Origin of the sequence: uncultured Lacinutrix sp. (genome assembly GCF_947500325.1) — a bacterium.
GTDB lineage: Bacteria > Bacteroidota > Bacteroidia > Flavobacteriales > Flavobacteriaceae > Lacinutrix.
Map to the genome: position 1 here is coordinate 1 of NZ_CANMRQ010000017.1, position 57,671 is coordinate 57,671.

The 57,671-nt window shown below is 30.1% G+C and carries 51 protein-coding genes and 1 tRNA gene (1 of these 52 running past the window's edge); 23 read left to right on the forward strand and 29 right to left on the reverse strand.

Annotation, left to right across the window (positions count from 1 at the left end; translation table 11 throughout):
* The 8 genes from Q0997_RS15920 to Q0997_RS15955 all read left to right on the forward strand — a co-directional run.
* Positions 1–1,146, forward strand: a 1,146-nt coding sequence (locus Q0997_RS15920) for a gliding motility-associated C-terminal domain-containing protein (protein ID WP_299890573.1), incomplete at its 5' end; no start/stop codon positions are given.
* A gap of 57 nt (positions 1,147–1,203) precedes the next feature.
* Positions 1,204–2,136, forward strand: coding sequence for a type IX secretion system membrane protein PorP/SprF (locus Q0997_RS15925; protein ID WP_299890575.1), 933 nt, complete (start codon positions 1,204–1,206; stop codon positions 2,134–2,136).
* 19 nt (positions 2,137–2,155) lie between these two features.
* Positions 2,156–4,078: an OmpA family protein gene (locus Q0997_RS15930; protein ID WP_299890577.1), complete on the forward strand. Its 1,923-nt coding sequence runs from the start codon at positions 2,156–2,158 to the stop codon at positions 4,076–4,078.
* Between the two features lie 132 nt (positions 4,079–4,210).
* Positions 4,211–4,747 carry an isopentenyl-diphosphate Delta-isomerase gene (idi, locus tag Q0997_RS15935; protein WP_299890578.1) on the forward strand — a complete coding sequence of 179 codons (537 nt, stop codon included), beginning with the start codon at positions 4,211–4,213 and terminating at the stop codon, positions 4,745–4,747.
* Positions 4,731–5,138, forward strand: coding sequence for a 6-carboxytetrahydropterin synthase (locus Q0997_RS15940; RefSeq protein ID WP_299890580.1), 408 nt, complete (start codon positions 4,731–4,733; stop codon positions 5,136–5,138). The genes idi and Q0997_RS15940 overlap by 17 nt, the downstream gene beginning before the upstream one ends.
* 4 nt (positions 5,139–5,142) lie before the next feature.
* Complete coding sequence (locus tag Q0997_RS15945) at positions 5,143–6,117, forward strand: type I phosphomannose isomerase catalytic subunit (RefSeq protein WP_299890582.1); 975 nt, start codon at positions 5,143–5,145, stop codon at positions 6,115–6,117.
* A 26-nt stretch (positions 6,118–6,143) separates the two neighbouring features.
* Positions 6,144–6,410, forward strand: a complete 267-nt coding sequence (locus Q0997_RS15950) for a hypothetical protein (RefSeq protein WP_299890584.1) — start codon at positions 6,144–6,146, stop codon at positions 6,408–6,410.
* Positions 6,411–6,467: 57 nt separating this feature from the next.
* Positions 6,468–6,541: transfer RNA gene (locus Q0997_RS15955), tRNA-Thr, on the forward strand.
* A 136-nt stretch (positions 6,542–6,677) separates the two neighbouring features.
* Here Q0997_RS15955 and Q0997_RS15960 read toward each other — a convergent pair.
* The 4 genes from Q0997_RS15960 to Q0997_RS15975 form a co-directional block, all read right to left on the reverse strand.
* A complete protein-coding gene (locus Q0997_RS15960; protein ID WP_299890586.1) occupies positions 6,678–7,379 on the reverse strand; it encodes a DUF4369 domain-containing protein in 702 nt (233 codons plus the stop codon).
* A 52-nt stretch (positions 7,380–7,431) separates the two neighbouring features.
* Positions 7,432–8,742 carry a DUF819 family protein gene (locus tag Q0997_RS15965; RefSeq protein WP_299890588.1) on the reverse strand — a complete coding sequence of 437 codons (1,311 nt, stop codon included), beginning with the start codon at positions 8,740–8,742 and terminating at the stop codon, positions 7,432–7,434.
* Positions 8,743–9,351: 609 nt separating this feature from the next.
* A complete protein-coding gene (locus Q0997_RS15970) occupies positions 9,352–10,275 on the reverse strand; it encodes an alpha/beta hydrolase (RefSeq protein ID WP_299890589.1) in 924 nt (307 codons plus the stop codon).
* A gap of 379 nt (positions 10,276–10,654) precedes the next feature.
* Positions 10,655–11,251 carry an alpha-ketoglutarate-dependent dioxygenase AlkB gene (locus Q0997_RS15975; protein ID WP_299890591.1) on the reverse strand — a complete coding sequence of 199 codons (597 nt, stop codon included), beginning with the start codon at positions 11,249–11,251 and terminating at the stop codon, positions 10,655–10,657.
* 44 nt (positions 11,252–11,295) lie between these two features.
* Here Q0997_RS15975 and Q0997_RS15980 point away from each other — a divergent pair, with 44 nt between their 5' ends.
* The gene (locus Q0997_RS15980; protein ID WP_299890593.1) at positions 11,296–11,961 is read left to right on the forward strand and encodes a M15 family metallopeptidase; all 666 of its coding nucleotides are present in this window, start codon (positions 11,296–11,298) and stop codon (positions 11,959–11,961) included.
* Positions 11,962–12,064: 103 nt separating this feature from the next.
* On the opposite strand, the gene Q0997_RS15985 is transcribed toward Q0997_RS15980, so the two are convergent.
* The 4 genes from Q0997_RS15985 to Q0997_RS16000 form a co-directional block, all read right to left on the reverse strand.
* A complete protein-coding gene (locus Q0997_RS15985) occupies positions 12,065–12,943 on the reverse strand; it encodes a nuclear transport factor 2 family protein (RefSeq protein WP_299890594.1) in 879 nt (292 codons plus the stop codon).
* Between the two features lie 95 nt (positions 12,944–13,038).
* Entirely contained in the window at positions 13,039–13,917 is an 879-nt protein-coding gene (locus Q0997_RS15990; RefSeq protein ID WP_299890596.1) for a helix-turn-helix domain-containing protein, read from the reverse strand.
* A gap of 72 nt (positions 13,918–13,989) precedes the next feature.
* The gene (locus tag Q0997_RS15995) at positions 13,990–15,225 is read right to left on the reverse strand and encodes a M48 family metallopeptidase (protein ID WP_299890598.1); all 1,236 of its coding nucleotides are present in this window, start codon (positions 15,223–15,225) and stop codon (positions 13,990–13,992) included.
* A 30-nt stretch (positions 15,226–15,255) separates the two neighbouring features.
* Positions 15,256–16,056: an RNA methyltransferase gene (locus tag Q0997_RS16000; protein ID WP_299890600.1), complete on the reverse strand. Its 801-nt coding sequence runs from the start codon at positions 16,054–16,056 to the stop codon at positions 15,256–15,258.
* A 170-nt stretch (positions 16,057–16,226) separates the two neighbouring features.
* Between Q0997_RS16000 and Q0997_RS16005 the strand changes: the two genes are divergently transcribed.
* The 4 genes from Q0997_RS16005 to Q0997_RS16020 all read left to right on the forward strand — a co-directional run bounded on the left by Q0997_RS16005 (position 16,227) and on the right by Q0997_RS16020 (position 25,337).
* Positions 16,227–20,414 carry a T9SS type A sorting domain-containing protein gene (locus Q0997_RS16005; protein WP_299890602.1) on the forward strand — a complete coding sequence of 1,396 codons (4,188 nt, stop codon included), beginning with the start codon at positions 16,227–16,229 and terminating at the stop codon, positions 20,412–20,414.
* Between the two features lie 244 nt (positions 20,415–20,658).
* Positions 20,659–23,625 carry a T9SS type A sorting domain-containing protein gene (locus Q0997_RS16010; RefSeq protein WP_299890604.1) on the forward strand — a complete coding sequence of 989 codons (2,967 nt, stop codon included), beginning with the start codon at positions 20,659–20,661 and terminating at the stop codon, positions 23,623–23,625.
* A gap of 418 nt (positions 23,626–24,043) precedes the next feature.
* On the forward strand, positions 24,044–24,382 hold the full coding sequence (locus tag Q0997_RS16015) for a hypothetical protein (protein WP_299890606.1): 339 nt from the start codon (positions 24,044–24,046) through the stop codon (positions 24,380–24,382).
* Between the two features lie 157 nt (positions 24,383–24,539).
* Complete coding sequence (locus Q0997_RS16020; RefSeq protein WP_299890607.1) at positions 24,540–25,337, forward strand: DUF6503 family protein; 798 nt, start codon at positions 24,540–24,542, stop codon at positions 25,335–25,337.
* A gap of 51 nt (positions 25,338–25,388) precedes the next feature.
* Here the strand turns inward: Q0997_RS16020 and Q0997_RS16025 are convergent, their stop codons facing one another.
* The 4 genes from Q0997_RS16025 to Q0997_RS16040 all read right to left on the reverse strand — a co-directional run bounded on the left by Q0997_RS16025 (position 25,389) and on the right by Q0997_RS16040 (position 31,294).
* Positions 25,389–25,760, reverse strand: coding sequence for a hypothetical protein (locus tag Q0997_RS16025; protein ID WP_299890608.1), 372 nt, complete (start codon positions 25,758–25,760; stop codon positions 25,389–25,391).
* Positions 25,761–25,832: 72 nt separating this feature from the next.
* Positions 25,833–27,137, reverse strand: coding sequence for an amidohydrolase family protein (locus Q0997_RS16030; RefSeq protein ID WP_299890610.1), 1,305 nt, complete (start codon positions 27,135–27,137; stop codon positions 25,833–25,835).
* Between the two features lie 38 nt (positions 27,138–27,175).
* The gene (locus tag Q0997_RS16035; RefSeq protein ID WP_299890612.1) at positions 27,176–30,154 is read right to left on the reverse strand and encodes an amidohydrolase family protein; all 2,979 of its coding nucleotides are present in this window, start codon (positions 30,152–30,154) and stop codon (positions 27,176–27,178) included.
* Between the two features lie 72 nt (positions 30,155–30,226).
* A complete protein-coding gene (locus Q0997_RS16040) occupies positions 30,227–31,294 on the reverse strand; it encodes a DUF3810 domain-containing protein (RefSeq protein WP_299890614.1) in 1,068 nt (355 codons plus the stop codon).
* Positions 31,295–31,368: 74 nt separating this feature from the next.
* Between Q0997_RS16040 and Q0997_RS16045 the strand changes: the two genes are divergently transcribed.
* Positions 31,369–32,829 (forward strand): aminoacyl-histidine dipeptidase, encoded by a 1,461-nt coding sequence (locus Q0997_RS16045; protein WP_299890615.1) that lies wholly within the window; start codon positions 31,369–31,371, stop codon positions 32,827–32,829.
* A 61-nt stretch (positions 32,830–32,890) separates the two neighbouring features.
* On the opposite strand, the gene Q0997_RS16050 is transcribed toward Q0997_RS16045, so the two are convergent.
* From Q0997_RS16050 to Q0997_RS16065, 4 genes are all read right to left on the reverse strand, one after another.
* Positions 32,891–34,069, reverse strand: a complete 1,179-nt coding sequence (locus tag Q0997_RS16050; RefSeq protein ID WP_299890617.1) for a peptidylprolyl isomerase — start codon at positions 34,067–34,069, stop codon at positions 32,891–32,893.
* Between the two features lie 143 nt (positions 34,070–34,212).
* Entirely contained in the window at positions 34,213–35,433 is a 1,221-nt protein-coding gene (locus Q0997_RS16055) for a peptidylprolyl isomerase (RefSeq protein WP_299890619.1), read from the reverse strand.
* 11 nt (positions 35,434–35,444) lie between these two features.
* Positions 35,445–35,981 carry a gliding motility-associated peptidyl-prolyl isomerase GldI gene (gldI, locus tag Q0997_RS16060; protein ID WP_299890621.1) on the reverse strand — a complete coding sequence of 179 codons (537 nt, stop codon included), beginning with the start codon at positions 35,979–35,981 and terminating at the stop codon, positions 35,445–35,447.
* A complete protein-coding gene (locus Q0997_RS16065; protein WP_299890623.1) occupies positions 35,974–36,993 on the reverse strand; it encodes a bifunctional oligoribonuclease/PAP phosphatase NrnA in 1,020 nt (339 codons plus the stop codon). The genes gldI and Q0997_RS16065 overlap by 8 nt, the downstream gene beginning before the upstream one ends.
* 87 nt (positions 36,994–37,080) lie before the next feature.
* Here Q0997_RS16065 and Q0997_RS16070 point away from each other — a divergent pair, with 87 nt between their 5' ends.
* Together Q0997_RS16070 and Q0997_RS16075 are read left to right on the forward strand one after the other, a co-directional pair.
* The gene (locus Q0997_RS16070) at positions 37,081–37,500 is read left to right on the forward strand and encodes a nucleoside-diphosphate kinase (protein WP_299890625.1); all 420 of its coding nucleotides are present in this window, start codon (positions 37,081–37,083) and stop codon (positions 37,498–37,500) included.
* A gap of 103 nt (positions 37,501–37,603) precedes the next feature.
* A complete protein-coding gene (locus Q0997_RS16075) occupies positions 37,604–40,165 on the forward strand; it encodes a M4 family metallopeptidase (RefSeq protein ID WP_299890627.1) in 2,562 nt (853 codons plus the stop codon).
* Between the two features lie 123 nt (positions 40,166–40,288).
* Here Q0997_RS16075 and Q0997_RS16080 read toward each other — a convergent pair whose 3' ends face one another.
* The 5 genes from Q0997_RS16080 to Q0997_RS16100 form a co-directional block, all read right to left on the reverse strand.
* Entirely contained in the window at positions 40,289–40,480 is a 192-nt protein-coding gene (locus Q0997_RS16080) for a cold-shock protein (RefSeq protein ID WP_299890629.1), read from the reverse strand.
* Positions 40,481–40,639: 159 nt separating this feature from the next.
* Positions 40,640–40,831, reverse strand: a complete 192-nt coding sequence (locus tag Q0997_RS16085; protein WP_111658912.1) for a cold-shock protein — start codon at positions 40,829–40,831, stop codon at positions 40,640–40,642.
* Positions 40,832–40,934: 103 nt separating this feature from the next.
* Positions 40,935–41,231: a DUF721 domain-containing protein gene (locus tag Q0997_RS16090; RefSeq protein ID WP_299890635.1), complete on the reverse strand. Its 297-nt coding sequence runs from the start codon at positions 41,229–41,231 to the stop codon at positions 40,935–40,937.
* A gap of 30 nt (positions 41,232–41,261) precedes the next feature.
* Entirely contained in the window at positions 41,262–41,681 is a 420-nt protein-coding gene (locus Q0997_RS16095) for a hypothetical protein (protein ID WP_299890637.1), read from the reverse strand.
* A 1-nt stretch (position 41,682) separates the two neighbouring features.
* Complete coding sequence (locus Q0997_RS16100) at positions 41,683–42,762, reverse strand: DNA replication/repair protein RecF (protein WP_299890639.1); 1,080 nt, start codon at positions 42,760–42,762, stop codon at positions 41,683–41,685.
* Between the two features lie 124 nt (positions 42,763–42,886).
* Here Q0997_RS16100 and Q0997_RS16105 point away from each other — a divergent pair, with 124 nt between their 5' ends.
* The 7 genes from Q0997_RS16105 (at position 42,887) to Q0997_RS16135 (ending at position 49,306) form a co-directional block, all read left to right on the forward strand.
* Positions 42,887–43,666, forward strand: a complete 780-nt coding sequence (locus tag Q0997_RS16105; RefSeq protein ID WP_299890642.1) for a tetratricopeptide repeat protein — start codon at positions 42,887–42,889, stop codon at positions 43,664–43,666.
* Positions 43,667–43,695: 29 nt separating this feature from the next.
* Positions 43,696–44,178, forward strand: coding sequence for a 6,7-dimethyl-8-ribityllumazine synthase (gene ribH / locus Q0997_RS16110; RefSeq protein ID WP_299890644.1), 483 nt, complete (start codon positions 43,696–43,698; stop codon positions 44,176–44,178).
* 340 nt (positions 44,179–44,518) lie between these two features.
* Positions 44,519–44,794 carry a riboflavin synthase subunit beta gene (locus Q0997_RS16115; protein WP_299890646.1) on the forward strand — a complete coding sequence of 92 codons (276 nt, stop codon included), beginning with the start codon at positions 44,519–44,521 and terminating at the stop codon, positions 44,792–44,794.
* Positions 44,795–44,801: 7 nt separating this feature from the next.
* Positions 44,802–46,655, forward strand: coding sequence for a DNA mismatch repair endonuclease MutL (mutL, locus tag Q0997_RS16120; protein ID WP_299890648.1), 1,854 nt, complete (start codon positions 44,802–44,804; stop codon positions 46,653–46,655).
* 3 nt (positions 46,656–46,658) lie between these two features.
* Positions 46,659–47,417 carry a rhomboid family intramembrane serine protease gene (locus Q0997_RS16125; RefSeq protein WP_299890649.1) on the forward strand — a complete coding sequence of 253 codons (759 nt, stop codon included), beginning with the start codon at positions 46,659–46,661 and terminating at the stop codon, positions 47,415–47,417.
* Positions 47,418–48,278 carry a rhomboid family intramembrane serine protease gene (locus Q0997_RS16130; protein WP_299890651.1) on the forward strand — a complete coding sequence of 287 codons (861 nt, stop codon included), beginning with the start codon at positions 47,418–47,420 and terminating at the stop codon, positions 48,276–48,278. It begins immediately after the preceding gene.
* 2 nt (positions 48,279–48,280) lie between these two features.
* Positions 48,281–49,306, forward strand: a complete 1,026-nt coding sequence (locus Q0997_RS16135; RefSeq protein ID WP_299890653.1) for an endonuclease/exonuclease/phosphatase family protein — start codon at positions 48,281–48,283, stop codon at positions 49,304–49,306.
* Here Q0997_RS16135 and Q0997_RS16140 read toward each other — a convergent pair whose 3' ends face one another.
* The 8 genes from Q0997_RS16140 to Q0997_RS16175 form a co-directional block, all read right to left on the reverse strand.
* The gene (locus tag Q0997_RS16140) at positions 49,307–49,615 is read right to left on the reverse strand and encodes a DUF6122 family protein (protein ID WP_299890655.1); all 309 of its coding nucleotides are present in this window, start codon (positions 49,613–49,615) and stop codon (positions 49,307–49,309) included.
* On the reverse strand, positions 49,615–50,232 hold the full coding sequence (locus Q0997_RS16145; protein WP_299890657.1) for a WbqC family protein: 618 nt from the start codon (positions 50,230–50,232) through the stop codon (positions 49,615–49,617). Before Q0997_RS16145 ends, Q0997_RS16140 begins: the two co-directional genes overlap by 1 nt.
* Before the next feature lie 93 nt (positions 50,233–50,325).
* Positions 50,326–52,062, reverse strand: coding sequence for a signal peptidase I (lepB, locus tag Q0997_RS16150; protein WP_299890659.1), 1,737 nt, complete (start codon positions 52,060–52,062; stop codon positions 50,326–50,328).
* Between the two features lie 67 nt (positions 52,063–52,129).
* Entirely contained in the window at positions 52,130–52,831 is a 702-nt protein-coding gene (gene dapB, locus Q0997_RS16155; protein WP_299890661.1) for a 4-hydroxy-tetrahydrodipicolinate reductase, read from the reverse strand.
* Between the two features lie 12 nt (positions 52,832–52,843).
* Positions 52,844–53,440 carry a DUF5683 domain-containing protein gene (locus Q0997_RS16160; RefSeq protein ID WP_299890663.1) on the reverse strand — a complete coding sequence of 199 codons (597 nt, stop codon included), beginning with the start codon at positions 53,438–53,440 and terminating at the stop codon, positions 52,844–52,846.
* A complete protein-coding gene (locus Q0997_RS16165) occupies positions 53,430–54,338 on the reverse strand; it encodes a ParB/RepB/Spo0J family partition protein (RefSeq protein WP_299890665.1) in 909 nt (302 codons plus the stop codon). Before Q0997_RS16165 ends, Q0997_RS16160 begins: the two co-directional genes overlap by 11 nt.
* 3 nt (positions 54,339–54,341) lie before the next feature.
* The gene (locus Q0997_RS16170) at positions 54,342–55,106 is read right to left on the reverse strand and encodes an AAA family ATPase (protein ID WP_299890667.1); all 765 of its coding nucleotides are present in this window, start codon (positions 55,104–55,106) and stop codon (positions 54,342–54,344) included.
* A 155-nt stretch (positions 55,107–55,261) separates the two neighbouring features.
* A protein-coding gene (locus Q0997_RS16175) for a pitrilysin family protein (protein WP_299890669.1) crosses the window boundary here: on the reverse strand, positions 55,262–57,671 show its 3' portion. Its footprint extends 452 nt past the window's final position; the window shows 2,410 of its 2,862 coding nt (coding positions 453–2,862); its start codon lies beyond the right edge, outside the window — the gene reads right to left on this strand; it ends in the stop codon at positions 55,262–55,264.

Here is a 57,671-nt window from a genome sequence, read left to right on the forward strand (position 1 = left end):
GATCCAAGTACGACACTTGATCCAACAACATTCCCAGGAGGACCAACATCAGATCCAAATGATCCATGTGATCCAATCGGTATCAATACAACAGATACAGATGGAGATGGCTTAACAGATTGTGAAGAAACAACAGGAATCGATGATCCAAGTACAACAGCAGTACCAACAGGAACATCAGATCCAAATGATTCATGTGATCCAGTAGGTCTTAATACTGATGATACTGATGGAGATGGAGTTTTAGATTGTACAGAAATTTCTGAAGGGACTAATCCTAATGATCCATGTGATTTTAATGATGGAAGCGTAACAGAAACTCAATCGGATCCATTTTTATCTTCAGATTGTGATGGAGATGGTGTAACTAATGGTGATGAGATTTCAGATGGTACAGATCCATTTAATAATTGTGAATTTATAATTGATAATGTGACTTTACCACAATCAACAGAATTCTTTAATGGAGATTGTGATATGGATAATGTTCCAAATGGGGTTGAATTTCCATTAGGAGATACAGATGGAGATGGTATGCCTAACTGGTTAGATCCAGATGATGATAATGATGGTATTGATACAATTAATGAAGATTATGATGATGTTGATATTGAGGATGGAGATGTAGACCCAACGGGTAATGATGACCCAACTGATAATGATTCAGATGGAGACGGTATACCAGATTATTTAGATGTAGACGATGATGGAGACGGAATCTTGACTATTAATGAAGGCCCAGATCCTAATGGAGATGGTATTGGGTTTGGAGATGATGCTATTGATAGTGATGGTGATGGATTACCAGATTATCTTGAAACTCAGAATGTATCACCTTCTGAAGATGATATAGAAGTATACAATGCCGTAACTCCAAATGGGGATAATGATAATGATGTGTTTGTAATTAGAAACATAGAACTATATCCTGATAATACTGTTGAGATATATAACAGATGGGGAGTTTTAGTTTATGAAACTAAAGGTTATGGTCAAAATGATAACTACTTTAAAGGAGAATCTAATGGTAGAGTTACTATAAAAGTAGGAGAGCAATTACCAGTAGGAACTTACTTCTATATACTTAACTATAATAATGGTACAGAAGATAAATCTAGAGCAGGTTATTTATACATTCAACGTTAATTAAATAAATAAGGAGGCAGAATTGTTCTGCCTCCAAAATAAATTTTACCTTTTATAATGAAAAATAGAATATTAATTTTAGTTATCCTTGTCAGTTCTATCTTTGCTTTAGAAAGTACTGCCCAGCAGGACGCTCAATACACGCAGTATATGTATAATACTATGAGTGTTAATCCTGCTTACGCAGGTTCAAGAGATGTTATTAGTATAGGTGGATTATATAGGACTCAATGGGTTGGTCTAGATGGCGCTCCTGACACTCAAACGTTCAATATACATTCTCCAGTTGGTGAGAATAGAAATATAGGTTTAGGTTTGTCTATTATCAATGATAATATAGGACCTACACATGAAACCTATTTTGATCTTGATTTTTCTTATACAGTTAATACTTCAGAAGAAGGGCGATTGTCATTTGGAGTTAAGGCTGGAGGACATTTATTAGATGTGGCCTATTCAGAATTAAGTCAATATAACGGTGGCGATCAATTATTACAATCAGACATAAAGAATAAATTCTCTCCTAATGTTGGAGCTGGAGTATATTACCGCAAGGGAGATAGATGGTATGTTGGTTTATCTGCTCCTAATTTATTAGAAACGAAACATTTTGATGAAGCAGCATTGTCTGTAGCTAAAGAGCGTATTAACCTATACCTTATAGGTGGTTATGTATTTGATGTTAATTCAGATTTAAAACTAAAACCAGCAATATTGTTTAAGGGAGTACAAGGAGCTCCACTTCAAGCAGATTTAACAGTAAATGCATTGTTGAAAGAAAAGCTAACACTTGGTTTAGCTTATAGATGGAGCGCAGCTGTTAGTGCTTTAGTTGGATATCAATTAACAGATAAATTAATGCTAGGTTTAGCATACGATAGAGAAACAACAGATTTAGGGAAAACTCAATTTGAACAAGGATCTTTTGAAGTGTTTTTACGTTTCGAATTATTCGAAAATCAAAAAATATTATCACCAAGATTCTTCTAATATTTAGAACCAATTAATCATGAAAAAAACTATATATATATTACTAACTCTTTTTGCAGTATGCTTTAATACAAGTTTTGCGCAAGAAGATGGTAAAGTTAATGTCGCTATTGATAAAGATTATAATAATTTAAAATACAAAGAATCTATTAGGGATCTTTCTAAAATTGTTAAAAAAGGAAATACTAGTCCTGAAGTATTAGCTAAGTTGGCCAATGCTTATTATTTTAATGTAGAAATGGAAGAAGCTGCTAAATGGTATGGAGAACTTTTAGCTCAAGATGCTACAATAGATTTTGAAAACTATTATAGATATGCAATGGCTTTAAAAGCAACTGGAAAATATGAAGCTGCTAATAAGTACTTAAAAAAGTTTTCTGTTCTAAAACCAGAAGATTCGAGATCTAAAAAGTTTATAGAATCTCCTGATTATTTAACAACTATAGATAAGTTATCTGGTGATTTTCAAATAGAAAATTTAGATTTAAATTCTAAGTTTTCAGATTTTGGAACATCATTTTATCAAAGCGGAATTATATTCGCTTCTTCTAGAGGAGAAGGAAAGTTATATAAATGGAATGAACAACCGTTTTTAGATTTGTTTTATGTACAAGATTATTCAGATTCGCCTATAAGACTTCCAGATGTAATTAATACTAAATATCATGAATCATCAACATCTATTACTAATGATGGAATGACTATGTATTTTACACGTAATAATTATTTTAAAGGTAAAACTAGAAAGAGTAGCGATAGAGTTAATGGATTAAAAATCTTTAAAGTTACAATGGATAATGATGGAGAATGGGGAGAAGTTGAGCCAATGCCATTTAATAATGATGAGTATAATGTAGCGCATCCAGCTTTAAGTTTAGATAATAAAAAATTGTATTTTGCATCAGACATGCCAGGAACATATGGTAAGTCTGATATATATGTTGTAGATATTTTAGATGAAGGTGGTTATGGAGAACCTAGAAACCTTGGAGATGTTGTAAATACTGAAGGACGTGAAAACTTTCCATATGTAAGTAATAATGGAACATTATATTTCTCTTCAGATGGCCATCCTGGTTTAGGAGGTTTAGATGTTTTCTATGCAGATATAGATGCAGAAAATCAAAAAGTTCAAAACCTGGGTAAACCAATAAATAGCTCCCGTGACGATTTTGAATTTATTATTGATGAATTTAAAAACTCAGGTTATTTAACATCTAATCGATACAATGGTAAAGGAGATGACGATATCTATAAGTTTGAACGTGAGCCATGTAATCAATTAGTAGCAGGTACTGTTGTAGATAAAAACACAAATATTGTTATACCTAATGCAAATGTAATTATATATAACTCTAGTAAAGAGAAGGTATATCGTTTTACAGCAGATCAAAATGGAGCATTTAGTTATAATACAGATTGTAAAAAAGGAACATTTAAAGCTGTAGCTAGTAAAGAAGGCTATGAAGAAGAAGAAATAACATATAAAATAGATCCAAAAGTAAAATTAGATTTAGCATTAAAACTAAATTTAACACCTAAGGCAGATACACAACCAGCAGCTGTTGGTACAGATTTATTTAAGTTATTGGACTTAAATCCTATTTATTTTGATTTTGATAAATCATTTATTAGAGCAGATGCTCAAATTGAATTACAAAAAGTAATTAATTATTTAAAAGAGTATCCTTCTGTAAATATAGATGTACAATCTCACACAGATTCAAGAGGTAATGATGCTTATAATGAAGCCTTATCACAAAGAAGAAATACTTCTACTAAAAATTGGATTATTGAAAAAGGAAATATTTCCTCAAGTCGTATTTCTGGACGAGGTTATGGAGAATCGCAATTAGTTAATGGTTGCTCTAATGGTGTTAAATGTAGTAAACGAAAACATCAAGAAAACAGACGAAGTATGTTTATAGTTACTAAGAACTAAAAATTACTTGAATAAAAACTAAAAAGTAGGCTATATAGCCTACTTTTTAGTTTTTAAGACTTTATAAAATAAACTTAAAAATAAGATGTTGTAGTGTCTATTTTGTAAATTTGTTTTTCCTCAATAAAAATAATGGTAGAAGAACAAGTAATTTTAGTAAACGAAAAAGATGAACAAATAGGTTTAATGCCTAAAATGGAAGCTCATGAAAAGGCTATTTTGCATCGTGCTTTTTCTGTATTCATTTTTAATGATAAAAATGAATTAATGTTACAACAACGCGCTTTAAGCAAATATCATTCTCCTGGTTTATGGACTAATACATGTTGTAGTCACCAAAGAGATGGAGAGAGTAATTTAGAAGCTGGTTCGCGACGGTTAGGTGAGGAAATGGGATTTGCTACCGCTTTAGAAGAGAAAACGTCTTTTATCTATAAAGCACCATTTGATAATGGTCTTACTGAGCATGAGCTTGATCATATTATGGTTGGTTATTATAATGAGGATCCAGTAATTAATAAAGAAGAGGTTGAAAATTGGAAATGGATGCCTTTAGAAGCTATTAAAATTGATATTAAAAAGCAACCCAATTTATATACAGCTTGGTTTAAGATCATTTTTGATAAATTTTATCAATATATAAACATTACTAATGAAAGTAACAGTTAGTAGACGTGCACATTTTAATGCAGCACACAGGCTTTACCGTAAAGATTGGAGTGATGAAAAAAACAATGAAATATTTGGTAAATGTAATAACCCCAATTATCATGGTCATAATTACGAATTAATAGCTAGTGTAACAGGTAAGATTGATCAAGAGACTGGCTATGTAATAGATATAAAAATACTTAAGGACATTATTAAAACAGAAGTTGAAGATGTCTTTGATCATAAAAATCTTAATTTAGACGTTCCAGAATTTAAAGATTTAAATCCCACCGCTGAAAATATCGTTGTTGTTATTTATAATAAAATAAAAGTTAGGTTGGGCGAACATTTAGAATTAGAGGTTACTTTGTATGAAACACCTCGTAACTTTGTAAGCTATTCTGGTTAATATTATGTCTAATCTACTATATCCATTAAAATTTCAACCTATATTAAAAGAAAAAATTTGGGGAGGAAATAAATTAAAATCTGTTTTAAATAAATCTATAGATCAAAATAACGTAGGAGAGAGTTGGGAAATAAGTGATGTTGATGGAGATGCATCTATTGTTATTAATGGTAAATTAAAAGGGCAATCATTAAAACAACTATTAAAGGCATTTAAAGGCGATTTAATAGGCGATAAAAATTTTAAAGTATTCCAAGACAAGTTTCCATTATTAATCAAATTTATAGACGCAAAAAAAGATTTATCAATACAATTGCATCCTAATGATGAATTAGCGGCAAAACGCCATAATTCTTTTGGTAAAACGGAAATGTGGTATGTTATGCAGGCCGATGATGATGCTAAATTAATTGTTGGATTTAATCAAAAGTTAGATTCAAAAGAGTATTTAAAGCACTTAGAAGCTAAAACGTTAACAGAGATTCTAAATTTTGATAGTGTAACTGAAGGTGATACTTATTTTATTGAAGTTGGTCGTGTTCATGCTATTGGAGCTGGAGTAATGTTGGCAGAAATTCAACAAACAAGTGATGTTACTTATAGAGTTTATGATTGGGATAGAGTAGATAGTCAAGGTAATAAAAGAGAGTTACATAATGATTTGGCTATAGATGCTATTGATTTTAATATGAAAGACAACTTTAGAATAGACTATTTAAAAAAAGTAAATAATAGTAATGAAATGGTAAGTTGTCCCTATTTTACAACTAATTATATACCAGTTGAAGCAGAAAGTATTTTAAAAGAAAATACATTTGATTCCTTTATTATATATATATGTGTTGATGGAACGGTTACAATTAATACAAAAGATTTTTCTGAAACTATAAATAAAGGAGAAACACTATTAATTCCATCAGCAATCAAATCATTTGAAATTACAGCAAAAAAAGCTAAACTATTAGAAGTTTATGTTTAATTTTGCAGCTAAATAAATTTTATATTATGGCAAATAAAAGAGACCTAAAAAAAGACATTAATTATGTTTTAGGTGATATTATTGAAGCAGTTTACGTTTGGGAATATACAAACTCAAGTAAAGACACAAAGAAAAGTGAAGCAATTATTGATGATGCAATTCAAGTTTTTGATGATTTAATAGCAAAAGTTAATGATAGAAAGGTAGAAAACAAGAAATCACATTTTAAGGCAATCAATTCAGAATTAGAGACTAAGGGTCGCGAATTAATTGAAAGAATAAATAAATTATAATTATTTAAGAAAAAAGTTTGTAAATATAGTTTTCAAAATTATATTTGCACTCGTTTTGCCGATGTAGCTCAGCTGGCTAGAGCAGCTGATTTGTAATCAGCAGGTCGTGGGTTCGAGTCCCTCCATCGGCTCTAAAAAGCTTCTCAATTTGAGAAGCTTTTTTCTTTTTAGAGTGTTTCTTGTTTTATTGTTAATAGAACAAATAAAAAACACCTGAACGGACTAAACCCTTCAGGTGCTTTTTATTTTAATAATATTTATTAATACTTATTGTTTATTAGCTTTTATTTTATCTATAAATGCTTGTAATTCTTTTCCGTATATAGATGTTTTAATAGATGGAGTCAAAGAATTATTAACTGTATCTAATAGTTTAATGTTAGCATCATATAATTCAGTTAAAGCTAAATATGGAGCTACTTCATTATCTTTATTAGTAACAGCATAGTTAACTGTGTATAAATACTTTCGTTTTTCTAAACTTCTATGCTTTTTTTCAGATAAACTAATTAATGAGGAGTCATTTGCTTTATAGGCTTCTAGGTTCTCTTTAATAAGCTCTAAGTTTTTATTATTAAACTTAGTAATCATATTGCGATAGGTATTTAAAACGTCTTGCTGCTTACACCCTTTTATACTTGCATCATAGACAAAGTTTTTTAAAGTTGTATTAATTTCTGTTATGCCTTTACTTGCAAAAAATGAAATACGACTATCTTCATTATCATTTTTATCTAAATCTAAAAAGTAGACTTCAGGTTCTTTAATATCACTTTGTAGTTCAAAACTTGAACTACCATTAATTACTAAAGAATCAACAGTTATTAATATAGTGTCTTGAGCTTTCTTTAAATAAACGGTTCCTTTTTTTAAACCTTTAATGTTTCCTTTTACAATAAGCTTATCTGTAGTTTCATTTCCACAAGAAAAGAAAAGAGATAAACATAATAGTGCTAATATTTTTTGCATTTGTAGTGTTAGATTTTGAGAGCGCAAATATCTTATAAAAATTGTTTATATACTAACTAGCCGAAGCTAATTCCATTAAAATAGTACAGCCTATTGCTGCAATGGTTCCTACTGCATAACCAAAAACAGCTAATAAAACACCAACTGTAGCTAAAGATGGGTGAAATGCAGAGGCAACAATAGGAGCAGATGCAGCGCCTCCAACATTAGCTTGACTTCCTACAGCTAAAAAGAAATAAGGAGCTTTAATTATTTTTGCAACAAAGATTAGTAAAACAGCGTGAATTGTCATCCAAACGACACCAACAGCAATTAAACCTACATTGTCGAAAATAAGTGTTAAATCCATTTTCATACCAATAGAAGCAACTAAAATGTATATAAATACACTTCCAAACTTACTAGCGCCAGCGCCTTCGTAATTTTTAGCTTTTGTAAAGGATAATAATATTGCAATAATTGTAGCAATACTAATCATCCAGAAAAACTTAGAACCTAAGAAAGTGAATATGTTTTTTGTAGTTGGAGATTTTATATTAGAAACAACATCATCAAAAAATGGCGCTAAGAAATCTGCAGATAGATGAGCAATACTCACAGTTCCAAATGCTATAGCAGCTATAATCATCATGTCTGTTAATGATGGATTACGTTTTACTTTTTCAGAAAAAGTAGATACTTTGTTTTTTAAATCTTCAATAGATGAAGTATCTGCTTTAAGCCATTTATTTATTTTGTTTCTTTTACCAATACCTATTAATAAAAGTGCCATCCATACATTTGCAACTACTATATCTACAAATACCATTGCCCCATATCTTGTTTGATTATAACCGTATATTTCTAGCATTGCCGTTTGGTTTGCTCCACCACCAATCCAACTACCTGCTAATGTAGATAGGCCACGCCATACGGCATCTGGTCCAGCACCACCAACAGTTTCAGGAGAAAAAATAGATATTAATAATATTGCAATTGGACCACCAATAACGATACCAATAGTTCCAGTAAAAAACATAACTAAAGCTTTCCACCCTAAATTAAATACAGCTTTTAAATCTATGCTTAATGTCATTAAAACTAATGCAGCAGGTAATAAATATCTACTCGAAACATAATATAGATTTGATTTACCAGTAACTATTTCTCCACTTTCTTTAATAGATTCCCATTCAGGAGCAATAAGCCCTAATGTTGTGAATAGAGCAGGAATCATATAAGCCATAAACAATCCTGGAACAATCTTATAAAATTTAGGCCAGAACCCTTTTTCTAATGATTCTGTATAAAATATGAATCCTAATGCAAGCATTAGGAAACCGAAAACTATTGTGTCGTTAGTAAATAAAGGTGTAGTATCCATTAGTTAGTGTTTTTATCACTGCAAAATACAGAATTAAAACAGGATAAAAAAGAAGCGGAAATAAACTTTGGCATACTAATTGAAATATATCTAACGTGGATAACTACAACGACTATTTTAGAGTGTGGTTACTTTAAATAAGAGTAGTTATTTATCATATTTTTGGTTGGTTAGTTAGAAAAAGCATTCCTTTTGGACTGCTTTTTCTCATTTATAATGTTTCCTAGTTTTATATAATTAAAATTAGTTTGGCACGTAATTTGAATTATAATTAACGTGAATAACTACTAGGACTATTTTAGAGTGTGGTTACTTTAAATTAAGAGTTGTTATTTATCATATTTTTGGTTGGTTAGTATGAAAAAGCATTCCTTTTTGGAATGCTTTTTCTATTACAATGCTAAATATTTCTTAATATATGTATTTAAAAGACTCAAAAATAATTTTGGCATGCTAATTGTAAAGTGTTATAATGTAATTAATTACGATAACTATTTTAGAGTGTGGTTACTTTAAATTACGAGTATTAATTACATATTTTTGGTTGGTTAGTATGAAAAAGCATTCCTTTTTTGGAATGCTTTTTCTATTATAATATGTTTTACTTGTTTATTTTACAAAACTAGTTATTGATTCTAATAATTCTGGAGACAACTTCCTTGAGCTTTCATTATAAGATTTAGAATTTTCAAGATCACCACCTTCAATTGGTACTAAAACATGATTCATGTTTTTAATTATTTTTATAGTTGCTTTTGGAGCTGCTTCTTTTAAAAGTTTGGCTTCGTTTTCACTTACTTGTAAATCTTTAGTTCCATTTATAATTAAAATAGGCATATCTAATTTTTTTAACTCCTCTTTAGGATTGTAAGACATCCAATTACCTATAAATGGCTGTACCTCTTTATTAAATATAGAGGCTAATGCTGGAGGAAAATCGTTTGTTGTTTTGCCTTTAGCTAAAATTTTAAAAATACGTTTAGTATCCTCTAAAAACATTGGTGCTGTTTTTTCAACTTGTTCTGTAATAACTTGATCTATAGATTGGCCTGCACCAGCTAATGAGATGAAGCCATCTGCTTTATTTTTAGAAGCTAAAATACCCACTAAACTACCTTGACTGTGGCCAGCTACATATATCTTATGATACTTATCCTGAGTTTTAAAATAGTTTATCACTGCAACAGCATCTTCAACAAAGTTATCGAACATGATGTCTTTATCTACTTTATTTTTTCTTATTTGTTTTACAATACGTTTGTCATATCTAAAAGTGGCAATGTTTTTTTGCGTTAAACCAATAGCTAATTTTTTAAGAGTATTACTCATTAAAAAATTTTGATTACCATCTCTATCCGTGGGACCAGATCCTGCAATAATGATTACTAAATTTGGTTTTTTATCTATATTAGGTGTAAGGAGTGTACCATCTATTAGTTTATTTATAGCAATATCTTGCTTATTATAATTTTGTTCTTGCGCAAAAAGTATGCTACCTACAAAAAGAAAAAGAGCAATGAAATTTAGTTTCATATTTATGAAGTTTTACAAGATTAAAGCAAAATGAATGCCATTAATTATCTACTTAACGCAAATTTACACTTATATATTGAATGAAAAATGACTTTTTATTGTTAACAGAAGCTGTATTTCATCGATAAAATGTGATATTTCATCTTTAAATGTTAAAATTAAGTGCATTTTGTCGAAATTTAAGGTATTTAAACGTCCAAAAACAAAAAACTACCATACATTTGGAGAGTACTAAAATTACATACTTTTAGTTCAATGGATTAATTAATTAATATTTGCACCGCTTTAGTTGATATAGTAACCCTAAATCTAACCTAAAACATACAAATTGCAAATAACGAAAAGCCAAGGTTGAGGGACCTTGGCTTTTTTGTTTCTATTACTTAATTATCCTAAATGTTAAGTTGATTCTAGGTTTGATTTTTCGTTTTGTTTTTGCTATTTGATGTAGCCAATTATTTTGTGTTTCACCTTTCATTATAAGCAAACTACCATGTTCTAAAACCAATTTATGTTTTAAATTCTTGTTATTTTTATGTTTTAAACTAAAAGTTCTTTCCTCTCCAAAGCTAACTGAAGCTATTATTGGATTTCTACCCAATTCTTTCTCATTATCTGAGTGCCAGCCATTACTGTCTAAACCATGTCTATATAAATTAGCTAAGCATGTAGTAAATTCTTCATGTGCGATAGTTTCAATTCTATGCTTAATTTTTAATAATGTTTTAGAAAAAGACTCAGGATACATGGTAATATTAGAGTAACTATATGGTTTCTGGTTATTTGCAAACAAGGCTGTGAGTCTAGGTTGAGGATATGTTTTGCCGTAAACAGTAATATTGTCTTGATTCCAATTAGTTTCTTTTAAAATAGTATTAAAATATTTAAAGGCTTCTGTTTCATTAAAGACTTTTGGATAGTACGAAATATCACCTTCTTTTATATTAAGTTTTATTTCTTCAGGAGGAAAAAGCATAGGTAACTAATTATTTCTCTAAATTAGCATATAAAATTTGTTTTATGAGACCAGTTTTAAGCTTTTTACTAATATTATGTTCTTTTATTTCTTTTGCGCAATTACCAGATGGGTTTGTGTACGTAAAAGATGTAATACCTACAATTCAAACAGAATTGAGATACTGTACAGATGATAACTTTGTAGGTGAGGTTATAGATGGTTATATAGAAAATAAAGCTATTTTAACGAAAGAAGCTGCGGTTGCATTAAAGAAAGTTCAAGCAGCATTAGCTAAGCAGAATTTATCTGTAAAAATATATGATTCTTATAGACCACAACGTGCTGTAGACCATTTTGTGCGTTGGGCAAAAATTGTGAATGATACATTGATGAAAAAACAATACTATCCTAGAGTTGAGAAGAAAAACTTATTTAAATCGGGTTATATTGCTTCTAAATCTAGACACAGTAGTGGCAGTACTTTAGATATTACTATTGTAAATTTAGACACAGGGGAAGAATTAGATATGGGATCTCCATATGATTTTTTTGGAAGTGAATCATGGGTAGAAAATAAAAAATTGAATACAATACAGCAAAAAAATAGGGCGCTATTACAAAAAGTAATGCTTAGTAATGGTTTTAGAAACTATCCTAAAGAATGGTGGCATTTTACTTTAAGAGGAGAACCTTATCGCAATCAGTACTTTGATTTTTTGGTAGAGTAGTTGCTTTATAATTTTCTTAATAAAAATAGCGGCTTAAATAAGACGTTAAACCGCTATAGCTATTAATTAAATGATGGAGTTAGTTGGTTTTTATACTTATATTCTAGTTTTGGAAACTAAATTTTCCATTTGTATTTTTTCTATCAGCTTCAGGCATAATTGTTTCCACAACATCCCAGTGTTCTGCAATTTTTCCATTTTCAACTCTAAATAGATCATAATATGATGTTGGTTGGTTTGCAAAAGTACCTTCACTAATTATTAATACAAAATTACCTTCTCCTAACACTTTATGTACTTTTGTATATACCATAGAAATACCTTGTTTAGCCATTCCTTCTAGTGCTTTTCCTAAACCAGATAATCCATCCGCAATATCAGGATTGTGTTGTGTGTAATTATCACCATCAAAATAGCCAGTAAGTTTTTCCATTTTTCCATTTACCAAAATGTCATTTACAAAATTTGCTACTAATGTTTTATTTATTTCTGTTTTATCTAAGTCTGTAGATTTATTAGGTCCGTCAATTTGAGTATGCCCACTAGGGTTTACAGGTTTAATCTCAATTAAATTATCCCAATGTTCAACAATTTTTCCATTTTCAAAACGGAAGACATCAAATCCAATTTTTGGACCAAAAAAATCATAAATAGTATGAGAGAATGTGTAATTTCCATCTTGAAAAGACCTTACTACATTAGCTTTAAATCCACCTTCTGGCGCATTTTGTATTACTGCTCCAAATCCAGCTAAACCATCTGCTACAGCAAGATTATGTTGAATATATTTATCGGGGTTAATATAACTTACTGGTGTTTGATCTCCAGTTTCTAAACTTGTTAATAATAAAGTTGCTTTGTCTTTGTTTGATAGTGCCATAGTTTTTTCTACTTTTTTAATAGTTTGTATTGTTTCTTTTTTTTCAGTTTTACATGAGCATAATATTATACTCATTGTAACAACTAATACTGTATGCTTCATCGTTGTTATTATTTGATGGCACAAAATTATATTGAAATGAAAATGTAGAAAAGGTTAAAAAGACGATAATAATGGTTAATGTCGAACCATTTTTTTTATAGATATTCTTTTTTGAATGAATTAGGGGTTAATCCTGTTTGTTTTTTGAAATATTTCACAAAATTAGTAGGCTCGTTAAATCCCATTTTAAAAGCTAATTCATTACTTTTAATAGAAGAGTTTATTAGTAATCTTTTTGCTTCAAGAATAACAAATGTATCAATAAAACTTTTAGCAGTAGTATCTACAATAGTTTTGCAAATTACATTTAAATGCTTGTAGGTAATATTTAATTTTGAAGCGTAAAAATCTGCGTTTCTACTGCTTGTGTAATATTTTTCTACTAAACTTTTAAATGCGATAAAGGTTTCTAATTTTTCGGTATTTTTTAAGTGAAAGGTTTGGTATTGTTTTAACTGTTCCAATTTAGAAAAGAGAATAGTGTAGAGAGAATCGCAAATTTTTTGTTTGTTATAACTATTATGTTCATTAAAATACTCTTCTGAAAATAAGTTAATGTATTTTTCGACATTAGAATTTTCTGGTACTTGAATTCTAGGTGAAAATAAGTGAGAATTGAAAAGCCTTATAATTTCACTTTTTGGTAATTTATTAAGTTGTTTTTTTAAATAGTCTTCAGTAAACATAATTAAAAAACCTTTAATGTCTTCATTGAATTTAAAAGCATGTACTTGCCCTTTAGATAAATGAATTAAAGTGTTTTTCTGTACATCATGCCAAACAAAGTCTACTAAATGTTTGCTTTTACCATGCGTATAGTATATTAAAATATTAAACGAAAGATGATGCGCTTTTTCTGGATTATGATCTAGGTCTTTTGTCCTTTTTATAAGACTTTCTAATGTAATAATTTCAATACCTTCTACTTTGGAATAGGCAGATTCGAAGTCTATATGCGGTATTTCTTTAGACATATTTTTTTACAGCTAAATAAATAATATATGAGCTGTAAACGAAGGTAATAGAAATTTATTCAAAGGCAAAGTTTACTGTTTTTTTATATTCCTTATACGATCTAATAGCGTAGGGTGAGAGTAATGCATAAATACATAAGCAGGATGAGGTGTAAGATTACTTAAACTATTTTTTGATAGTTTTTTTAGAGAAGTAATCATTGGCTCTGCTTTATAAGTTGTTTTTGCATAATCATCAGCTTGGTATTCAAATTTACGAGAGAACCAGTTCATAATCAAACCAGTAATTTCAGACAGTGGAGAATATAAAATACCAAAAGCTATTAAACCAATATGAAAACTTGGTGTAGCTACTCCTAATGCTTCAGATAGTAAAGGATTATTAATTAATAATGACAAAATATATAAAGTAAAACCAGTTAAAAGTATAGAAGATATTAAATTGAAAATAATATGTTTTCGTTTATAGTGCCCAACTTCGTGAGCTAATACTGCAACAATTTCTTCTTCTTCTAAATCATTTATTAAAGTATCATAAAGTGTGACACGTTTTTCACTTCCAAAACCTGAAAAGTAAGCATTAGCTTTTGTACTACGTTTAGAACCATCTATAATAAAAATCTTGTCAAGATTAAAGCCTACAGTTTTGGCATAATTTGAAATGCTATTTCTAAGACTTCCTTCTTCTAAAGGTTTTTGTTTATTAAAAATAGGAACTATTAAACGAGAATAAAAGAGATTCATAAAAACAGTAAATACTGTAATTAAAATCCAAGCATATAACCAGAATTTTTCACCAGCAATTTTATAAAAATAGGTAAGTAAAGCTAAAATGCTACCTCCAATTATTACTGTCATTATTAGCCCTTTAATTTTATCAAAAACAAATGTTTTTCGCGTTGTTTTATTGAAACCAAATTGCTCTTCAATTACAAATGTTTTATAATAAGAAAAGGGTGTGGTTAAAATATCACTACCTAACATTATAATTCCAAAGAATAAGAGTGTTATAATTATATAATTTGAAGATAGTTGTCTTACTAATTGATCAACATAGGCAAACCCGTCAAAAAAGAAAAAAACTAACGTTAAAACAATAGAAAAGGTAGAGGTAAGTAATCCAAATTTATAGTTAGTCTTCTTATAATTTTGAGATTTTTGATATTCGGTTGTGTCATAAACATCATTTAATTCTAAAGGTATAGTATCATTAAATCGTTTGGCATTTAATGCGTCAAGTATTTTATCAATAATAAAATTGATAATGATAATGGCTATTATAATATAGAATAAAGTTGTAGAGTTCATTTCGTTTTTAAAGGTTTAGGTCTTTTTGAATTATTGAAAATTACGTTGGCGTTTAGCTTCAAAAATTAAAATACCCGCAGCTACAGAAACATTCATAGAATCTATTGCGCCTTGCATAGGAATTTTAATATTTTGTTTAGCAGCTTCACGCCATTCGTTGCTTAACCCAGTTGCTTCTGTACCTACTATAATAGCAGTGGCTTTAGTGTAATCCTGTTCATGATAGGCCTTAGATTCCTGCAAAATAGCGCTATATATGTTAATGCTTTTTTGTTTTAAAAAAGTAATGATCTCTTCAGTTTTTCCTATTGCTATTTGATTTGTAAAGACACAACCAACACTAGATCGTATAATGTTAGGATTGTATAAATCGGTTTTTGGGTTTGCAATAATAACAGCATCAATATTGGCAGCATCAGCAGTACGTAATATAGCACCTATATTACCTGGTTTTTCTGGGGCTTCTGCAATTAAGATTAAAGGCGTTTCAGTTTTAAAGCTTAATGAGTTAATTGTATTCTCTTTAGTTTTAGTAATGGCAATTATACCTTCAGTTGTTTCTCGATATGCAATTTTAGTATAAACATCTTTAGTTATTTCTATAATTTCAGTATCGTTATTTATTAAATTATTTAAGCGTTCAAAAGAAAATAGTTCAGGAAAATATAAAAGTGTTTTTATTTTATAACTCCCTTTTATGGCTAATAAAATTTCGCGTTCACCTTCTATAATAAATTGACCATTTTTTTTACGTTCACGAGATTTTTCTTTTAACAAAATAATCTCTTTTATTAAAGTGTTTTTGGTACTAGTTATCTTTTTAATAGACATTACTGCAGGATAAAATTCTTATATTTATAGATAAGCAAATTTACGCTAATTCAATTATTACCATATCAATAAATAATGATTTTTATTTATATGAAAGTAGGAGAAATTTGTTTTTGGTTGTTATAATCATAACTATTATAATCATCTTCAATCATAAAAACTAAACTATTATGAAAAAACAATTACTTATTATTTTCTTTTTTATTGTTTCACTTTTTATACAAGCTCAAGGTCCACCAGCTCCATGTGGTTTAAGCACAATTACAGAATGTGAATTCAATTCTGACGGTATAGCTACTTTTGATTTAACAGTATGGAGTACATTTTGTAATGTAGATCCAAATGATGTTGGACCAATAAATTATTATTTAACAGAAGCAGACGCTGTAGCACAAACTAATGCTATTCCTAATCCTAATGCATATACCAATACAACCAATCCACAGTTAATATATTATAGCGCTAATTTAATTTCTAATGGGAATTTAGTTTTTGCAGAAGATAGTGTAGAAGTAATAAATACTCCAGTAGCTAATACACCTACAGATTTGGTTGTTTGCCAAGATGACTTAGGTGGTATTGCTAATTTTACTCTAGATGTTAACACACAACAAATTCTTGGAGGATTAGATCCAGTTAGTTATGCGGTGACGTATCACATATCTCAATTTGATGCTGAGTCACAAGTCAACCCATTGGCAGATCCTTACACTAATATATCTAATCCCCAAACTATATATGCTGTAATAGAATCAAATACTGGAAATTGTATTTCTAATATGGTATCATTTCAATTAATAGTAAATACAATAGATATTGTGCCTACAGTAAATGCTCTTGAGATTTGTGGTGATGGACAAGGTTTTGGTGTATTTGATTTAACTCAAAATGAAGATATAATTACTAGCGGTAATACTAATTTATCAATTACATATTATGAAACACAAGTAGATGCATATAATGGGACTAATGCTATACCTAATACTCAAGCATATAACAATACTATTCCATTTAATCAGACTATTTATTACGCAGTAGAAGATTTAACAACAGGTTGTCGTTATGTAGATACAAATACTGTATTACATTTAATAGTACATGATATTATATTAGAGGTTGATAGTTCTAATGTAATAAATGATTGTGCTGCAAATGGTTCGGGTTCGGTTACTTTAAATGCTTTTGGAAATGGCGGACCTTATCAATACAATATAAATGGAGGTGTTTTTCAAAGCTCAAATACATTTAGTGATTTATCTGCTGGGACTTATACATTTACAGCAATAGATGGTTCTAGTTGTGTGCCTGCAAGTATTACTGTTACTATAGACGGTGCTTCAGAGGCTTTAACACTATATGCAGATCCTATAATAGATGATTGTTACGGTCTAAGTGAAGGTGAAGTTACTCTAATTGTTAATGGAGGTGTTGCCCCATATACATTTAGTGCAGATGGAGGCCTTACCTACCAAGCTTCTAATGTATTTACTTCATTAACAGCAGGAACATATGTTTTCGCTGTTATGGATGCTATTAATTGTGTTGAAATAATTGATGTGTTTATTGAGCAAAGTGCACCTGTTATTCAACCAACTCCTCTATATGAACAAGATCTAGATGGTGATGGTATTGCAGCATTTAATTTAGATTCTAAAGTAGACGAGATAACAGCTGGGAATTCAAGTCTTATTGTTTCATTCCACGAGACTCTAACAGATGCGGAAAATGCATTAAACCCTTTAGTGTCTCCATACAATAATATTGTAGCATATTCTCAAACTGTTTATGTAAGAGTAGATAATTTATTACCAAATTGCACATCTTTTACTGAATTAGAGTTAATTACAGAGTACATCCCTTTTGTTGTAAATGAAGCAATATTAAATGCATGTCAAACAGACCCGAATTTTGTAGAAACTTTTGATTTAACAAGTGCAGAGACCGATATTTTAAATGGATTAAACCCAACAGAATATACCTTTACTTATTATGAAACAAGCAATCAAGTAAATGCAATTGTAGATCCCACAATGTATAATAATACATCTCAACAGCAAATACTTTATGTGTTAGTTACTGAAACTGCTACAGGAGAAAATGTAACGACGTATTTATCACTGGTCGTTAATGAATTACCCATAGTAGACTTTGATGGCGGTTTATTAATTTGTGATGGGGAAACTATAGAATTAAATCCAAATACAGGAAATGGTAATTACACTTATCAATGGAATACAGGAGAAGATACATCAACAATATTAGTAAATATTGGCGGTACTTATTCAGTTACCGTAATAAATAATAATACAGGTTGTATGAATGATGGGACTGTATTTATAGACGAAGGTGTTGCGCCTATAGCATCTAACCCTTCAGATTTAACCAGTTGTAATGGAAACACTGTTTTTGATTTAACGACTACTATTCCAGAAATTACAACAAACCTTAATGTAACTATTACATTTTATGAATCTGAAATTAGTGCGTTAACAAATCAAAATCCGATAATAAATACAACAAGTTATACATCTATAGTTGGTTTACAAACAATATACGCTACAGTATATGATACAGCAAATTCACCATGTTTTGCTATTGTAAGTTTCAATCTAATAACAGAAAATTGTCCAGTAATTGTAGACTGTTCTGCAAATCAACCTTTAAATACATCATTTTGTTATACCAATAACAATACACAACAATATAATTTTACGAGTAATGACGGTTCACCTTTATATATCGTTTTTAATTCTGGAATGACAGAAAATAATTTTGATGAACTTATTGTTTTAGATAGTGATGGAGTAACAAATTTAAATGCAGACAATCCATATGGTAATGCTGGCGATCTATCTGGTTTAACATTTTCTACTACAGGAGATTCAGTAACAATCTATATTCAGTCTGATGGTTCTGTTATAAGCTGTACAAATGATCCTATAGATTTTGATGTATTCTGCGGCAGTAATTTTGGTTTTATAGAAGTTAATGCTTTTTTAGATGAAAATAACGATGGTGTTTTTAATGGAAATGATTCTGCATTTACTAATGGTTTTTTTACTTACGAAATTAATAATGATGGAAACATTAATACTGTAAATTCTAATACAGGAAGTTTTGTTATAACCAATCAAGATGAAACTAATAGCTATGATATAACATTTGCTACAAATGATGGTTACGAAAACTGTTTTACTATTCCAACCGCATTATTTGAAAATGTAATGGTGACAACAGGAAATACAATTACTATAGATTTCCCTATAATTGAAGCAATGCCTTGTGAAGATTTAGCGGTTTATTTAATTCCTTTTAGTTCTCCTAGACCAGGTTTTAATTACTGGAATGATTTAGTTATAGAAAATCTTGGAGCTACAACAATAACATCTGGTACGGTTGCTTTTATTCATGATCCATTAGTGAATTATGTAGATGCTACTCCAATAGACTCAGGTTTAACAATAACACCTACGGCTACTGGAGCAAATGTGGATTTTACAAATTTATTACCAGGAGAAACAAGAACAGTGTGGTTTCGTCTTTATACGCCACCTTCTGTAAACTTAGGTGAATTTGTTACAAGTTCTGTAGCATATACAACAACAAGTAATGATATTGTTAGTGATAATAATGTATCGGTAATTACGCAAGAAGTTATTGGTTCTTATGATCCTAATGATATTACAGAATCTCATGGAAGAGATATTATATATGATGATTTTATAACAACAGACGAGTATTTATATTACACAATAAGATTTCAAAATGTAGGTACAGCTGAGGCTATAAATGTTCGCATAGAAAATACAGTTAGTTCTCTATTAGACTTAAGTACTTTAGAATTTATTAGAGCAACGCATGATGTAGTTATGACTCAAAATAACAACCAATTAACATGGACCTTCGATAATATTAATTTACCAGCTCAATCTCAAGATGACTTTGGTAGTAATGGTTATGTGCATTTTAAAATAAAACCTACAGCAGGTTATGCTATTGGTACTATGATACCGAATACAGCAGAAATTTATTTCGATTTTAATGCACCAGTGATTACTAATACATTCGTCACTAATTTTATTGAAAATAACCTATCTATTTCAGATTTTGATATCAATTCATTTTCACTGTACCCTAATCCAGCAAAAGATATAGTAACTATTAAATTGAACTCTATTGTAAATGGAGAAACTTCAATAGATGTCATAGATATTCAAGGTAAGAGAATCATTAATAAAGTATTATCTAATCAAACTCAAGAGTTGCAATTAAACGTTTCTAATTTAGAGGCAGGAGTTTATTTTGTAAAGCTGAAAAACAATGATAATGAAACAATTAAAAAGTTAGTAGTCGAATAATTTTAATTATTCAGTTTTAAGTAGGAAAAGCTTCAGTTAATACTGAAGCTTTTTTTTATAATTAAGTTTGTACAAAAATGAAATGGTTGTTTGCGATTATGAATTGGTTCTAGTATGATTTGTTTTTTTTTAAGAGTTTTATGAAAATAATACTGTTGAGTTTTTAAAATACTTTATGCTATATGGTAACATAATTAGTAAAAAGAACACATACTATTGTAAATATTAATCAAAATTAAATTTCATGAAACAAAAATTACCTTTTTTACTTTTCGGTTTGCTAATGTCAATGCTTAGTTATTCTCAGGTTGCCAATCAACCATCAGACTTAATAATTTGTGATGACGATGATGATGGTTTTGCTCAATTTAATTTAACATTTGTAGATGCAGAAGTTTTAGGTTCGCAAAACCCTAGTGATTATAGTATTAGTTATCATGTAAGCCAAAATAATGCGGATACAAATAATAACCCTATAGTTAATTTAAATAATTATACTAATATTACTAATCCACAAGTAATTTATGTTAGATTAGAGGATAATGTTACCGGAAGTTTTGATACCACTAGTTTAAATTTAGAAGTGCAGATTGCTCCAACTATTTTTACGCCAACAGCATTAGAAAACTGTGATCCAGATGGTGATGGCTTTGGAGTTTTTACATTAACAGATGCAGATGCCGAAATTACTGGAGGAGCTTCAGGTTTAACAGTAACTTATCACGAAACAATGGCAGATGCAGAAAATAATACAAATAGTTTACCTACTGTATTTAATAATTTTGTTACAGGTACTCAAACTATATATGTTAGAGTAGAAGATGCAACTTTAACTGTTGATTGCGCTAGTTTTGTAGAATTGCAATTAATCGTATATCCATCACCAGTAATAAATCTAGCTTATGATAACGAACTTAATCAATGTGATGACTTGGATGTTAATTATAATGAAAACAATGATGGTTTTTCTGTTTTCGATCTTACACTAGAAATACCTGAAATAACAAATGGAAATACAAATTATAGTGTGACTTTTTTTGAAACGAATGCAGATGCACAAGCAAATGTTAATGTTATAGCCAATCCAACAGCATATACTAATATTGTAGTTGGAAATCAAACACTATATGTTAGAGTAACAGATAATAATTCAGGCTGTTCATCATTCACAACAACAACAATAAGAGTTTTGCCTAATCCGTCACCAGGTAATCCAGACGATTTAATAGTTTGTTCAAACTCAAATAACGAGATATTCGATTTAACTCAAAACGAACTTATTATTTTTAATGGAGAAGTAGGTAATACTATTAGTTATTATACCTCACAAGCAGATGCAATTACTGCAACTAATGCAATAGTAAATCCAACATTTTATAATAATACTAGTTCTCCAGAAACTATTTATGTTAGACTAGAAAATAACATGAGTGGTTGTTTTTCGTTAGTGAATTTTGATATCGTCGTAAATTTATCGCCAGAAGTGGTACCAGTAGATGATTATATTATTTGTGAATTATTTGCAGATGGTGTAGCTGTTTTTGATTTAGAGTCGAAAACACCAGAAATTCTTAGCCTAGTAGATCCTTTTAATACAGGTGATTTTTCTGTAACTTATTATGAAACACAAGTAGATGCAGATAATGCAATTAATGCTATTTTTGGACCATATACTAATGTTAGTAATCCACAAACAATATATGTAAACGTTACTACTACTGCAGGCTGTGATACATCTGCTATGAATTTTAATATAGAAGTACAAGAAGCAGCACAAGCAAATAGTGATGGTGTACCAATAGTTTATGAACTTTGCGATGATAATATAGAGTTCGATGCAGATATAACAAATGATAGTGCTCAATTTGATTTATCAATCCAACATCAATTAATATTAGATGGTCAAAATCCTGCCAATTATTCAGTAAGTTATTACAATAGTCAAAATGATGCTGATACAGGTGTTAATTCATTACCTCTTTTATTTAATAATACTATTAATCCACAAACGATTTATGCTCGTGTAGATAATAACAACTCAAGCTGCTATGATACTAGTATCTTGACTCTACAAGTAAAAGAGTTGCCTAGTTTTAATTTAGATAATACCTATTTGCTATGTGTTAATACCAATGGAACGCAAACAGTAAGCACACCAATAATAGACACAGGATTAAATACTACTCAGTATACTTTTGAGTGGAGTTATGAAGGAACTGTATTGCCATCGGAATCAGGTGCATCAATACAGCCAATACAAGGCGGTAATTACTCTGTAATAGTTACAAATATTAATACATCATGTTGGAGTAATGATACAACTTTAGTAGAGGTTAGCGAACCTCCAGTATTTACTGCAGAGGTTACATCGATTCCTTGTAGTAGTAATAATGTTATAAATGTAACGGCAAATACTACTATGCAAAATTCCATTGGTTTATATGAATTTAAATTAGATAGTGGAGTCTGGCAGACTAATAGTCCTAATGATGGAGTGTTTACATTCGAAAATGTATCTGAAGGGAATCACATAATAACTGTAAGAGATCTAAACGGATGTGGAGAAACATTTGTTAATATTACAGTTTTAGCTTGTGTAGATTCAGATTCAGATGGTGTTCAAGATAGTGATGAAGATATAAATGGTAACGGGAATTTAGATGATGATGATACAGATATGGATATGATCCCTAATTATTTAGATGATGATGATGATGGAGACAATGTACCAACTAATGTTGAGATTAATATTCCAACAACTAGAATGGCACAACATCCTTTTGTTGATACAGATTTAGATACTATAGAAAATTATTTAGATGATGATGATGATGGGGATTTAATACTTACAATTAATGAAGATTATAATAATAATGGAGATCCAACAGATGATGATACAGATATGAGTGGAACACCAGATTATTTAGAAGCTAATGTGGCTTTAAGTGTTGAAGATTTTAATTTAAATAATTCATTCTCTCTTTATCCAAATCCTGTAAAAGAGAATGTCATTATTAAATTAAATACTATTATAGATAAAGAGGTTTCAATTGAGTTAATAGATGTTCAAGGAAAAATAATTATTAGTAAAACACTACCTGATGAAGTTCGAGAGATGCAATTAAATGTTTCTAGCCTTTCATCTGGGGTCTATTTTGTGAAAATAGAAAATAGTAATAATGCGATTATTAAAAAGTTAGTAGTAGAATAATTGTAATTATCCAGTTTTAAGTTGGAAAGTCTCATAAAATAAATTATGAGACTTTTTCTTTATGTGTTATTAAGTTTAAGTAAAAATGAAATATATAAGAATATAGCAAACAGGCAAGGAAGCGATATAGAGTAACCAAATAGTTGAAATAAAAATACGTAGTTCTACGTATTTTTTATTTGTAAGAATAAGTTCTTTATTTGCAATCTTAATTTAAATTATCGCATTCCCTAATTAAAACTATCTGTTTACTCAATAAAAAGAATAATTCCCTCGTTATATCTTTTGCAAAAAAAACATTAATATATCAAAGACCAGATAATATGGGTATGGCAAAACCAGCAACTTATTACAGGCAATAATGGAAAAAATATTTATAATATTAGTACTAGTAATATCGTTTTCTAATTGTAAAACAATGCAAAACGATAAAGAGAAACTTCTTATTGGTAATTGGATAGAAGAACAGAGAAGTGACGATAAAAAAGAATGGAACTTTACAGAAAAAGGAACCGTGAATTTATATTTTAATAATAATATAAATGGCTCTTTCTACTATTCAGTATCAAATGAATGTCCTAAAAAATGTGAAAAATATAAATCTAAATGGAAAATTGATAATTATTTATATTTAAAAAGTACTAAAGACACTTTAAATACTAAATGTTATGAAATTATATTTGAAGAAAATAAAGATGTTTCTTTAAGATATTTGCCTCTTGAAAGAGATACTTTTGAAATATTAAAAAGAAAATAAAATTAGGAAAACCCTCATAATTATGAGAGTTTATTTTATATTAAGTAGCATTTCATTATTCAGTTTTAAGTTGGAAAAGCTTCAGTATAAACTGAAGCTTTTTTTGTAATGATTATTTTAGTTGTACGACAAAAAGGCAAACCAATAAACTATAAAAATGAAAAATTACTTTGTTGCAGTTATATTACTAATAGTAGTATCTGCATGTAAACAAAAAACAGAAACTGTTGTAAACGAAGATTACTCTGAAAAGGTTTTAGACGTAACAACATCAGTCTATCCAGAAAACATTACGAAAGTATTTAATGCTCATGGAGGTATTGACTTATGGAACACTTTTCAAACTCTAGAGTTTACTATGAAAAAAGACTCTGGAGATGAAAAAACAACAACCGATTTAAAAGACCGTCGTTCTTTAATAGAAACCGAAACATTTGCTATTGGTTATACAGGAAAAGAAGTCTGGTTACAAAACAAAGGGGGAAACGAGTATAAAGGAAAACCTAAATTCTACTATAACTTAATGTTTTATTTTCATGCTATGCCATTTGTATTGGCAGATGACGGTATTACTTATACAAATGTAGAACCATTAAAAGCAGAAGGAAAAGAGTATCCAGGAATTAAAATAAGCTATGGAGCAGGAGTAGGAGAATCTCCTGAAGATGAATATATTTTATACTATGATACTGAAACTAATAAAATGACTTGGTTAGGATATACTGTTACTTATTTTACAAAAGAAAAAAGTACAGAATGGTCTTTTATTAAATATGCAGATTGGCAAACTTTTAATGGTATTGTTTTACCAACTAAGTTAGAGTGGTATAAGTCTGAAGGCTTTACTATTGGAGAAAGGAGTAACGAGTTATTATTTTCGGATATAGTATTATCTAAAGATAAACTGGAAGAAAATGTTTTTTCAAAACCAGAAGATGCTGAGGTAATAGAATAATCTATTAACTATTGATAGAATAAAAAAAGCGAGCTATATAGCTCGCTTTTTTTAGTTTTTTATATCATATATAATTTGTGAAATTGGCATTTTCGGATTTACAAAATTACCAGTAAACATTATGCGTTGTACTTCTATATCTAAACTTGGCTGAACATTAATATCTATGTTGTTAAACGCTCTTCCTATATTATCAGATGAAATAATAATCTGACCCTGTCTTATATCATCTATATGTTTTATAATTGTAGTGGTTTCATTAATATTATTACTAATATCATTTAGCCTCTTATAAACGGTATCAAAGTTACCTGTATTACCAGTAGTAAGAAATAATGGATTTTCATCATTTTGTTTTATGTTTTCTTGAGAAAATCCAAAGTAACTTATTAAAATAAATGTAATTGATAATAAATATTTCATGATAATTAATTTTTGTATTTATTAGAGTAACGTTTATTTAATAGTCTTTTTAATTGCTAAGTTGTTACATTTTTATTGTTTATATTTATTACTATAACGCTTATACAATTCTGTTTGGTGTGATTCTAAACTAATATCTCTACCTTGAATATAAGCTTTTGTTAACTTGTTTGTACGCATATCTAGAGCATCACCTTCACTTATAAAAAGCGTAGCGTCTTTTCCAACTTCAAGAGAACCCACTTTGGTATCTATACCTAAAATTATGGCAGTATTTAATGTAATTAAACTTAAAGCTTGTTCTTTAGATAGTCCATATGCAGCACATGTACCAGCTAAAAAAGGAAGGTTTCTTGCATTCATACGTTCCATTTGCCCTGCATTTTCTAAACCAACTAAAACGCCAGCATTTACTAACTCATTTGCAAGTGTATAAGTAGCATCATAATTATCATCATCACTATCACTATTACTATGAACGCGTTGTAATAAAACGGGTACATTATTTTGTTTTAGAAGATTAGTAACCATATTAGCTTGATAACCTCCAACAATAACTATTTGTTTTATGTTATTCTTTTTTGAAAAATTAATAGCATCTGTAATGCCTTTTTGGTCATCCACATGAATATATAATTTTTTTGAACCATTAAATAAACCTTGTAAAGCTTCATAAGGTAAATGTCTTGGCGATTTATTACCTGCATTATAGGCCTTACTTTCTGTAATGTAATTATTTAGTGTTGTAACTTGTTCGTTATATTTTTTATTCGGTTTTAAATTAGAAGGCTCGCCTAACCACCAACGCCCGCGAGAATATGCATTTGGCCAATTCATATGTATACCATCATCTTCTTTAACAACTGCATCTTCCCAATTCCATGCATCAAATTGTACAATAGAAGACGTTCCAGAAATACGGCCACCTCGTGGTGTAATTTGTCCCATTAATACACCATTAGGTCGCATAGATTCAATAACTTTAGATTCTGTATTATAAGCAATCAAGCTTCTAATATGAGGATTCATTGCACCTACTTCTCTAAGATCGTTAGATGCCCTTACGGCATCAACTTCTACTAAACCAAGTGTAGAATTAGGGGCAATAAAACCAGGGTATATGTGTTGTCCGCTGGCGTTAATTACTTCCATACCTTTTAGGTCTATCTTTATTTGTTCGGCATTAGCTATTGTTTCAATTTTTCCATTTTTTATAATTAAACAACTGTTATTAATTACTGTCCCATTACCTATATGAGCTATAGCTCCCATAATTGCAATGGCTTTGGTTTGTTTAGGAGCTGGTGTTTGTTGCGCAATTACCACTATTGAAAATAGTAATGTAAAAGCAAATATTTTATATTTTAAATTTTTCATCTGAAAATTATTTTATATTTAAGATTGTATGCCGTTATTTAGAAATTTGTGTCACAGTGAAAATGCTCTTTCTTTTTCTTTTCTACTGGCTTTGTTTTTAAACCTTTATTTTTAGCTTGTAACATTAAAGTGGTAAGCTCGTTTTTTTCTTTTTTTATGGCTTCTCGTTTTTGTTTATCTGTAGTTATGTCAAAATAAGTAGCGCCTTCTATAATAGTTCTTTCTGCTTTAGAATAGATAGACATTGGGTGATCACTCCATAATACAACATCTGCATCTTTTCCAATTTTTATACTTCCTACTCGGTCATCTATATGTAATAATTTAGCTGGGTTTAAAGTCACAAACTTCCATGCAGCTTCTTCGCTTATATTTCCATATTTAACAGATTTTGCAGCTTCTTGATTTAAACGTCTAGACATTTCTCCATCATCACTATTTATAGCTACTGTTACACCAGCATTATGCATAATTGCTGCATTAAATGGAATAGCATCATTTACTTCATATTTGTATGCCCACCAATCACTAAATGTAGAGCCTCCAACACCATGAGCTTTCATTTTATCTGCAACTTTATAGCCTTCTAAAATATGTGTAAAAGTATTGATGTTAAAATTGAATTTCTCTGCTACTTTCATTAACATGTTTATTTCACTCTGTACGTATGAGTGACAGCTTATAAAACGTTCTTTATTTATAATTTCTGCAATTACTTCCATTTCAACATCCTTTCTATAAGGCTTACCACTTTTCTTTAAAGCATCGTATTCTTTAGCACGTTGAAAGTAATCTGTATACACTTGTTCTACACCCATTCTTGTTTGTGGGAAACGTACTGTATTGTTATCTCCCCAATTACTTTGTTTTACATTTTCACCTAAAGCAAATTTTATAAATTTTGGAGCGTTTTTATATATCATATTTTTGGCTGTCTCTCCCCATTTAAGTTTAATAATTGCAGAACGACCTCCAATTGGGTTTGCAGAACCATGTAGAATTTGAATAGAAGTAACACCACCAGAAAGGTTGCGATAAATACTTATGTCTTCTGGATTTATAACATCTTCTTGAGTAACTTCGGCAGTAGAATTATGTCCCGCTTCGTTAACCGAAGATGTTGCAATATGAGAGTGTTCATCTATAATTCCAGAGGTTAAATGTTTACCTTCTCCATTTATTATTGTAGCACTAGGCGCGCTAATATTTTTACCAATTTTTGATATTTTACCATCTTTAATTAATACATCTGTATTTTTAAGAATACCCTCTTTTTCATTAGTCCAAACAGTAGTGTTTTTAAATAATATAGTTTCTTGTTTTGGTAAGCTAGCATTGCCATAAGCCATATTAGGATAGGTGACTGGGAAGAATTTGTTATTTTCTTTCTTTTCATCATCTTTCTTTTCATCATCCTTCTTTTCATCTTTTTCTTTAACTACTTTTTTTGCGTAAAAGATTGATTCATTTCCATTAGGAAAATAAACTTTACCATCGAAGTTATTTTCATTAGTTATATTAGAAACGAGTCTAATAAATTCTTGCTTTGTTGTATCTACAGATGAAAAAGTTAAGTTCAACCAATCTTCTTTAAAACTAATTTTTGAACCTAATTTTTTTTCATTAGCCTTTACAGAAGCTTTTAATTTCTCTAACTCTCCAGTTATTGACAATTCATAATCTGTAGTTCCTAAATTAAAAGTATAATTACCACGAATATCTTTAGTATTCATAGGTTTAATCTCATCTTTAATTCCAGTAACCCAGTTTTGATAAATAGTAGTTTTCTTATCAAAAAGATCTCCAGAAGTTACAAGGAAATTTGCATATGTCCCCACTTTTAAAGAACCTAACACGTTACTTTTTCCAATAATCTTTGCAGGTATTGTAGTTAAAGCAGCTAAAGCTTCTTCTTTACTCAAGCCAGCTTCAATTGCTTTTAGAAGATTTGGCATTAAATCTTTAGGCGCTTTAAGTTTATGCGTTGTAAATGCAAAATCTATATTGTTTTCAGCTAATATTTTTGGATTAGATGGTTTTTGATTCCATTCTCGTAAATCTGCTAATTCTACTGCACTAGCTAAAAAAGGATCTTCCATATCATAAGCATCAGGAAAATTTACAGGAATAATAAAAGAGGCATTAGTTGCTTTAATGTCTTTTACATACTCATACTCATCACCACCACCAACAAAAACATATTGTGTATTAAATTGGTCGCCAATATTATCTAAGCGTAAAGCATTCATTTTACTACCAGCATACATTATTTGCACCTTGTTTTTATTTACAATAAAGGCTTCTAAAGCACGGTCTTTTTCTTTAGCATTTCCAGTAGCATACCAATTAGCATCCATATTTACTTGTCTTAATAAAGCAAAAGCTCCCATAATAGAAGTTGGATATGCTTGTTTTGATGCAGCGCTTTTACTCGTGCCTAAATATTGACCAGATTTTTCAGAAAGAATTCTATTAGCATCTGTTCCTTTAGAATTTAAAGCAATTAAAGTCCCAGTGCCTCGTACAATACCATCTTCTATATGTGTATTTACTGTTCCAAAACCAGCTTTTCTTAATTCTTGTGCAGCTTTAGAATCAAATTCAAATTTTGAAATTGCATTTTGATCTGCTCTAATGTGATCATTCCAATAATATCCTTCTCGACCAGCATCGTATTGAGGTCTTCTAGAATTATCTGAAGGTTTACTTGGTTTTTTTACACCAAAAGTAGAATAGATATCTATAAATGAAGGATATATGCTTTTTCCAGTTAAGTCTATTTTTACGCTATTCTTAGGAATAGAAACAGAAGTACCTACAGAGACTACTTTACCGTCTTTAATTAATAGTGTTCCATTTTCAATAATTTGAGATGGAGAGACGTGAATTTTTGCGTTCGTTAAAGCAGTGTAATTAGAGTTTACGGTTTTTACACCATCGTTTTTTGGAGCATTTTCTTGTGCAAAAAGAGTTGTTAATGACAAGAAAGCTGTAAGGAATAAAAGTCTTTTAATCATGAGTTAGTTAAAAAATAATGGATTAAGCATTAAATATAATAATAAGGCAATAGACGAAACAAGTGAATTCTGTTAAAGTGTTTTATCTTCAAAATAATTAACAAGTAAGGCGACAACATAACTATAGCTTTTCATGCCATCTTTTTGGCTATTTGCTTGTAAATAGGTGTTATATGTTTCGTGAAAAATAGGCTCAAAAGGATTTTTATAACTATCCCAAAATTCGCGTACTTCCTTATAGTTTTTTAGAATACCTTTATTTACAGTTTCTTTTAATTTAAAGTATAAATCTGGATCTCTACGATAGATTTCATGAAGACAATGTCTTAATCCAAAAGTATAGCCAGAATATTTAAAATAAATATCTCCATGATTTGTTGCTGCTAAGCACCCAATAAAATTTGCTTCATTTTCTGCTGCATAGCCTAATTGATGAGCAACTTCGTGAGAAGCTGTAGTAGCAATCTTAAATGAAGGAATTAAACTATTGGCTTGGGCTTCATTAGTTAAAGGGTTTAAATAACCGCTAAATCCCATATAAGTTAAGGGTAAGCTTAACAATGATTTTTTTATACTCTTTCCATTGTATTCTAAATTTGGAAATATATTTTTTAAGGATAGATAACCTTCAGGTACTTTTTTTAAAATTTCTGATTTAGAATATGGAAAGTCTACTTTGATAGAATCGTTTTTTACAATTTGTAAATGTATGGCGTTTGATTTATTAATCAATTTATGGGTCACAGAAATAAGTGTTTCAGTCGAGTAGCTAGCTGCTAAATTTAAATTTTTATGTAGCGGTAAGCGATAATAGTTAAGTCCCCAAAATAAATGAAAAGCAATGTAAATTATAGAAACTGCAGAAAAAACATCAATTAACCAATTTTTAAAATCTTTAATGACTCTTTTTCTATTTATAAAGAGCCATCGTATTATGTATATAATACTAAAAGTGTATACAAAATCGCCAAAAGAGAACGGTATCCAACCTAAACTATATCTAAACAGTTTAGATAGTATTGGGTATAAACCATTACTATAATAAGTTTCAATAAACTCAGGGAACATTGCCAATAGTTTTACTATTAAAAAGGCTGGAATAATAGAAAGAGCAATAATTAGTTTTTTGTTTTTAAGCATATTTCAAAAATAAGGAAATGTTTCTTACCATTAATTGTGTATTAATTACCTTTGCGACACTTAAAAATAAAACAATGAATACTGAAATAAGAGAATTAGAACCTAAAGAATTGTGGAATAAGTTTGCAGATTTGAATGCAGTACCTAGAGCTTCTAAAAAAGAGGAACGTGTTATTGCTTTTATGAAAGATTTTGGAGCAAAACTTGGATTGGAAACTATAGAAGATGAAGTTGGAAATGTTATTATTAAAAAACCAGCTACCAAGGGATTGGAAGATAGAGTTACTATAGTAATGCAATCGCATTTAGATATGGTACATCAAAAAAATGCTGATACAGATTTTAACTTTGATACTCAAGGAATAGAAATGTATGTTGAAGGTGATTGGGTAAAAGCTAAGGGTACAACTTTAGGCGCAGATAATGGTTTAGGAGTTGCTACTATTATGGCCATCTTAGAAAGTAATGAGATTGAACATCCAGCTATAGAAGCTTTATTTACAATAGATGAAGAAACTGGAATGACAGGAGCAATGGGATTAAAAGGAGGTATTCTTTCTGGAGGCATATTATTAAATTTAGATACAGAGGAAGATGATGAAATAGGAGTAGGTTGTGCAGGTGGAGTAGACGTTACGGCCACTAGAACTTATAATGAAGAAGACACTCCCGAATTTAAAATAGGATATGAACTTACAGTAAAAGGACTTCAAGGAGGCCATTCAGGTATGGATATTCATAAAGGTCTAGGCAATGCTAATAAGATTATGAATCGTCTTTTATTTGATGGTTTTGAAAATTTTGGTTTGCGTATTTCTGAAATTGATGGTGGTAGTTTGCGCAATGCAATACCAAGAGAAAGTAAAGCTATAGTAGCTATTGATGCAGTGCATGAAGAAGCATTCAATGCTGAAATACATCAATTAGCAGAAACAATAAAAACAGAATTAAAAACTATGGAACCAGAACTAACTATTATGGTTTCTAAAATAGAGGCACCAAATAGTATCATGGACTTAGGTGTTCAAGAAGGTTTAACACGTGCTATTTACGCTGCTTTAAATGGTGTTTTTAGAATGAGTGCAGATATACCTGATTTGGTAGAAACCTCAAATAACATTGCTAGAGTTATAGTAAAAGATGGACATATTAAAATAGGATGTTTAACACGTTCATCTGTTGAGAGTTCAAAAATGGATTTAGCTAATACGTTAAGGGCTACTTTTGAATTAACAGGTTGTGAAGTAGAATTGTCTGGAGATTATCCAGGTTGGACACCTAATATGGATTCATCTATTCTAAAAGTTTTAGATAATTTATATCAAAAATTAAATGGAGAAAAAGCACATGTAGCTGCTTGTCATGCAGGATTAGAATGTGGTATTTTAGGTACTAATTATCCAGATATGGAAATGATAAGTTTTGGGCCAAACATTAAAGGAGCACATTCTCCAGATGAACGTGCTCAAATTTCTTCAGCTCAAAAATACTGGAAGTTTGTATTAGAGATATTAAAAAATATACCTAAGCAGTAGAAAGTATAAAGTTGCATAATAAAAAAGCCTTCAGCTAGAACTGAAGGCTTTTTTATTATACTTATTTATCTACAATATTTACAAGTTCAATGTCGAATACTAAATTTGAATTAGCAGGAATTGGCCCATTAGCAACACCTCCAAACCCTAAAAAAGAAGGTATAAATACTCTTGCTTTATCTCCAATATTCATTTTTAGAAATGCTTCTCTAAAGCCAGGAACTAATTTTGCTCTAGAATTATAAATAGTATCGAAAGGCATATAAGCTCCTTGGCTATCAGATTCTTCAGTATAAATACCATTTGCTTTTGCTACATCTTTCCAGGTTGTGTAAAATAATGTCCCATCTTCTAAATACCCTGCACAATCAATGTTTACATAATCTGACGGTTTTGGTTTTATACCAGTGCCTTCTTTAGTTTTTATCATTACAACTCCTGACGGTAATTTTATAGCGTCACCTTCTAAGTTTTTATTATCAATAATAAACTTTTGACGCGATTTTTCTAAAAGAGCTTCCTTTCTATTCTTTTCCTTTTCAAGTTCTATAAAGTGGTTATCAAATACTTTTGGAGCATCAAATTTTTTTGCATCTACACCCTTTCTTATAACATTTAGCTCATTAATAATAACTGCTTCAATTGGTTTATTTTTCTTATCAACTTTAACATTAGAAATTGAATCTTGTATTTCTATTCCCTTTATTAATTCGCCAAAAACAGCATGACAATATACTCTACTATCACTACAGTTTTTTAAATTACCGTTTGCATAAGCATCGAGATTAGGTTTTGGAATTTCAGTTATAAAAAATTGACTCCCGTTTGTGTTTTGTCCAGAATTTGCCATAGATAATATGCCAGCTTTGTTATGCTTTAATTTGGGATTAAATTCGTCATTAAATCTGTAACCTGCATTTCCCCTTCCAGTAGCAGTTGGGTCTCCGCCTTGAATCATAAATTGATCCATCACACGATGAAACGTTGTACCATTATAGAATTTTTTTCCAATAAAAATACTATCAACTCTATTATTGTTTCCTTCTGCTAGAGAGACAAAGTTGGCAACAGTTACAGGTGCCTTTTTATAATACAGTTTTGCAATCATAATACCCTTATTAGTTTTAAACTCTGCATAGAGTCCTTCTTCCAGATCTTTGTGATTATCTTCACAGGAAAAACAGGTAATACTTATAATTACAGTAATAAAAACTTTAATTATTTGCTTCAAATAGCTCATCTATTATTGTCGTTTTTTTGTTTTTAGGATAAATAGCGATATTTATTGGTTTGTTAAACACAATGTTTTTATGATGGGAAAATAAAACAAAAAAAAGTCTTCAGCATAAAACTGAAGACTTTTTATTAAGTATGTATAAAATATTATTTTTTAATCTCTACAAGTTCTATGTCAAATATTAAGTTTGAATTCCCAGGTATTGGACCATTTGGAGCAGATCCATATCCTAAATGAGAAGGAATAAATACTTTTACCTTGTCTCCCGTTTTCATTTTTAAAAATGCTTCTCTAAAACCAGGGATTAAAGTCGCTTTTGCATTGTATGGCTGATCAAAAGGATTGTATGCTCCTTGTTTATCAGCAGCTTCATTGTATATTCCGTTTGCTTCGGCTACATCTTTCCAAGTTGTATAGAATAATTTACCATTTTCAAAATAACCAGCACAATTTACGCTTACTTTGTCTGTAGGTTTTGGTGTAACACCATTACCTTCTTTAGTTTTTATCATTACAATTCCAGATGGCATTTCAATAACTTCTCCTTTAACGTTTTTATTTGCCTCTTTGAAATTTGCAGCTGCAATTTTTGCCTTTTCTTTTATTGCTTCTTCTTGTTTTTGCTTTATAGCAACAATCTTTTGAGCAAGTTTAGGCTCTTCTTCAGTGAAAATTTTAACAGCATCAAACGCTTTTGCACTAGCACCTTTACGAATTATATTTAGTTTTGTAATTACAACATCTTCTAATGGTTTATTCATACTTGTACGTTCTTTAGAAACTGATACATTAGAAATACTGTCTTGTACTTCAAGTCCTTTTACTAACTCTCCAAAAACTGAATGACAGCTAACTCTTGGTCTGTCACAAGGCTTTAGGTTTCCATCCTTATCAAAAGCATCTAAACTTTGATATGGAACTTCAGTAATAAAAAATTGACTTCCATTAGTATTTAAACCTCCAGAATTTGCCATAGATAATATTCCAGGTCTATCATGTTTTAGGTTTTTATCAAATTCACTATGAAAACGGTACCCAGGATTTCCCGATCCAGATGCAGTATGATCACCACCTTGGATCATGAATTTATCCATAACTCTGTGAAAAGTAATACCATCATAATACGGTTTTCCTTTAAATTCATCAGCTACTTTTGGATGTGTTCCTTCTGCTAAAGCAACAAAATTTGCTACTACTACTGGTACTTCCTCATAATTAAGTTTAGCAACCATAGTGCCTTTAGTTGTTTGAAACTCAGCATATAAACCATCATCCAAATCTTTATAATTATCTTGGCATGAGGCATTAGTCATGGTCACTAATAAAGCGACAATAAAAATTTTCATCATTTGTTTAAATTTATTCATGTTTATTAAAATTATTTTTTTGTTATTGAGTTTACTGTAACTTTACTTCGTATTGGCATATTTGTGCCAATTTTATCTTCATCTCCATAATAACCAAAAGCTTTTTGAGAAGGAAAAATAAAATGAAAAGTTTCACCAGCTTGCATAAGTTTTAGTCCTTCGCGTAAACCAGAAAATAATTCTTGCTGATCCATAGCGTAGTTTTGTGTTTTTAAGGCTTGTGTAGAATAGATTATGTTACCATTTAAATCTGAAATATTATAATTGTAATTAATAATATCTCCAAATTCGGCTTTAGGTGTATTATTTTCTAGTGCAGTTTCAATCGCATACCAAAAACCATTCTCTGAAGCTTGAAACTGTAAAATAGTATCTTTTGTAATAATAGCTTTGATTAGCTCATTTTCTTTTTTTAGAAGCAGTTTGTTTCTTTCTATTGATTGATTAATAAAAGATCCAGACTTTGCAGATATTGGTTTTCTAGCTTCTGGAGTTTTACAACTAAAAGTAACAATTAGTAATATTAATATTATAATGATTTTATTCATTATTAAGGGCTTTACTATAGATTGGTAATATACTAATAAATTTTTCAACTGTACTAGCTAAAGAAGTGTCGCTTTTACCTCCAGCAGCATTGGTGTGTCCACCGCCTTCGAAATGAGCTCGAGAGAATTCGTTAACAGAGAAACTACCTTTAGAGCGAAGAGATATTTTAATAATCCCTTGATTTTTATCTTCAATAAAAATAGCAGCTAAAACAGTTTTATTTAGAGATAACGCATAGTTTACAAAACCTTCAGTATCACCTTTTTTATAGTCTAGTTTTTGTAATTCATCTTGCGATAATGTAATGTATGCAGTGCGATATTCAGGAAGTACTTTTAAATTCCCTAAAGCACAACCTAAAAGTTGTAAACGATTGTATGAGTTTGTATCATATACATTATTATGAATTTGAGTGTTGTCTGCGCCTTTGTCAATCAAATCTGCTATAATACGATGTGTAGTACTTGTTGTAGAGCGAAACCTAAAAGACCCTGTGTCTGTCATAATTCCTACGTATAAGCATGTTGCAATGTCTTTGTCTATATCTTTTAATACTTCTAATTTTGCAAAAAAATGATATACCATTTCACAGGTTGAACTCATTGTAACATCACTAAACATATATTTAGCATAGTCATCTGGTTGTTGATGATGGTCTATCATTATTTTTATTGCATTACTATTATCAAGAATAGTTTCCATAGAGCCTGTTCTATGTAATGCGTTAAAATCTAAAGTAAATATAATATCGGCAGTATTAATAAGTGTTTCACTGTCTTCTTTTTGAGTATCATATTTTAAAATACTGTTTTCCTTAGGAAGCCATTTTAAAAAGTCTGGATAGTCATTTGGAGCTATTATAGTTGCTTTATGATTTTCGTTTAGTAAATATTGTAATAAACCTAAGGTAGAGCCAATAGCATCACCATCAGGATTTTTATGTGGGACAATCACTATTTTTTTTGGAGTAGTTAATAGTGCTTTTATCTCTAAAATATCTTTTGCATTCATAGGCGACGAATATACAATTTTTTAATATGGATTAGTATTGTTTTTTTGAAGAAATACACTACTTTTGCAGCCATAAAAAACAATAAAATGGCAACAAATAGAACATTTACAATGCTTAAGCCTGATGCGGTTGAGAAAGGACACATTGGCGCAATATTAGAAAAAATTAATGCTTCAGGTTTTAGAATCGTAGCAATGAAATTAACACAAATGACTAAGGCTGATGCTGAGTCTTTTTATGCAATACATAATGAAAGACCTTTCTTTGGAGAGTTAGTTGAATATATGACTCGTGGACCAATTGTAGCTGCCATCTTAGAAAAAGACAATGCTGTTGAGGATTTTAGAACCTTAATAGGTGCAACTAACCCAGCAGATGCTGCAGAAGGTACTATACGTAAACTTTATGCTGCTTCAATTGGGGAAAATGCAGTTCACGGTAGTGATAGCGATGACAATGCGGCCATAGAAGGAGCTTTTCATTTTTCAGGAAGAGAAATGTTTTAAGTATTTCATCGAAAATAACATACACTTAAGCCTAATTTTAACACAATTAGGCTTTTTTTATACTCTCTAATCAGTTAATTTAGCGGAAGTTAAAAAAAACGCTATGAAAATTTATAACAACTTACTCTTTTATGCTCTCTTTATCACTTCTTTTTCTTACTCGCAAAGTACAGAAAGAGCCATTTTAGAGTTTCAAGAGAAATCAAATGCCGCAATTACAATTAATGAAAATTCTAAGATTCCAGAATTTATAAAATTCCCTACTACTCAAGCATTAAAATTAAATGGGACGTCAACTACAGAAAAAGCAATCAGTTTTTTAAATAATTATAAATCTATTTATAAGATAGAAGATATAAATAATTCATTTAAAGCAGGTGAAATAGAAATTGATAATATAGGACTACAAAGAGTTGTCTTAAATCAAGAATATAACGGTGTACCAGTTTATGATGGAAAATTATTATTTCATTTTAATATTGAAAATAATTTAACATCTGTAAATGGTAATTTTATCCCAAACATAAAGCTTAATGCCCAACCTTCTATAGAAAAAACAGTGGCAAATGGAATAGCACTGCAAACAATAGAAAATCAAAATATTAATTTTTCGGGGGAAACGTTGTTTGTTCATAATAGTAAATTATATGTGTTTAATAAAGGTTTAGCTCAGGGTGTTAAAGGCGCTAATTATTTAGTTTATGAAGTAGAAGTTCGAAATGAAATTGATGTAAGAGAATTTGTTTTTGTAAATGCTCATAATGGTACAATTGTAGAACAATTTACTGGTATAGCGCATGCATTGGATAGAATTGTATATGAAGGAAATACAGGTAATACTGTGTGGCAAGAAGGAGATGCATTACCTGGAACTTTAACTATTTGGCAACAAAATGAAGTTGAAGCCTCTGCTCATGTATATAACTTTTTTGTTAATGCTTTTGGTTATGTTTCTTATGATGGGGCAGATGCTCAAATGAGAACTATAAATAATAACCCAAATATTAATTGCCCTAATGCAAATTGGAATGGAGCTACGGCTAATTATTGTAATGGTACAGCATCAGATGATGTTATTGCACACGAATGGGGACACGCATATACAGAATATACTAGTGGTTTAATATATCAATGGCAATCTGGAGCTATCAACGAATCGTATTCAGATATATGGGGAGAAACCGTAGATCTTTTAAATAATTATGAAGATGCAGATGATGATAACTCAATAAGAACAGCAGGATGTGGAAGTAGTGATCGTTGGAGAATGGGAGAAGATGCAACAGCTTTTGGTGGAGCGATTCGAGACATGTGGAATCCACCTTGTAATGGGGATCCAGGTAAAGTTACTGATGGAGAATATTTATGTGGTACAGCAGATAATGGTGGAGTTCACATAAATTCAGGAATACCTAACCATGCTTATGCATTATTAGTAGATGGAGGTGCATATAATGGACAAACAATTACTGGAATTGGTTTTACAAAAGCGGCGCATATTTTTTGGAGGGCGCAAAGTCAATACTTAACAAATACTAGTGATTTTAATAATTTAGCAGATGCTTTAGAAGCTTCTGCAAATGACTTAATAGGTGTAAATCTTGAAGGCTTATCTACTACAAGTATTGCTGCAGGTCCATCAGGTGAGATTATTAGTGCAAGCGATGTACAACAAGTAATAAATGCAATTTTAGCAGTAGAAATGCGTATTAACCCAGATGTATGTGGTTATACTGCTCTACTAGGAGATTCTCCAGCTTTATGTGATAATGCGATTAATAGCCCAATATTTTTCGAAGATTGGGAAACAGGAATGGATGGCTGGACAGTAACTCAATCTCCTGCTAGTTTACTTACCTGGGAATCAAGAGATTGGGTGGTTTCTGGAGATTTGCCTAATAATAGGCCTGGTAGTGCGGCATTTGGAATAGATCCTATAAATGGAAACTGTACAAGTGATTTTGAAAATGGAATTATTACAATAGAAAGCCCAGTAATTACAATGCCAGATTTTACTGAAGGAAATTATGAAATAGCTTTTGATCATTATGTTTCAACTGAAGCAAATTGGGACGGTGGAAATATAAAAGCAAGTATTGATGGAGGTGCTTGGACATTAATTCCTACTGTTGCATTTACTACAAATGGATATAACGCAACTCTTAATGATACAGCTGCTGGTAATGATAACCCAATGGAAGGTCAAGATGCTTTTACAGGATCTGATGAAGGATCTAATAAAGGGAGTTGGGGAACTAGTATTATAAATTTAAATTCAATTGGTGTTGTAGCTAATTCTACAATTCAATTTAGATTTGAAATGGGTACAGATGGTTGTAATGGAAGAGAAGGCTGGTATGTTGATGATTTAAGAGTATATAATTGCGCTTATGCCTTATCTATATCTGATTTTGATAGCATTAATAATTTAGTTAAAATATACCCGAATCCTTCAAAAGGTATTTTTAATTTAAAGAAAACAAATCAAATAGATTTGATAAAAGCAGAGGTTTATGATATTAATGGACGTTTTATAAAAACTATTGATTTATCTAATGTAGTAGAAGAAACAACAATTGACTTATCTAATATTGCATCTGGTTTATATTTTATGACGCTAACGTCTAAAGAAACTAAATCTGTTATTAAATTGATAAAAGAATAGAATATTTTTAATTGAAAAAGCACAGCTAAAAGCTGTGCTTTTTCCTTTTTTACTAGAATGTATTAATAATAAAAGCCCATACACTGTATGGGCTTTTGCTTAAAAAAATTTATGTAGTATATATTAAATTACTTTTACATTTACTGCGTTTAATCCTTTTTTGCCTTCTTGTAGATCGAATTCAACTTCATCGCCTTCACGAATCTCGTCAATTAAACCCGAAATGTGTACAAAATGGTCTTTGTCTACACCTTCTTCAGTGATGAAACCAAATCCTTTAGTATCATTGAAGAATTTTACTGTGCCTTTACTCATTGTAATAAATTTTAAATTAATTATTTAATAGAAGGCAAAGATGATGCCATTAATTAACATTACCTATTTATTAATAGGTTTTTAAATTATTATTGCAAAAAAAAACTTACTAAATAAATAGTAAGTCTTTTTTGTACAAGGTAAATTGAATATATATAATTATACTACTTTTACGTTTACTGCGTTCATACCTTTACGTCCTTCTTGTAGATCGAATTCTACTGTATCTCCTTCACGAACTTCGTCGATTAAACCAGAGATGTGTACGAAATGGTCTTTGTCTGATCCTTCTTCAGTTATAAAACCGAAACCTTTAGAATCATTGAAAAATTTTACTGTGCCTTGAGCCATTTTAAAAAAAATTTAATTTATAATAAGAACCAAAGATAGTATTTTAATTTAACAATTACTTTTTTAAACCTTTTATTTTGAATTAGTAACAATTTATTGGTCTTTACCGCAAGACTAATTTTTTTATTAAATCTTTTCCTAAAGTTTCATTTAGCATTGTGATAATTTTTTCTTTCCCATAACTTAATTCTTCCCTCAAAACACTAGAACTTAATTGAATAAATAGGGTGTCGTTTTTAAGTTCTATAGCTGTAGTATAATTATTTACACCATTTCCCATTAAATTAGCCCATGCCTCTCTAACATTTACTTTATCTAAACCTTTTTCTAATTTATTGGTTTCTACAAAATCTTTTAGTGCATCAGAAATATTTAATATATTATTATTGCGTTTTGCCATATTTATCTCCCGAAACAAGGGAAGTATTATTTAATTTAAATTTATAGGAGTAAAGCGTTTGTATAAATATACATCGTTATTTTGGTTTACAATCTGTAAATGACTTGTATTTACCATTAAAATTGTTTCTTTCCATTCTGTGAATTTTGTAGAATAATATAGATTTATACTATCGTTTTCAATTTTTATATGAAGTATTTCCGTATCATTAGATGTTTTGTATTTACCATTTAACTGCGGTTTCATTTTTTTTCTAAACCCCTTTAAACTATCATTTAAAGCAATGTAGTCTATAGTTTGGTTTACTTTGTACTCCTTTTTATAACCGTTAGCTAATGTAACGCTTTCTATTTCCCAATAACCATCAATGTATTGGATATAAGTTTCAGTTTCTTTTGAGCAACTATTTATTAAAATAAATAAGACGAATAGAACTATAGTTTTTTTCATTTTATAATTTAAATATTTCATAAGATTGATGAACACGTTTTACAGCATTTTCGGTACGTTCTGCATGAGTATCACTAATAAATAACTGTCCAAAATTCTCATCATCTACTAATTTTATTATTTGTGATACACGTTCTTCATCTAATTTATCAAAAATATCATCTAACAATAGAATTGGGTTTACACCACTTTGTTTTTTAATAAAATCGAATTGAGCTAATTTTAAGGCAATTAAAAATGATTTTTGTTGCCCTTGGCTTCCAAATTTTTTTATAGGATGTTGATCTATGTTAAAAAGTAAATCATCTTTATGAATCCCTACACTTGTGTATTGTATAGCTTTATCTTTATTGATAACTTGTTTTAAGAGCGTCTCTAATTCTGTTTCGAATAGATCACTCTTATAAGATAAATTTACTGTTTCATTACCATTACTAATAGCTTTGTATCTAGCTTTAAAAATTGGAATAAAATCTTTTAAAAACGTATCTCGTTTTATAAAAATAGAAGTTCCGTATTGATGTAATTGAGTATTGTAAATGTCTAAAGTATCTTGATTAAAAGTGTTATTGAGAGCAAAATATTTTAGTAAACTATTACGCTGTGCTAATGCTTTATTATATTTTATTAGGTCGTTTAAATACGTTTTATCACTTTGCGAAATAACACTATCAATAAATTTTCTACGTGTTTCACTACCTTCAATAATTAAATTTCGATCTGCTGGAGATATTATAACTAAAGGTAGAAAACCTATATGCTCGCTAAATTTTTCGTAGGCCTTCGCATTTCGTTTTATTATTTTCTTTTGTCCGCGTTTTAGACTTATAACAATTTTTTCAGACTTATCTTCTTTTTTATAATCACCATTTATAACAAAAAAGTCTTCATCGTGTTTTATATTTTGAGATGCTATAGGATTAAAATAACTTTTTCCAAAAGATAGATGATAAATAGCATCTAAAATATTGGTTTTACCAACGCCATTGTTACCTACAAGGCAGTTTATAGTATCGTTAAAAGTAAACGATTTGCTATCGAAATTTTTATAATTTAGTAAAGAAAGTGATTTTAAAATCATAGGTATTTATCAAAAACGAGCATACGCTTAAAGAGTTAATAAATAAGAAGTGCAAAATAACAAATAAATAACCTTTTATATATGAAGAAAAATTTTATTTTTGCCACGCATAAATAAACTATACATGGCAACTTATAAGAAAAGAGGTTATAAACCTAAGACGGAAAAAGAAAAGGAAGTTATCGAGCAAGATTTAGGAGAAAACTCAACAACTGCTGAGGTTTTTAACACCTTAGATGAGACGGCATCTAGAACTGAAGATTTTGTAGCTGCAAATCAAAAATACATTTTTATTATTATTGGTGTTGTAGCAGCATTAGTATTAGGATACTTAGGTTTTAAAGAATTTGTAACTAAGCCAGCTCAAGAAGAGGCTATGAACGAAATGTATCATGCACAAAAACAATTTAACGATGCTGTAAATGGTATTTCTAGTGATTCATTATATAGTGTAACATTAAACGGAAGCGAAGGTAAGTTTGGTATGTTAGATATTATGAAGGAATATAGCGGAACTCCAGCTGCTAATTTAGCAAAATACTATGCAGGAATGTCTTATTTAAACCTTAAAGATTATAAAAATGCAGTATCGATGCTAGATGATTATAAAGCAGAAGATGAAGCAACAGGACCTTTAGCAAAAGGAGCTATTGGAGATGCATTTGTTCAATTAAATCAAAAAGAAGATGCTCTTAAATATTATATAGATGCAGCTAAAATGCGTGATAATGAGCTTACAACACCAACATATTATTATAAAGCTGGTACGATTGCTTTAGAATTAGGTAAGGCAACTGAAGCTTTAGGTTACTTTAATATTATTAAAGAAAAATACCCAAGCACAACCGAAGCTTCTTCTGTTGATGTGTTTATTGGAAAAGCAGAAGCGATGTCAAATAAATAATATTACCGCTTTAGCGGAAATGACCCATTATGGCAACAGTAAATAATAATTTATCAGAATATGATAAAGCATCAATCCCAAACGCGAGTAATTATCGGTTTGGGATTGTTGTTTCAGAATGGAACGATAACATAACCGAAGGCTTGTATAAAGGTGCTTACGAAACCTTGTTAGAAAATAATGTAGCTAAAGAGAACATTATAAGATGGAATGTGCCGGGAAGCTACGAACTTATTTATGGTAGTAAAAAAATGCAACAACAAAATGTAGATGCTGTTATTGCTATAGGTTCTGTTATACAAGGGGAAACAAAACATTTTGATTTTGTATGCGAAGGTGTATCTCAAGGCATTAAAGATTTAAATGTACTGCATGATATTCCCGTTATTTTTTGTGTATTAACAGATAATAACCAACAGCAAGCTATTGAGCGATCTGGTGGAATACATGGGAATAAGGGCACTGAAGCTGCTGTAGCAGCAATTAAAATGGCTTTTCTAAATAAGCAGTAATTTTTTTAAGCATAGACATAATAGAACAGTTCTTATTGTACTATCTAGTATTTGTTAACAATTTTTAGTATTTACTACGGTTAATTCTATCGTATTTTCAGTATTTTTGAGTGTATTTCAATTAGTGATAACACATGCTCAAACCGCGTAAAAACAAAAGCTTTAATTATAAGCCAAGATTTTCAGAGTCAGAAAGAACAAGACCTGAAGATTCGTCAGTATCCCGAGCATTCAAAAACAAAAGAAAACCTAAAAGATCAACCTTACCAATATTACTTATTATTTTAGGCTTGGTTATTGCAGTAATGTACTATTTAGAAACTAAATTAAGATAGTTGTTATGGGATTTATGAAATTAAGACAAAATAAGCGCTACAATTATAAACCTAGATTCTACGAAGGTGAAGGTAGCCCGTTTCAAATGAAACAAAAGTTCGATGAGCATCGTACTACTCTTGAGTCTGGAGGTAATATAAAACAACGGTTGCTTAAAGCGCTTGAAGAGTCTAAAACTAATAATAATACAACTGTTAATAAACGTGTTTTGATAATAATAGCAGTATTAGTTTTATTTTTTCTTTTTTTAATAGATTTCGATCTTAGTATATTTTTTTAAGTAGTAAATGGCAGATATTATTCAGTTATTACCAGATCATGTTGCTAACCAAATTGCAGCAGGAGAAGTTGTGCAACGTCCAGCTTCTGTTGTTAAAGAGTTACTTGAAAACGCTATAGATGCTGGTTCTCAAAATATAAAACTTATTATTAAAGATGCAGGTAAAACCTTAATCCAAGTTATTGATGATGGTAAAGGTATGAGTGTTACAGATGCTAGATTAAGTTTCGAGCGACATGCAACTTCTAAAATACGCACTGCTGATGATTTATTTCAATTAAATACAAAAGGGTTTCGAGGCGAAGCTTTAGCTAGTATAGCTGCTATTGCACATGTAGAGTTAAAAACTAAACAAGAACAAGACGAGGTTGGTACCACATTGGTTATAGAAGGTAGTGATGTTAAATCTCAAGATGTTGTAGTAACTCCAAAAGGAACATCAATAGCTGTAAAGAACTTATTCTTTAATATTCCTGCGAGACGTAACTTTTTAAAATCTAATGCAGTAGAAACGCGTCATATTATTGATGAATTTCATCGTGTTGCTTTAGCGCATCCAAATATAGGCTTTGTTATGTTTCATAATGGGAGCGAATCTTTTAATTTACCAATTAGTAACTATAGGCAACGTATTGTTAATATATTTGGTAATAAAACGAATGAAAGATTAGTTCCTGTAGATGAAGATACAGAGGTTTTAAAAATTTCTGGATTTGTAGGTAAGCCAGAATTTGCTAAGAAAACGAGAGGAGAACAATTCTTTTTTGTTAACAATCGTTTTATAAAAAGTGCTTATTTAAACCATGCCATAGGCTCTGCTTTTGAAGGGTTGTTAAAAGATGGTGCGCATGCCAGTTATTTTTTAAATTTAACGGTAAACCCTCAAACGATAGATATTAATATTCACCCAACGAAAACTGAGATTAAGTTTGATGATGAGCATACATTATATGCTATTTTACGTTCGGCAGTAAAACACAGTTTAGGGCAATTTAATATTGCACCAGTGTTAGACTTTGAGCGTGATGCCAATTTAGATACACCATATAGCTATCAACAAAAAGGAACGCCTAGTGTTACTGTAGATAGTAATTTTAACCCTTTTGCAGATGAAAAAATAAGCAAAGGCAATACTACTAATACTGTAAGCTATAAAAAAGAACCAACAGCGAATTGGGAAAGTTTATATGTTGGTTTAGAAAGTAAAGGGAATACGTCTCAACAAGATTTTGGAGAAGTACATTTTGAAAGTGAACAAGAGAATACTTCTGTTTTTAGTGATATTAACGCAATAGAGCAGAAGCAAAGTACGTATCAATTTCATAATAAATATATTGTGAGTACTATAAAGTCTGGATTGCTATTAATAGATCAAAATAGAGCACATCAACGTGTTTTATATGAAGACTTCTTAAAGCATATTACCGTAAAAGAAGGCATGAGCCAGCAATTATTATTTCCTCTAGAACTTCATTTTTCGCCTCAAGAAATTGAAATTATTAAAGAATTAAAAAACGATTTAGAGCATACAGGTTTTGTGTTTCAAACGTTAGAAAAAGAAAAGATAGAGATTACTGGAGTTCCAGTCATGGTTCCAGAAAGTGAGGTCTCTATTATTTTAGAACAATTAATAAGTGACGTAGAAAACGAAGTGCCAGATAGTCATTTTAGCGCTACAGATTTACTTGCTAAGTCTATGGCTAAAAGTTTAGCTATAAAAACGGGACAAAGCTTAACTACTGTTGAACAAGAACATTTAGTGAATTCTCTTTTTGCTTGTAAAGAACCAAATGTGTCTCCAGTAAATAGAGCCACTTTTATAACCATGACGGTTGATGAACTAGATAAAAAGTTTGTATAAGGTATGATGAAGATAACAGATACAGTAAAGCATTTAATAATTATAAATGCAATAATGTTTTTAGCAACCATGGCTATTGGTGGTGGTGAATTGCTATACCAATGGTTAGCTTTATATTTTCCTAAAAATCAAAACTTTCAATTTTGGCAAATAGGAACGCATATGTTTATGCATGGCGGTTTTACCCATTTGCTATTTAATATGTTTGCACTTTGGATGTTTGGTACTGCAGTAGAGCAACGTTTAGGGAGTAAAAAATTTCTGTTTCTATATTTTTCTGCTGGTTTAGGAGCTGTATTATTTCAATTGGGGTATTATTATTTTAATTTCTATTCAGGTTTTAATATCCTTACAGATGCAGGCTTTGAGGCAAATCAAATATTAGAAACATTAAATTCTGGCGCAGGAATGAGGGATACACGTTGGGATCAGTTTTTTCAAGGTGAAGGATTAATAGATTTCTTAAGAGTTTTTAATGCTTCCATGGTTGGCGCATCTGGTTGTATTATGGGCGTATTAGTTGCTTTTGGAATGTTAAATCCAGAAGCAGAATTAATGCTTATCTTCTTGCCTATTCCTATAAAAGCAAAATACTTTATTCCAGGTATAATTGCATTAGATATTATTTCAGCTATAACTGGTCAATCATTTTTTAGCCCAAGTAATACTGCATATATGGCTCATGTTGGAGGTGCAGTAATTGGTTTTATTATTATGTGGTATTGGAAAAAAAATCAATTTAAAATACATCGTCAGTACTAAATGAGTCAATTAGATAGCTTAAAATATAAATACAATAAACTTAATGTATTAGAGAAGCTTATAGCAATTAATGTTATAATCTTTGTTTTGGCATTAATTTTTAAACCTATTGTTCCTGTATTATTTAGATATCTAGAATTGCCTCCAGATTTTTATGATGCACTATTACAGCCTTGGAGTATAATAAGTTATGCTTTCTTGCATTATGGACCTTTCCACTTATTATTTAATATGCTATGGCTGTATATCTGTTCGCGTATTTTTCTAAACTTGCTAAGCTCTAAAATGGCTTTAAATATTTATTTTCTTGGAGCTATAGCTGGAGGTTTAACCTTTTTGTTGTTTTATAATCTTTTTCCAAGTTTTTTCTCTAAAAGCTTTTTTCCATTAGTAGGCGCAAGCGCTGCTGTAAGAGCATTGTTTATTTTCTTATGCGCTTATATTCCTAATAATGAGATCAAATTTTTTACCTTTAATATTAAAATTTGGCACATTGGAGCTGTATTAATAGGGATTGATGTTCTTGGCGTTTTTGGAACTAATGGCGGTGGCAATTTAGCACATTTAGGAGGTGCTTTACTTGGTTATATATATGCAAAGCAAATAGTTAAAGGGAATGATATAGGAAAAGGATTTGAACGCTCTGCAGACGCTGTTTCTAGTTGGTTTAAGCCTAGTAAAAAGAGTAAGCTTAAAACAGTATATAAAGATAAATCTAAGGTTGGTGGTTATACTAAAGGAGAATTTAACGAGTTAAATAAACAGAAACAAATAGATGTTATTTTAGATAAGATTAGTAAAAGTGGCTATGAAAGTTTAACAGCAAAAGAGAAAGATTTTTTATTTAGAGCAGGCAAATAGATATGAAAAAACTGAAGTTTTTTGGGAAAATAATATTCTTCTTCAACTCGGTTGCGGCATTCATACTCTTATTATCTTATATTCTTCCATTTTTACCTCCAAAAACATTTTCAGCTTTATCTGTATTAGGATTAGGTGTACCTTTTCTAATTATTATAAATGCTATTTTTTTCTTGTATTGGTTAGTTAGAATAAAGAAACAAATGCTATTATCTCTTCTGGTGCTAGTGATAGGCTACATGTCTTTTGGCTCTTTATATAAATTTTCTGAAAGTAAGACTATAGAAAGTGATGGTAATATTTCTATAATGAATTATAATGTAAGATTGTTTAATCTCTATAAATGGATTCCTGAAAATAACACCGAGACACAATTAGTAGATTTTATAAAAAGAGAATCGCCAGATATACTTGCTATGCAGGAATATCACCCGCATAAAAATGTAGACTTATCTTTCTATGAGTATAAATATGAAAAACTATCTGGGAAAAAAGTAAAATATGGCCAGGCTATTTTTTCAAAATTCCCAATAGTTAATTCTGGTTCTATTGCTTTTCCAGAAACTGGTAATAATGCTATTTTTGCAGATGTTGTAAAAGGAAAAGATACCATTAGAGTTTATAATGTACATTTACAATCACTGCGTATTAATACTAATGTTGAGCAGCTTACGACTAAAGAATCTGAAAAGCTATTTATAGGTATTGGAAAAACCTTTAAAATGCAACAATTTCAAACCGAGTTATTTTTACTTCATAAACGTAGTTGTAATTATAAAATGATTATTTCTGGAGACTTAAATAATACGGCATTTTCATACATCTATAAAGAAATAAAAGGTGATTTAAAAGATACTTTTAAAGCCGCTGGAAATGGATTTGGAAGAACATATAACTTCAAGTTTTTCCCAATGCGTATTGATTTTATATTTACAGACCCTGTTTTTAAAATTAATAGTTTTAAAACTTATGATGTTGAGTTTTCTGATCATTATCCAGTAATGACAAAAATAAGTCTTGAGAAATAGCTACATCATTAAACAGTCTACACTATCGGCTATAATGTGTATTACTAAACCTAAACCAACCAGTCGTGTTTTTTTTGGAATTAAAAGTAAAAGATATACAGCTATAGCATAATAACTATGTAAAGGATGAAAGTTAATACTACAGCGATTACTCTCAAAAATTGGAGTTGCTAGTAAGTGGTCTAAATCTATTAATAAGCCTAAAAGCATTATTAGATATGCCTTTCCCCAATTTTTATTAAAAAATATTAGTGCAAGAATTAAAGGTAAAATATAATGGATACCATAATGAATAATTGGCTGTATCATTATGGTAAATCTTGAGATTGTAAATAATTAAGTGCGTTTGTACCTTCATTAAAAAGCAAGTCTAGTATGCTAAGGTTGTTTATAAATCCATGCTTAGTATTAAAAACTTGAGTATAAGGTTCTACAGCTATTGGAGTCTCTTTTTTTGCATTAACAAGAAAACGGTAATCAATACTATTTTTAGGCTCTTTTTCGTAAATAACAGTTGTTTCTATAGATGTATCGATTTGTAAAAATTCACAAATAGTTTCAAAACATTTTAAATTAAATTCTAAAATAGAGTTAAAAGGTGTTTTAAAAAGAGGCTCTAATTCGTCGCAATAAAATTCAAAAAAAGGAGATGTTCTATAGGCAGATTCTAAAGATTTCCAATGTAGATCTTGCCATTTATAGTCGTTTGCTATACATACGTCTTTATACTTTTGCCTGTTTTTTTGAGTGAAAATAACAGGAATGCTTAATTGTAACTTTCCATTAGCGGCATAGATATAGCTTCTATTTCTATAAGTTTGTTTTTGATAATTATCATTTACTTCAAAAACTATTTTATCTGCTTTAGCAATAGCAATAAAGGTTGCTATATTTGGAAAATAAGTTGGATGTAGTAATATGTTCATTTGTTAATGAGGTTATTTGTTTGTCTCCTAATTTCTCAAATCATTAAACATATAAACAAGTAAACAAATTCTTAAAAATAATAGTAATAGATTTTAAGCTTTCTGCTTACGCTTTTTAAACTTATTATAACCAATTAGCCCAGCAATTAATAAAAGTACAGGAATAAGGTAAGATACAGGTTTACCACTACCATGAACAGTAGTAAACAATCTATTCCAGCGTATTTTATTGAAACCACTTGCATTATTATCCCAACTCATCCATACCATAACAGGTTTTCCTACAACATGATTAAATGGTACAAATCCCCAAAACCTAGAGTCAATAGAGTTTTGTCTATTATCTCCCATCATCCAATAATAATCTTGTTTAAAGGTGTAATTAGTAACTACTTCATCATTAATTAAAATTTGATTGCCTCTTGTCGTTAATTTATTACCTTCATATTCGCGAATAATACGTTTGTATAGAGGTAGAACATCAATAGTTAAGTCTATAGTTTTTCCAGCTTCAGGAATATAAATCGGTCCAAAATTCTCAGTAGAATATCTATATTCTAAATCTTGAGGAAATAAACGCGGATTAGAATTTTTAGAAATATTTTTCTCAATAGCTTTTACAGCTGGATCTTTAGATACTTTTTCTGCTAATTCTTCAGTCATATTAGCAGTATATACTATTTCGTCTACGCTCATTTTAAGCGCATCATAAACTTTACGAGTTAAAACGCCTCTTAATTTTGTAGTTATAGAATCATAAGAGACAACACTTAGGGATACATTTTTATTTTGGGCAAGTGCTTGTCTTATCTCAGGTTTTTGCCATTTTTTTGTAGAAATACTGTAAACCTCATAACCGCTATCTTCTGTAATACCATATTTACTTCTAAAATACTGCTCGTCTTTATTGGTCTTTATTTCATAAAAAAATTGAAGTTTAGCACGATCTGGTAAAACATTCTTTTCTCCATTTATATAAACTATTCCATTCTTTAATTCTAAAGAATCTCCTGCAATTCCAACGCAACGTTTTACTAAGTTTGTTTTCTTGTCAATTGGCTTATAATAATTTCTATCTGGTGTAAAATCATTCATATCCAACAATGTATCTGCTGGCTGATTAAATACTACAATTTCATTCCGTTCTATTTTTTCAAAACCAGGAATACGGAGGTATGGTAATTGCAATTTGTTTAATAGCGATGTTTTACGCTCTTCGTACTTATCACTAAATAAATATGATTTTTGTTTTGTAGTAGGAATCGAATCATGCACCATAGGCAAAGCAACAGTTGTCATTGGAACTCTCGCTCCGTAATGAAACTTACTTACAAATAAGAAATCACCTACTAAAAGAGATTTTTCTAAAGAAGATGAAGGAATTACAAAAGGTTGAATAAAATAAGTGTGTACTATTGTAGCTGCAACAATTGCAAATAATATAGAGCTTACCCAATCTCCAGCACTAGTTCTAGGTTGTAAACTTCTATCTTCAATATAATTTATATCTTTTGCCGCATAGTTTAAATAGAAATTGTAAAAACCTAAAGTAACGATTGCTAAAAAAGTATCTAAATTTGAGTTTTTACCAAAACTGCGAGCAGTTTCTACCCAAATAACTGGAAACATAATAAGATTAACAATTGGTAAAAATAATAAGATAGTCCACCACCATGGGCGTCTAATAATTTTCATTAAAATAACAGCATTGTATACAGGGATAAAAGCTTCCCATGCTTGTCTTCCAGCCTTAACATATAGTTTCCAAGTAGCTAAGCCATGAATGACTTGAATGACGAAGAAAAATATAATCCATTGTGTACCGTTCATAATCTGTATTTTATAATATTTTTTATTTGTGATCTAACTTTAACAAATGTTACAAATTTATTTAAGCTTAACCAATATTTAACACATCTTTCATAGTAAAAATTCCAGTTTTACCAATTATCCATTCTGCAGCAATTACTGCTCCTAATGCAAAACCTTCCCTGTTATGGGCAGTGTGTTTTATTTCGATTGTGTCTACTTCACTTTTATAAGTTATATTATGCGTTCCAGGAACATTTTCTATACGCTTTGCTACAATTGGTAAGCTATTGTCTTCGTTAGAGTCTAGTTTCCATTGCTTATAATTCTTATTATTCTCAATAATATCATTAGCCAAAGATATAGCGGTGCCGCTTGGCGCATCTAATTTTTGTGTGTGATGAATTTCTTCTAAATTAATATTATAAGTATCTAGATTAGCCATCATTTTTGCCAAGTTTTTATTGAGTTCGAAAAAAATATTGACGCCTAAACTAAAATTAGAGGCATAAATAAAAGCACCTTGTTTTTCTTTACACACATTAACAACATCATTATATTGCTCTAACCAACCTGTAGTTCCTGAAATTACGGGAATATTATTGTTTATAGCATTTGTGATATTATTGTATGCAGCAGATGGAATACTGAAATCTATGGCAACATCTGCAATAGAAATCTCTTGGCTTGTTGTGTTTGAAGTTTTTAAAACAATTTCATGGCCACGTTTTAGGGCAATTGCTTCAATTGTTTTACCCATTCTTCCATAACCAAGTAAAGCTATTTTCATAGATAATTATGTTTAATCTAATTTTAAATTCATAGTTAGACCAAGACTTCCTGTTCTATCAAATTTATCAATCTTATAATGCGGCTTGAATGATAGATTATCATCTACATTATATTGCAATAAATGAGCATCTACATTAGCATCTATTATATTTAAAGCATACAAACCAACAGTAATTAAAAGTGATAACTCTTTATTTCTTCTAAAGGTCTTTTGTCTTTCTAGTAAGCCATCATCTGTAAGTCTACCTTGAAACTCATCATCTGTAAAACCTGCTAAACGACGCTTATATGCATTTCTTACACGTTTATAGTTTTTATTATTAGAGGTATAAAAATAGACACCAGCTCCTAGTGCACCATAAACAATAGGTATTTTCCAGTACTTTTTATTATAGGCTTGGCCTAAACCAGGTAAAACAGCAGAGTAGAAGGCAGCTCTTGCTGGATCTAATGGATTTATGGGTTCTCTAAGTGCTGTACTATCTATAACAACATTAAGGTCACCAATTTTTTCGGTTTTAGTACCTGTCTTTGTTTTGTCTTCTTGCGCAAAAGCAGAAAGGCTTAAGAACAGAGATAAACAAGATATTAGAATTTTATTTAGCACTTTGCACTAACTTTTTAATACGGTTAAAATCTTCTTCAGAATGGAAAGGAATCATGATTTTCCCTTTTCCATTACTAGAAACTTTAACGTCTATTTTATGTCCGAAGTATTCTGAAATTTCTTTTATACCTTTTTTAACAAACTTTGGCAGTTCTGCTTCTGTTGTCTTTTTAGGAATTTCAATTTCATTAGTTGTATTATAGTTTTTTACTAAAGCTTCTGTTTCTCTAACCGACAATTTGTTAGATAGAATTTTTTCATAAATATCTAATTGAATGGTTTGATCTTCTATGTTTATGATTGCACGACCATGACCCATAGATAAAAAACCATCTCTCATACCGGTTTGAATGATAGGATCTAGCTTTAATAAACGCAAATAATTAGCAATTGTAGAACGCTTTTTACCAACACGTTCACTCATTTGCTCTTGTGTTAGTTGTATTTCATCAATTAAGCGCTGGTATGATAATGCAATTTCAATAGGATCTAAGTCTTGACGTTGAATATTTTCAACTAAAGCCATTTCTAGGCTTTCTTGATCATTTGCAATACGTATATAAGCAGGGATGGTTTCTAAACCAATAAGGGTAGAAGCTCTAAAACGTCTTTCTCCAGATACTAATTGATATTTGTCGAATCCTAATTTTCTTACGGTAATTGGTTGTATAACACCCAATTCTTTAATAGATGAAGCTAATTCACGAAGTGTTTCTTCATTAAAATTAGTTCTTGGTTGAAATGGATTCATTTCAATAGCACCTAATTCTAATTCTACAATGTTTCCAATAACTTTATCTGCATTTTTATCCTGAACAGATTGTATATCGTTGCTTGGGTCTTTCAATAAAGCAGAAAGACCTCTACCTAAAGCCTGTTTCTTTGTTGCCTTCGCCATGTTTTAGGAGTTTTTATTTATAATTTCTTTTGCCAAACTTAAGTAATTTGTAGCACCTTTACTACTAGCATCATAATTTATAATGCTTTCACCATAACTAGGAGCTTCGCTTAGTTTAACGTTACGTTGTATAATGGTTTCAAAAACCATGTCATTAAAGTGCTTTTGGACTTCTTCTACTACTTGATTAGAAAGGCGTAAACGCGAATCGTACATTGTTAATAAAAGACCTTCTATGTCTAAATCTGCATTATGCACTTTTTGTACACTTTTAATTGTATTTAGTAATTTACCTAGACCTTCTAATGCAAAATATTCACACTGTATAGGAATAATTACCGAGTCTGCAGCAGTTAAAGCATTAAGTGTTAATAAACCTAATGACGGAGCGCAATCAATTAATATATAATCATAATCGTTTTTTATAGAGTCTAATGCTTTTTTTAACATATACTCACGATTGTCTTTATCTACTAATTCGATCTCAATGGCTACTAAATCTATGTGTGCAGGAATAATACTTAGATTAGGTGTTTCAGTATTTACTATAGCTTCTTTAGCTGTATTTGCATGTTCTAAAAGTTGGTAGGTTCCAATCTCTACAGCTTCTACATCTAACCCTAAACCAGATGTAGAATTGGCTTGAGGATCTGCGTCAATTAGTAGTACTTTTTTTTCTAGTACACCTAAAGATGCTGCTAAGTTTACAGATGTTGTTGTTTTTCCAACACCTCCTTTTTGATTGGCTATTGCAATGATTTTACCCATTAATGATTTGGTTTTATTAGTGAACTTAGTTAAAACAAGTCCAGCGTAAAAATACAATTATTTATGGGTTTAAAAAATGGAAGTTGTTAACAGTTATAAAAACAGAAAAAGCAGCTATCTATAGCTGCTTTTCATGATTTTAAAATAATAAATTATTAAGCTTTTTCAGGATTATGAATACCTAAGATATAACCGTTAGTTAAATACTTTTTAGCCATTGCTTGTAAATAATCTTTAGTTAAGTTATTGACATCTTCTTCATAAGAAAATATACTATTAGGGTCTTTATCTTGATAATCTGCATCTTTAAGTAAACGCATCCAGAAACGATTTTGTTTTAATTTTTCTTTTCTTTCAAGAATTTGCGCCTCTTTAATTTTAGCAAGGTCTTTATCTGTTGGTCCATTTTTTATTAATTTGTCTACTTCTGCTAAAGCAGCGGTTTTTAGTTTTTCAACATTTTCAGGTCCACATGGGAAGTTTACATTAAATCTATACCAACCATATGGCATTTTACTTATACTACCTCTTGCACCAGCACCGTAAACACCGCCTTCTTCTTCTCTAAGTTTTTCAATTAATTTAATGGTTAAAATTTCACCTAGACTTTGAAGTGCATGTGCTTCTTTTGCATTATAAGTTGTTGGTCCATGATATGTAATTCGTACAGCACTTTTAGGATCTTTTCCTTTTTCTACAATTTTAGTGTGTTGTCCAGTTAAAGGTCTAAAACTTGTTGTTTTATAATTCTCTTTACTATTTTTTGATGGTAAGCTAGCAATATACTTTTCTGCATAGGCTTTAAGTTTTGAGTCGTCTATATTTCCTACAAAGTAGAATTTAAAATCACCGGCATCAGCAAAACGTTCTTTATATTTTTTATATGCTAAATTATAATCTGCTTTATCAAAAGATTCTGCAGTTGGGAAGCCTGTATATCTAGGGTTTTTGCCATACATAAATTTCCCCATTTCATTAGAAAAGTAGAATTGCGGACTAGCCATCATATTTCCTATAAACGCTTTTTGTTTGTTTACATAAGAATTATATGCTTTATCATCTTTATTTAATGCTGTAAAATATAAGTGAGTTAATTGAAAGAGTTCTTCTAAATCTTTTGGTGTAGTTGAGCCTCTAAAGTTTTCACTATATGTTCCAATACTTGGTCTTACAGAGACTATTTTTCCAGATAACATTTTAGTTAGTTGAGTTTTGTCAAAACCATTTACTCCAGCTTCTGCCAGTCCTCCATTTGCATAGACTACACTTTTATAGTCTGCATCAGAATATAGTGACGTACCTCCAAAACTAAAAGCTTCAAACATAATTTCATCATTTTTGAAATCTGTCTTTTTATAGGTAATAGTAGCACCATTGCTTAATGTTAAAGTCGTGGTTCCTAGTTTATCATCTTTAACAGTATTTGTAATACTTCCTTTTGCTGGTAATTTTGTTATTAAAGAACTAGCGACTGCTTCATCTTCGTAAGGTTTTATATCTGCAGTTTTTAAACCATCTAATAAAGCATTAACTTCTGCTTTTGTTACTTTAGTTAAACCTTCTTTTTCTGGACCAGTAATTACTACAACTCTATTGTCGTCTCTTAAATAGTTTTTTATTAAACCATTAACTTCTTCAAGCTTAATGTTTGGTAATTCTTTTTTATACATATTGAATTCCCAAGTAATTCCTGGCATTACTTCTCCTTCTAGAAAATTCCTAACGTATTCGCCAATAATTCTATTAGATTCCATTTTATCCTTGTCTTTATAAGACTTTTCCATTCTAGCTAAAATGTTCTTTTTTGCACGTTCGAACTCACCTTGTTGAAAACCAAAACGTTTAACACGTTCGTTTTCTTCTAGTAAGGCTTTTAAGGCTTTTAAATGGTCTTTTTCGCTATTCATAGCAAATGATTGGTAAGCATTTTTTGTTCTAGCCCACGTACCTCCATAAAAACTAGACCCAAATACAAATGGTGGATTTTCGCTATTTCGTAATTCACTAAGTCTATTGTTAATCATTTGAGAAAATAATCCTTTTACTATAGACTTTCTATAGTCTTCAATAGTTTCTTCAACTTTTGAATTATCCGTGTCTTTAAACATAATTTGAACTTGAGAGAAGCTTGCTTCTTTATCAGATTCAATAGCTATAAATGTTTCATCATGATTTGGAACATAAAACACTTCTCTCTTTCTTGGGTTTTTTGCAGGAGCTATGCGGCCAAAGTGAGTTTTTATTTTTTCTTCTAAAATGGCAACATCTACATCTCCAACAGCCATTACCGACATTAAATCTGGTCTATACCAATCTTTATAAAAACGTCTAAGGCTTTCATAACTAAATGTTTCTAGATTTTCTTTTGTACCTATAGGTAATCTTTTTGCATATTGAGATCCATACATTAATTTTGGTAAATACTTCTGCATCATACGCTCATTAGCACCTTTACCTAATCTAAGTTCTTCTAATACAACACCACGTTCATTATCTATTTCTTCTTCAGTTAGCAAGGCATTGTGTGCCCAGTCTTCTAGAATTTGAAATCCTTTTTCTAGTTTT

Coding starts and splice junctions, on each gene's coding strand:
- Q0997_RS15925 (WP_299890575.1), top strand. CDS start 1,204: ATGAAAAATAGAATATTAATTTTAGTTATCCTTGTCAGTTCTATCTTT.
- Q0997_RS15930 (WP_299890577.1), top strand. CDS start 2,156: ATGAAAAAAACTATATATATATTACTAACTCTTTTTGCAGTATGCTTT.
- idi (WP_299890578.1), top strand. CDS start 4,211: ATGGTAGAAGAACAAGTAATTTTAGTAAACGAAAAAGATGAACAAATA.
- Q0997_RS15940 (WP_299890580.1), top strand. CDS start 4,731: ATGAAAGTAACAGTTAGTAGACGTGCACATTTTAATGCAGCACACAGG.
- Q0997_RS15945 (WP_299890582.1), top strand. CDS start 5,143: ATGTCTAATCTACTATATCCATTAAAATTTCAACCTATATTAAAAGAA.
- Q0997_RS15950 (WP_299890584.1), top strand. CDS start 6,144: ATGGCAAATAAAAGAGACCTAAAAAAAGACATTAATTATGTTTTAGGT.
- Q0997_RS15960 (WP_299890586.1), bottom strand. CDS start 7,379: ATGCAAAAAATATTAGCACTATTATGTTTATCTCTTTTCTTTTCTTGT.
- Q0997_RS15965 (WP_299890588.1), bottom strand. CDS start 8,742: ATGGATACTACACCTTTATTTACTAACGACACAATAGTTTTCGGTTTC.
- Q0997_RS15970 (WP_299890589.1), bottom strand. CDS start 10,275: ATGAAACTAAATTTCATTGCTCTTTTTCTTTTTGTAGGTAGCATACTT.
- Q0997_RS15975 (WP_299890591.1), bottom strand. CDS start 11,251: ATGCTTTTTCCTCCTGAAGAAATAAAACTTAATATAAAAGAAGGTGAT.
- Q0997_RS15980 (WP_299890593.1), top strand. CDS start 11,296: ATGAGACCAGTTTTAAGCTTTTTACTAATATTATGTTCTTTTATTTCT.
- Q0997_RS15985 (WP_299890594.1), bottom strand. CDS start 12,943: ATGAAGCATACAGTATTAGTTGTTACAATGAGTATAATATTATGCTCA.
- Q0997_RS15990 (WP_299890596.1), bottom strand. CDS start 13,917: ATGTCTAAAGAAATACCGCATATAGACTTCGAATCTGCCTATTCCAAA.
- Q0997_RS15995 (WP_299890598.1), bottom strand. CDS start 15,225: ATGAACTCTACAACTTTATTCTATATTATAATAGCCATTATCATTATC.
- Q0997_RS16000 (WP_299890600.1), bottom strand. CDS start 16,056: ATGTCTATTAAAAAGATAACTAGTACCAAAAACACTTTAATAAAAGAG.
- Q0997_RS16005 (WP_299890602.1), top strand. CDS start 16,227: ATGAAAAAACAATTACTTATTATTTTCTTTTTTATTGTTTCACTTTTT.
- Q0997_RS16010 (WP_299890604.1), top strand. CDS start 20,659: ATGAAACAAAAATTACCTTTTTTACTTTTCGGTTTGCTAATGTCAATG.
- Q0997_RS16015 (WP_299890606.1), top strand. CDS start 24,044: ATGCAAAACGATAAAGAGAAACTTCTTATTGGTAATTGGATAGAAGAA.
- Q0997_RS16020 (WP_299890607.1), top strand. CDS start 24,540: ATGAAAAATTACTTTGTTGCAGTTATATTACTAATAGTAGTATCTGCA.
- Q0997_RS16025 (WP_299890608.1), bottom strand. CDS start 25,760: ATGAAATATTTATTATCAATTACATTTATTTTAATAAGTTACTTTGGA.
- Q0997_RS16030 (WP_299890610.1), bottom strand. CDS start 27,137: ATGAAAAATTTAAAATATAAAATATTTGCTTTTACATTACTATTTTCA.
- Q0997_RS16035 (WP_299890612.1), bottom strand. CDS start 30,154: ATGATTAAAAGACTTTTATTCCTTACAGCTTTCTTGTCATTAACAACT.
- Q0997_RS16040 (WP_299890614.1), bottom strand. CDS start 31,294: ATGCTTAAAAACAAAAAACTAATTATTGCTCTTTCTATTATTCCAGCC.
- Q0997_RS16045 (WP_299890615.1), top strand. CDS start 31,369: ATGAATACTGAAATAAGAGAATTAGAACCTAAAGAATTGTGGAATAAG.
- Q0997_RS16050 (WP_299890617.1), bottom strand. CDS start 34,069: ATGAGCTATTTGAAGCAAATAATTAAAGTTTTTATTACTGTAATTATA.
- Q0997_RS16055 (WP_299890619.1), bottom strand. CDS start 35,433: ATGAATAAATTTAAACAAATGATGAAAATTTTTATTGTCGCTTTATTA.
- gldI (WP_299890621.1), bottom strand. CDS start 35,981: ATGAATAAAATCATTATAATATTAATATTACTAATTGTTACTTTTAGT.
- Q0997_RS16065 (WP_299890623.1), bottom strand. CDS start 36,993: ATGAATGCAAAAGATATTTTAGAGATAAAAGCACTATTAACTACTCCA.
- Q0997_RS16070 (WP_299890625.1), top strand. CDS start 37,081: ATGGCAACAAATAGAACATTTACAATGCTTAAGCCTGATGCGGTTGAG.
- Q0997_RS16075 (WP_299890627.1), top strand. CDS start 37,604: ATGAAAATTTATAACAACTTACTCTTTTATGCTCTCTTTATCACTTCT.
- Q0997_RS16080 (WP_299890629.1), bottom strand. CDS start 40,480: ATGAGTAAAGGCACAGTAAAATTCTTCAATGATACTAAAGGATTTGGT.
- Q0997_RS16085 (WP_111658912.1), bottom strand. CDS start 40,831: ATGGCTCAAGGCACAGTAAAATTTTTCAATGATTCTAAAGGTTTCGGT.
- Q0997_RS16090 (WP_299890635.1), bottom strand. CDS start 41,231: ATGGCAAAACGCAATAATAATATATTAAATATTTCTGATGCACTAAAA.
- Q0997_RS16095 (WP_299890637.1), bottom strand. CDS start 41,681: ATGAAAAAAACTATAGTTCTATTCGTCTTATTTATTTTAATAAATAGT.
- Q0997_RS16100 (WP_299890639.1), bottom strand. CDS start 42,762: ATGATTTTAAAATCACTTTCTTTACTAAATTATAAAAATTTCGATAGC.
- Q0997_RS16105 (WP_299890642.1), top strand. CDS start 42,887: ATGGCAACTTATAAGAAAAGAGGTTATAAACCTAAGACGGAAAAAGAA.
- ribH (WP_299890644.1), top strand. CDS start 43,696: ATGGCAACAGTAAATAATAATTTATCAGAATATGATAAAGCATCAATC.
- Q0997_RS16115 (WP_299890646.1), top strand. CDS start 44,519: ATGGGATTTATGAAATTAAGACAAAATAAGCGCTACAATTATAAACCT.
- mutL (WP_299890648.1), top strand. CDS start 44,802: ATGGCAGATATTATTCAGTTATTACCAGATCATGTTGCTAACCAAATT.
- Q0997_RS16125 (WP_299890649.1), top strand. CDS start 46,659: ATGATGAAGATAACAGATACAGTAAAGCATTTAATAATTATAAATGCA.
- Q0997_RS16130 (WP_299890651.1), top strand. CDS start 47,418: ATGAGTCAATTAGATAGCTTAAAATATAAATACAATAAACTTAATGTA.
- Q0997_RS16135 (WP_299890653.1), top strand. CDS start 48,281: ATGAAAAAACTGAAGTTTTTTGGGAAAATAATATTCTTCTTCAACTCG.
- Q0997_RS16140 (WP_299890655.1), bottom strand. CDS start 49,615: ATGATACAGCCAATTATTCATTATGGTATCCATTATATTTTACCTTTA.
- Q0997_RS16145 (WP_299890657.1), bottom strand. CDS start 50,232: ATGAACATATTACTACATCCAACTTATTTTCCAAATATAGCAACCTTT.
- lepB (WP_299890659.1), bottom strand. CDS start 52,062: ATGAACGGTACACAATGGATTATATTTTTCTTCGTCATTCAAGTCATT.
- dapB (WP_299890661.1), bottom strand. CDS start 52,831: ATGAAAATAGCTTTACTTGGTTATGGAAGAATGGGTAAAACAATTGAA.
- Q0997_RS16165 (WP_299890665.1), bottom strand. CDS start 54,338: ATGGCGAAGGCAACAAAGAAACAGGCTTTAGGTAGAGGTCTTTCTGCT.
- Q0997_RS16170 (WP_299890667.1), bottom strand. CDS start 55,106: ATGGGTAAAATCATTGCAATAGCCAATCAAAAAGGAGGTGTTGGAAAA.